This window comes from Demequina aurantiaca (assembly GCF_050598105.1).
GTDB classification, from domain to species: Bacteria; Actinomycetota; Actinomycetes; order Actinomycetales; family Demequinaceae; genus Demequina; species Demequina aurantiaca_A.
The window spans coordinates 571,798-629,468 of record NZ_CP192436.1 but is presented as its reverse complement, the minus strand read 5'-3'; the positions used below and the strand labels follow the sequence as shown (position 1 = coordinate 629,468).

Annotated in this window: 47 protein-coding genes and 1 tRNA gene (2 of these 48 only partly in view); 25 read left to right on the top strand and 23 right to left on the bottom strand. The window is 67.6% G+C overall.

The genetic code is table 11. From position 1 onward, the window contains the following. On the bottom strand, nt 1–884 hold the 5' portion of the coding sequence (locus ACQU6B_RS02775; protein WP_430868521.1) for a 5-(carboxyamino)imidazole ribonucleotide synthase. Its footprint begins 262 nt before the window's first position; only the first 884 of its 1,146 coding nucleotides appear in the window; it begins with the start codon at nt 882–884; its stop codon lies off the left edge, out of view. Between ACQU6B_RS02775 and ACQU6B_RS02770 the strand changes: the two genes are divergently transcribed. Beyond that, complete coding sequence (locus ACQU6B_RS02770) at nt 883–1,422, top strand: GtrA family protein (protein WP_430868520.1); 540 nt, start codon at nt 883–885, stop codon at nt 1,420–1,422. The genes ACQU6B_RS02775 and ACQU6B_RS02770 overlap by 2 nt on opposite strands. Here ACQU6B_RS02770 and ACQU6B_RS02765 read toward each other — a convergent pair. After that, complete coding sequence (locus ACQU6B_RS02765; protein ID WP_430868519.1) at nt 1,400–2,713, bottom strand: ATP-binding protein; 1,314 nt, start codon at nt 2,711–2,713, stop codon at nt 1,400–1,402. The genes ACQU6B_RS02770 and ACQU6B_RS02765 overlap by 23 nt on opposite strands. A gap of 8 nt (nt 2,714–2,721) precedes the next feature. Continuing rightward, entirely contained in the window at nt 2,722–3,399 is a 678-nt protein-coding gene (locus ACQU6B_RS02760; protein WP_430868518.1) for a response regulator transcription factor, read from the bottom strand. Nucleotides 3,400–3,503: 104 nt separating this feature from the next. Here ACQU6B_RS02760 and ACQU6B_RS02755 point away from each other — a divergent pair, with 104 nt between their 5' ends. Together ACQU6B_RS02755 and ACQU6B_RS02750 are read left to right on the top strand one after the other, a co-directional pair. Beyond that, entirely contained in the window at nt 3,504–5,609 is a 2,106-nt protein-coding gene (locus ACQU6B_RS02755; RefSeq protein ID WP_430868517.1) for a hypothetical protein, read from the top strand. A gap of 63 nt (nt 5,610–5,672) precedes the next feature. Further along, a complete protein-coding gene (locus ACQU6B_RS02750; RefSeq protein ID WP_430868516.1) occupies nt 5,673–8,780 on the top strand; it encodes an FtsK/SpoIIIE domain-containing protein in 3,108 nt (1,035 codons plus the stop codon). Between the two features lie 13 nt (nt 8,781–8,793). Here ACQU6B_RS02750 and ACQU6B_RS02745 read toward each other — a convergent pair whose 3' ends face one another. Further along, complete coding sequence (locus ACQU6B_RS02745) at nt 8,794–9,222, bottom strand: hypothetical protein (protein ID WP_430868515.1); 429 nt, start codon at nt 9,220–9,222, stop codon at nt 8,794–8,796. Between the two features lie 166 nt (nt 9,223–9,388). Between ACQU6B_RS02745 and ACQU6B_RS02740 the strand changes: the two genes are divergently transcribed. After that, nucleotides 9,389–9,643: a WhiB family transcriptional regulator gene (locus ACQU6B_RS02740; protein WP_430868514.1), complete on the top strand. Its 255-nt coding sequence runs from the start codon at nt 9,389–9,391 to the stop codon at nt 9,641–9,643. A gap of 126 nt (nt 9,644–9,769) precedes the next feature. Here the strand turns inward: ACQU6B_RS02740 and ACQU6B_RS02735 are convergent, their stop codons facing one another. Next, the gene (locus tag ACQU6B_RS02735; RefSeq protein ID WP_430868513.1) at nt 9,770–11,215 is read right to left on the bottom strand and encodes a sensor histidine kinase; all 1,446 of its coding nucleotides are present in this window, start codon (nt 11,213–11,215) and stop codon (nt 9,770–9,772) included. Nucleotides 11,216–11,275: 60 nt separating this feature from the next. Between ACQU6B_RS02735 and ACQU6B_RS02730 the strand changes: the two genes are divergently transcribed. The 3 genes from ACQU6B_RS02730 to ACQU6B_RS02720 are packed head-to-tail and all read left to right on the top strand — an operon-like array spanning nt 11,276 to nt 12,608. Beyond that, nucleotides 11,276–11,779, top strand: a complete 504-nt coding sequence (locus ACQU6B_RS02730; RefSeq protein WP_430868512.1) for a DUF2505 domain-containing protein — start codon at nt 11,276–11,278, stop codon at nt 11,777–11,779. Beyond that, nucleotides 11,776–12,243 carry a fluoride efflux transporter FluC gene (locus tag ACQU6B_RS02725; protein WP_430868511.1) on the top strand — a complete coding sequence of 156 codons (468 nt, stop codon included), beginning with the start codon at nt 11,776–11,778 and terminating at the stop codon, nt 12,241–12,243. Before ACQU6B_RS02730 ends, ACQU6B_RS02725 begins: the two co-directional genes overlap by 4 nt. Continuing rightward, on the top strand, nt 12,240–12,608 hold the full coding sequence (locus ACQU6B_RS02720; protein ID WP_430868510.1) for a fluoride efflux transporter FluC: 369 nt from the start codon (nt 12,240–12,242) through the stop codon (nt 12,606–12,608). The genes ACQU6B_RS02725 and ACQU6B_RS02720 overlap by 4 nt, the downstream gene beginning before the upstream one ends. A 58-nt stretch (nt 12,609–12,666) precedes the next feature. Here the strand turns inward: ACQU6B_RS02720 and ACQU6B_RS02715 are convergent, their stop codons facing one another. The 4 genes from ACQU6B_RS02715 to ACQU6B_RS02700 all read right to left on the bottom strand — a co-directional run bounded on the left by ACQU6B_RS02715 (nt 12,667) and on the right by ACQU6B_RS02700 (nt 17,478). Then, complete coding sequence (locus ACQU6B_RS02715; protein WP_430868509.1) at nt 12,667–12,948, bottom strand: DUF427 domain-containing protein; 282 nt, start codon at nt 12,946–12,948, stop codon at nt 12,667–12,669. A gap of 123 nt (nt 12,949–13,071) precedes the next feature. After that, nucleotides 13,072–14,379: an APC family permease gene (locus ACQU6B_RS02710; RefSeq protein ID WP_430868508.1), complete on the bottom strand. Its 1,308-nt coding sequence runs from the start codon at nt 14,377–14,379 to the stop codon at nt 13,072–13,074. 89 nt (nt 14,380–14,468) lie between these two features. Beyond that, nucleotides 14,469–16,688, bottom strand: a complete 2,220-nt coding sequence (locus tag ACQU6B_RS02705) for a sodium-translocating pyrophosphatase (RefSeq protein ID WP_430868507.1) — start codon at nt 16,686–16,688, stop codon at nt 14,469–14,471. A 10-nt stretch (nt 16,689–16,698) separates the two neighbouring features. Next, the gene (locus ACQU6B_RS02700) at nt 16,699–17,478 is read right to left on the bottom strand and encodes a hypothetical protein (RefSeq protein ID WP_430868506.1); all 780 of its coding nucleotides are present in this window, start codon (nt 17,476–17,478) and stop codon (nt 16,699–16,701) included. Nucleotides 17,479–17,852: 374 nt separating this feature from the next. Here ACQU6B_RS02700 and ACQU6B_RS02695 point away from each other — a divergent pair, with 374 nt between their 5' ends. From ACQU6B_RS02695 to ACQU6B_RS02670, 6 genes are all read left to right on the top strand, one after another. Next, complete coding sequence (locus tag ACQU6B_RS02695) at nt 17,853–18,257, top strand: DUF302 domain-containing protein (RefSeq protein ID WP_430868505.1); 405 nt, start codon at nt 17,853–17,855, stop codon at nt 18,255–18,257. A gap of 74 nt (nt 18,258–18,331) precedes the next feature. Beyond that, nucleotides 18,332–18,571, top strand: coding sequence for a hypothetical protein (locus ACQU6B_RS02690; protein ID WP_430868504.1), 240 nt, complete (start codon nt 18,332–18,334; stop codon nt 18,569–18,571). 93 nt (nt 18,572–18,664) lie between these two features. Then, a complete protein-coding gene (locus ACQU6B_RS02685) occupies nt 18,665–18,934 on the top strand; it encodes a hypothetical protein (RefSeq protein ID WP_430868503.1) in 270 nt (89 codons plus the stop codon). Then, complete coding sequence (locus ACQU6B_RS02680) at nt 18,934–19,608, top strand: hypothetical protein (RefSeq protein WP_430868502.1); 675 nt, start codon at nt 18,934–18,936, stop codon at nt 19,606–19,608. Before ACQU6B_RS02685 ends, ACQU6B_RS02680 begins: the two co-directional genes overlap by 1 nt. After that, on the top strand, nt 19,605–20,348 hold the full coding sequence (locus ACQU6B_RS02675) for a response regulator transcription factor (protein WP_430868501.1): 744 nt from the start codon (nt 19,605–19,607) through the stop codon (nt 20,346–20,348). The genes ACQU6B_RS02680 and ACQU6B_RS02675 overlap by 4 nt, the downstream gene beginning before the upstream one ends. Beyond that, nucleotides 20,345–21,472 (top strand): sensor histidine kinase, encoded by a 1,128-nt coding sequence (locus ACQU6B_RS02670; protein ID WP_430868500.1) that lies wholly within the window; start codon nt 20,345–20,347, stop codon nt 21,470–21,472. Before ACQU6B_RS02675 ends, ACQU6B_RS02670 begins: the two co-directional genes overlap by 4 nt. A 257-nt stretch (nt 21,473–21,729) precedes the next feature. Here the strand turns inward: ACQU6B_RS02670 and ACQU6B_RS02665 are convergent. Continuing rightward, nucleotides 21,730–21,803, bottom strand: a tRNA-Met gene (locus ACQU6B_RS02665). 94 nt (nt 21,804–21,897) lie between these two features. On the opposite strand from ACQU6B_RS02665, the gene ACQU6B_RS02660 reads away from it, so the two are divergent. Then, complete coding sequence (locus tag ACQU6B_RS02660) at nt 21,898–22,647, top strand: DUF4328 domain-containing protein (RefSeq protein WP_430868499.1); 750 nt, start codon at nt 21,898–21,900, stop codon at nt 22,645–22,647. Nucleotides 22,648–22,754: 107 nt separating this feature from the next. Here ACQU6B_RS02660 and ACQU6B_RS02655 read toward each other — a convergent pair whose 3' ends face one another. Then, on the bottom strand, nt 22,755–25,784 hold the full coding sequence (locus tag ACQU6B_RS02655; RefSeq protein ID WP_430868498.1) for a UPF0182 family protein: 3,030 nt from the start codon (nt 25,782–25,784) through the stop codon (nt 22,755–22,757). 67 nt (nt 25,785–25,851) lie between these two features. Then, on the bottom strand, nt 25,852–26,988 hold the full coding sequence (locus ACQU6B_RS02650; protein WP_430868497.1) for a YlbL family protein: 1,137 nt from the start codon (nt 26,986–26,988) through the stop codon (nt 25,852–25,854). A 108-nt stretch (nt 26,989–27,096) separates the two neighbouring features. Between ACQU6B_RS02650 and ACQU6B_RS02645 the strand changes: the two genes are divergently transcribed. The 3 genes from ACQU6B_RS02645 (at nt 27,097) to ACQU6B_RS02635 (ending at nt 30,093) form a co-directional block, all read left to right on the top strand. Beyond that, nucleotides 27,097–28,581, top strand: coding sequence for a zinc-dependent metalloprotease (locus ACQU6B_RS02645; RefSeq protein ID WP_430868496.1), 1,485 nt, complete (start codon nt 27,097–27,099; stop codon nt 28,579–28,581). A gap of 131 nt (nt 28,582–28,712) precedes the next feature. After that, the gene (locus ACQU6B_RS02640; RefSeq protein WP_430868495.1) at nt 28,713–28,871 is read left to right on the top strand and encodes a DUF5679 domain-containing protein; all 159 of its coding nucleotides are present in this window, start codon (nt 28,713–28,715) and stop codon (nt 28,869–28,871) included. A gap of 196 nt (nt 28,872–29,067) precedes the next feature. Next, nucleotides 29,068–30,093, top strand: coding sequence for a hypothetical protein (locus ACQU6B_RS02635; RefSeq protein ID WP_430868494.1), 1,026 nt, complete (start codon nt 29,068–29,070; stop codon nt 30,091–30,093). Here the strand turns inward: ACQU6B_RS02635 and ACQU6B_RS02630 are convergent. After that, complete coding sequence (locus tag ACQU6B_RS02630; RefSeq protein ID WP_430868493.1) at nt 30,046–32,040, bottom strand: ATP-dependent DNA helicase UvrD2; 1,995 nt, start codon at nt 32,038–32,040, stop codon at nt 30,046–30,048. The genes ACQU6B_RS02635 and ACQU6B_RS02630 overlap by 48 nt on opposite strands. 113 nt (nt 32,041–32,153) lie before the next feature. Beyond that, on the bottom strand, nt 32,154–33,083 hold the full coding sequence (gene nudC / locus ACQU6B_RS02625; RefSeq protein WP_430868492.1) for an NAD(+) diphosphatase: 930 nt from the start codon (nt 33,081–33,083) through the stop codon (nt 32,154–32,156). Between the two features lie 117 nt (nt 33,084–33,200). On the opposite strand from nudC, the gene ACQU6B_RS02620 reads away from it, so the two are divergent. Further along, nucleotides 33,201–34,124 (top strand): phosphotransferase, encoded by a 924-nt coding sequence (locus ACQU6B_RS02620; RefSeq protein WP_430868491.1) that lies wholly within the window; start codon nt 33,201–33,203, stop codon nt 34,122–34,124. A gap of 49 nt (nt 34,125–34,173) precedes the next feature. Here ACQU6B_RS02620 and ACQU6B_RS02615 read toward each other — a convergent pair whose 3' ends face one another. Genes ACQU6B_RS02615 through ACQU6B_RS02605 form a run of 3 tightly spaced genes read right to left on the bottom strand, consistent with a single transcriptional unit; the run spans nt 34,174 to nt 41,677 of the window. Continuing rightward, nucleotides 34,174–37,485, bottom strand: coding sequence for a UvrD-helicase domain-containing protein (locus tag ACQU6B_RS02615; protein ID WP_430868490.1), 3,312 nt, complete (start codon nt 37,483–37,485; stop codon nt 34,174–34,176). Continuing rightward, the gene (locus ACQU6B_RS02610) at nt 37,482–40,700 is read right to left on the bottom strand and encodes a PD-(D/E)XK nuclease family protein (RefSeq protein WP_430868489.1); all 3,219 of its coding nucleotides are present in this window, start codon (nt 40,698–40,700) and stop codon (nt 37,482–37,484) included. Before ACQU6B_RS02610 ends, ACQU6B_RS02615 begins: the two co-directional genes overlap by 4 nt. 50 nt (nt 40,701–40,750) lie before the next feature. Next, nucleotides 40,751–41,677, bottom strand: coding sequence for a DUF3152 domain-containing protein (locus ACQU6B_RS02605; RefSeq protein ID WP_430868488.1), 927 nt, complete (start codon nt 41,675–41,677; stop codon nt 40,751–40,753). Nucleotides 41,678–41,728: 51 nt separating this feature from the next. Between ACQU6B_RS02605 and ACQU6B_RS02600 the strand changes: the two genes are divergently transcribed. Further along, complete coding sequence (locus ACQU6B_RS02600) at nt 41,729–41,947, top strand: DUF3107 domain-containing protein (RefSeq protein ID WP_430868487.1); 219 nt, start codon at nt 41,729–41,731, stop codon at nt 41,945–41,947. A gap of 54 nt (nt 41,948–42,001) precedes the next feature. On the opposite strand, the gene ACQU6B_RS02595 is transcribed toward ACQU6B_RS02600, so the two are convergent. After that, the gene (locus tag ACQU6B_RS02595) at nt 42,002–42,505 is read right to left on the bottom strand and encodes a gluconokinase (protein WP_430868486.1); all 504 of its coding nucleotides are present in this window, start codon (nt 42,503–42,505) and stop codon (nt 42,002–42,004) included. 199 nt (nt 42,506–42,704) lie between these two features. Here ACQU6B_RS02595 and ACQU6B_RS02590 point away from each other — a divergent pair, with 199 nt between their 5' ends. Both ACQU6B_RS02590 and ACQU6B_RS02585 read left to right on the top strand, forming a co-directional pair. Next, a complete protein-coding gene (locus ACQU6B_RS02590) occupies nt 42,705–44,351 on the top strand; it encodes a DEAD/DEAH box helicase (protein WP_430868485.1) in 1,647 nt (548 codons plus the stop codon). A gap of 7 nt (nt 44,352–44,358) precedes the next feature. Beyond that, nucleotides 44,359–45,255: a rhodanese-related sulfurtransferase gene (locus ACQU6B_RS02585; protein WP_430868484.1), complete on the top strand. Its 897-nt coding sequence runs from the start codon at nt 44,359–44,361 to the stop codon at nt 45,253–45,255. Here the strand turns inward: ACQU6B_RS02585 and ACQU6B_RS02580 are convergent. Both ACQU6B_RS02580 and ACQU6B_RS02575 read right to left on the bottom strand, forming a co-directional pair. Next, nucleotides 45,236–46,060: a PHP domain-containing protein gene (locus ACQU6B_RS02580; RefSeq protein WP_430868483.1), complete on the bottom strand. Its 825-nt coding sequence runs from the start codon at nt 46,058–46,060 to the stop codon at nt 45,236–45,238. The two genes, ACQU6B_RS02585 and ACQU6B_RS02580, sit on opposite strands and share 20 nt — an antisense overlap. A 100-nt stretch (nt 46,061–46,160) precedes the next feature. Next, nucleotides 46,161–48,044: a hypothetical protein gene (locus tag ACQU6B_RS02575; RefSeq protein WP_430868482.1), complete on the bottom strand. Its 1,884-nt coding sequence runs from the start codon at nt 48,042–48,044 to the stop codon at nt 46,161–46,163. Nucleotides 48,045–48,310: 266 nt separating this feature from the next. Between ACQU6B_RS02575 and ACQU6B_RS02570 the strand changes: the two genes are divergently transcribed. Further along, a complete protein-coding gene (locus tag ACQU6B_RS02570) occupies nt 48,311–49,696 on the top strand; it encodes an aminopeptidase P family protein (RefSeq protein WP_430868481.1) in 1,386 nt (461 codons plus the stop codon). Nucleotides 49,697–49,780: 84 nt separating this feature from the next. On the opposite strand, the gene ACQU6B_RS02565 is transcribed toward ACQU6B_RS02570, so the two are convergent. Next, the gene (locus tag ACQU6B_RS02565; protein ID WP_430868480.1) at nt 49,781–50,641 is read right to left on the bottom strand and encodes a DUF3800 domain-containing protein; all 861 of its coding nucleotides are present in this window, start codon (nt 50,639–50,641) and stop codon (nt 49,781–49,783) included. A 151-nt stretch (nt 50,642–50,792) separates the two neighbouring features. On the opposite strand from ACQU6B_RS02565, the gene ACQU6B_RS02560 reads away from it, so the two are divergent. Further along, a complete protein-coding gene (locus ACQU6B_RS02560) occupies nt 50,793–51,794 on the top strand; it encodes an LLM class flavin-dependent oxidoreductase (RefSeq protein WP_430868479.1) in 1,002 nt (333 codons plus the stop codon). Nucleotides 51,795–51,838: 44 nt separating this feature from the next. On the opposite strand, the gene ACQU6B_RS02555 is transcribed toward ACQU6B_RS02560, so the two are convergent. Further along, complete coding sequence (locus ACQU6B_RS02555; protein ID WP_430868478.1) at nt 51,839–53,239, bottom strand: PLP-dependent aminotransferase family protein; 1,401 nt, start codon at nt 53,237–53,239, stop codon at nt 51,839–51,841. Between the two features lie 108 nt (nt 53,240–53,347). Beyond that, nucleotides 53,348–55,348: a hypothetical protein gene (locus ACQU6B_RS02550; RefSeq protein WP_430868477.1), complete on the bottom strand. Its 2,001-nt coding sequence runs from the start codon at nt 55,346–55,348 to the stop codon at nt 53,348–53,350. Between the two features lie 360 nt (nt 55,349–55,708). Between ACQU6B_RS02550 and ACQU6B_RS02545 the strand changes: the two genes are divergently transcribed. After that, a complete protein-coding gene (locus ACQU6B_RS02545) occupies nt 55,709–57,184 on the top strand; it encodes a pyridoxal phosphate-dependent decarboxylase family protein (protein WP_430868476.1) in 1,476 nt (491 codons plus the stop codon). A gap of 4 nt (nt 57,185–57,188) precedes the next feature. After that, nucleotides 57,189–57,671, top strand: the 5' portion of a protein-coding gene (locus tag ACQU6B_RS02540; RefSeq protein ID WP_430868475.1) for a phosphotransferase. Its footprint extends 432 nt past the window's final position; only the first 483 of its 915 coding nucleotides appear in the window; it begins with the start codon at nt 57,189–57,191; the stop codon falls past the right edge of the window.

The following is a 57,671-nucleotide window of genomic DNA, read 5'->3' as shown; positions in this document are numbered from 1 at the left end:
GCCCTCAGGTGTTGCTCAAATTGGTTGGTCGCCGAACCGTCCATGGTCCAGTGCCCGGAGTTGTGAGGCCGCATCGCTAGCTCGTTGATCACCAAGGCACCGCGCGACTCGAACATCTCGACGGCGAGAACGCCGACGACCCCGAGTTCGGTTGCCACCCTCACGCCGATCTCCCGAGCCTGGCGCTCCAACGCGGCATCCAGATCTGGGGCGGGGGCGATCACCTCGGAGCACACGCCCTCGCGCTGGATGGATTCCACCACGGACCATACCGCGACGTCGCCGGAGGGCCTGCGTGCCACCAGAATGGCGAGCTCCCTGGTGAAGGGGACCTTCTGCTCGACCAGCAGGTCTGGACCCCCCGCGGAGCGCCCGGTGAGCCAATCCGCCGCCTGCGAGGCATCGGAGATCACCCTCACGCCCTTGCCGTCATAGCCGCCGCGGGCCGTCTTGAGGACAGCCTCGCCCCCGTGGCTCTCGAGGAACGCGGCGACCGTGGCAGCGTCGTCCGCGCGGGCCCAGTCCGGATTGGGCAGGCCCAGCTCCTCCATGCGTTCCCGCATCGCGATCTTGTCCTGCGCGTAGACCAGCGCATCGGCGCCGGGGCGGGCGGGAACCCCCGCAGCGGCCGCGGCATCGAAGACGGAATCCGGGATGTGTTCGTGCTCCCATGTCAGCGCAATCGGACGCGGCTCGGCAAGCAGCCGCTCGATGGCCGCCGCATCCGAGGGCAGGCCGACCACGGTCTGGTGCGCGGGAAGCGCGGCCGCCGCCTCCGGGGACTCGACAAGGACGCGCAGAGTAAGGCCCAGTTCGGTTGCCGCCGGCGCCATCATCCGCGCGAGCTGCCCACCGCCTACAACGGCCACAATCGGTGAAGTCATGGGTACAACCTACCGGCGGCTAGGCTCGTACACCGTGAGCATAGGTACGTGGGTGCGCGGACGCGCAGGAGAACTGGCGAAGTTCGGCACGGTCGGCATCGCCGGCATCGTGGTCGACGCCGGCGTCTTCAACCTGCTCCTGCTCGGCCCGCTGTCCGCCGCGGACAAGGTCATCACCGCCAAGATCATCGCCTCAGTGGCCTCGACGCTCTTCGCGTGGGCCGCGCACCGCTGGTGGACGTTCAGGGGCCGGCGGGGAAACACCCCGGCGAAGGAGCTGGCGATCTTCGTCCTGGTCAACGGCGCCGCACTCGCCGCGCAGGCCGGGGTGCTCGCGATCTCGCACTACGTGCTGGGCTTGACCGGCCCGCTCGCGGACAACTTCTTCGCGTACGCCATCGGGCTCCCACTCGGCACGGTGGTCCGCTACGTGGGGTACCGCACGTTCGTTTTCACCGCGAACGATGCTCCTGCGGACGAGTCCCCCACGGACGCCACTGCGGACGATGCGGTGGCTAGGTCCGGCGACGACGGCTAGGCTTTCCAGCCCTTCCGTGTGGGACGACGTCCTCGGGATCGACCATGTTCGGCACTCCCTGGAGGAAGACCGAGAAGGCCGCGGGCTTGCGCTGCGACAACTCGAGCCTGCCACCGTCTGCGGTCACCAGGTCACGAGCAAGGGCCAGGCCCAGCCCGGTGCCGCGGCCGCTCGTCACTTCGCGTTCAAAGATTCGTGAAGCGAGGTCTTCAGGGACCCCCTCGCCCTGGTCCCGCACCTCGATCACTATCGCGTGATTGGGACCTGACTCGCGCGCCAACACCCGCGTGGTTCCGCCGCCGTGGTGCAACGAGTTCTCGATGAGGGTGGCGAGCACCTGCGCCAGCCCACCCGGTGTGGAGAACACGGTCGCGTCGGTGGGCGCGATGCGCAGCTTGCGGCCCGCCTGGGCGAAGGTATTTTCCCACTCGGCGCGCTGCTGGTCGAACACGTCGGCCAGGACGACCAGCTGGGTGCCGGACCCGAGTGTGCGCCGCGTGCGGCCCAGCAACTCGTCGACGACGCCCACCAGTCGCTCGATCTGTTCGAGCGACTTCTCGGCCTCCTCGAGGACCTCCGGCTGATTCGAAGTCATGGTGATTTCCTCGAGCCGCATCGACAGCGCGGTGAGCGGCGTGCGCAGTTGGTGCGAGGCGTCGGCAGCGAATTGTCTCTCGCTCGCCAGCCGCGCGCCCATCCGGGTCGCGCTGCGGTTGAGCTCGTCCGCGACCAGGTCGATCTCCTCGACCCCGGTCTTGGTGAGGTTGAGTTTGACCTGCCCCGACCCCAGATGCTCCGCGCTGGCGGCGAGCAGGACCAACGGTTTCGACAACCGGTTGGCCTGGAACACGGCGACCGCGATCCCGGCCAGGATCGCGATCACAGCGACAAGGAGCACCAGCGCCACGGCGCGTGCAGAGGACCAGAACACGTCCCACCAGGACGTGTACATGATGACCACGAGGCCGCTCTCCGTCACATCGGAGGCGGAGAAGGAGCGCGGCGGTTCGGTGCCGGACGTCAACTCGGTTCCGTCCGGCAGACGCAAGACGATGTACGACGCGGACCCCGGAGAATCACTCACGTAGGAACTGAGATTCTCCGCGGTGATGGTCTCGCCCGTCGCATACCGCACCTCGAGCGTGCGGGCGGCGGTAGTGGCCCGCTGATCCAGGTTCGCAAGTGATCCGTCGCGGACCAATTGCGCAGTCATCACGGCGAGCGGAATCCCCAGCAACACCACCGCAACGGCGAGCGCCGAGATTGTCGCCTGGAGTAAGCGCTTTCGCACCCGAAGGCCTAGACGTCGCTCTCGAAGCGGAAGCCCATCCCGCGCACGGTCGTGATGAAGCGCGGCTGGGTAGCGTCGTCGCCGAGCTTTCTACGCAGCCAAGACACGTGCATGTCCAAGGTCTTCGAGGGTGCGCCAGACTCCGCGGCCCATACCTCGCGCATGAGCGTCTCGCGGGAGACCACCGAGCCGGCGTTTGCCACCAGCAGGTGCAGCAGATCGAATTCCTTGCCGCTGAGCTGCAACTCGTCGTCGCCAAGGAAGGCGCGGTGTCCCGCGACGTCGATGCGGACGCCCGCGACGTCCAGGTCGGTGGCCGAGTCGGCACCAGTGCGCCTGCGCAGGAGTGCTCGCACGCGGGCCAGCAACTCCGCGAGGCGGAAGGGCTTGGTCACGTAGTCGTCCGCGCCGGCATCGAGCCCAACGACGAGGTCGACCTCGTCCGCCCGCGCGGTCAGCATCAGGATCGGGACGGCTAGTCCCTTGTCCCTAATGCGGCGCGCGACATCGACTCCGTCGATATCGGGCAGGCCAAGGTCGAGGATGACGAGGTCGGCATCATCTGCCGCGCCCACACCCCCGAGTCCGGTCCCGTGCCATTCAACGTCATAACCTTCTCTTCCCAAAGCGCGGGTCAAAGGTTCTGAAATGGTCGGGTCATCTTCGACCAAGACAATTCGAGTCATGGTGCCACGATACCCGTGCCTGACGACTTTGCAACGCCTCGCGCGCGGGTAGCGACAGGTGAGGGCAATACGGGGCTCCGTTCGTTCCCGGTAGGCTCACCAAAGTGACCACCACTCTCCCCGCTCGCACGTCCGTTTCCCGCGCGCGCCTTCAATCCACGCTGGTAGCGACGCCGGAGCGGGCCATGCACATCATGGTGGCGCTCGCGCTCGCCGCCGGCACCACCGTGAGCCTGGGAATCCACTACTCGTGGACCGTGCTGCCGCTTACCGCCGTCCTGGTCGCGGCGACCTGGACCTCGCTGAGACCGGGTGGCATCGCGACAGTCGCCGCGGTCCGAGCAGCGGCGATCGCGGTCGGGGGCACCGTCGCGTGGTGCATCGCCAACATCGCCATGGCGGCCGAGTACCTGATCGTCGTGCGCGACCCAGGCTTCCTCACCCTGTCCGGGATGTGGCTGGTGCGCCACCCCAGCACGGACATACCCGCGCGCGGCGCCGTGGAGGCCGCCGCCACCCAGCTCAACCTGCTACCCGACGCCGCGCAGGCGTGGAACCTGTACGGCGACGTCATCCAGCCCCAGGGCGCAAAGATGCTGCCCGCGACCTTGTCGGTGGGCGGCTGGCTGGCCGGCGAGACCGGGGTCCTGGCTGCCAACGTAGTCATCGGCGGCATCGGCATCCTGGCCGTGTACGCGCTCGCGCGCCAGTTCCTCACCCCTTACGCGGCCCTCGCTCCGGCGGGCGCCATCGCCCTGACCGTCTCGCACATCGGGCTGTCGCGCGCCGGCTATACCGAGCCGCTCACGCTGGTACTCGTGATCGCCGGCGTGCTGTGGGCCTGGCGCGGCGTCAAGGAGAGACGCCTAGGACTGCTGATTGCCGCGGCCGTCACCTCCGGGGCCACGACGTTTATCCGGATCGATGGCGCATCCTTCGCGGTGGGGGCCCTCGCGGGCATCGTCATCGCGCTCGCGCTGTCCGACGCACCGCGCGCCTGGCGCAGGCGTGCCGCGCTCATCGTCACCGTGACCCAGGCTGTCGTCCTGGTGCTGGGCTATGTATCGCTGTGGCGCTGGGCTAATGAGTACCTCGCCCGCCTCGAGCACCAGGCGATCTCGCTCATCGCGGTGTACTCGGCGGCGGCCGTCATCCTCGCGCTCTGGGCGGCCACCTGGGGGCCGCGCTGGCGCGGGGATCGCGTCCTCACCGGCCTGCGCTCGGCGCTGGGGCGTCGCGGCGCCATCGGGATCGGAATCGCCGTAAGCGGGCTGCTGGCGCTCCTGGCCTCGCGCCCGCTGTGGATGATCGCGCGGCGCGGCACCGTCAAGGCCAACGAGATCTTCGCCAACGGCGTGGTCGAGTCATTCCAGAAGAACGCAGGATTGCCCGTCGACGGCACGCGCACGTACGCGGAGTCGACGATGACCTGGATGAGTTACTACCTGACGTGGGTGCTCGTCGCCCTCGCGATAGTCGGGTTCGGCGTGGCCGCGTACCGCATGGTCCGCCGCGACGGCACCTGGGCGGTCTTCCTCGGCGCGATCCTGGCTCCGACGCTCCTGTACCTATGGAACCCGTCGATCATCCCGGACCAGCTCTGGGCGATTCGTCGGTTTGAACCGGCCGCCATGCCGGGCTTCGTGCTCGCCGCTGCGATAGGCGCGTGGTGGCTGGTGGGACGCCTGCACTCGGCGTCGGCCAGGCGCATCGGCCGCAGGATCGCCGCGATCATCATCGTGGTCGCGCCCCTCACCTCGTGGGTCTCGATCATGCCGGGAGACTCGCTGCCCATCAGTGCGGCCACCAACGTGACCACCCGGGAGATGGACGGCGCACGCGACCAGATTGCCGACCTGTGCGAGGTGGCGGGCGACCGACCCATCGTGCTGGCAGGGACGTCCTCCCACTTTGGCTCGCTGCGGGTGATGTGCGACCAGCCGGTGGTGCTCGCGCTCGTCGAGCCCAAGCCCGAGGCCCTGGCGGAGATGGCCGAGATCTGGGGCGAGGCTCCCGTGGTGCTGACACGCAACGCCGAATGGTTCGACTGGGAGGACGGACTGCCCGATCCGGCCGTCGTGTCCACCGTCCGGACGTCGTCGTACGCGCTCCAACACATCCCGCGCACCTACTCGGACCGCGAGTACACCTGGTACGCGGGGCTCGTGAATGACGACGGCAGCCTTTCTCCACTGCCCGCCTCCGAGTAGGAGCCCTCCACAGAAGTAGCTCGGCGCGGGCGAGCACGCGCCCGCGCCGTGCACCCTGGTCGCATGCGAGTGACCTGGGACGACCGGCTGGACCTCGACCTGACGGCCGCCGCGACGTGCGCGGACCTGGTGTCGTATCTCGCGCAGAACGACCGGCGCGCCGACGAGGTGTGGTGCGGCGCCGTGCGCCTCGACCCCGACCACCGAGCCGGGGTCGAGCCACTGGTACACGGCGCGCTGTTGCGACCCAGCCGCGGGGCTCCCGCCGTCCGGCTGTCCCATCCTCACCTCGCCGTCACGTGCGGGCCGGACGCGGGCGGGCTGGCGCCGCTGACGCGGTCCGGGATCACCGTGGGCCGCGGCGAAATATGCGACCTGCGGCTCGCGGACGATGCGGTGAGCCAGTTCCACGCGCGGGCTGGCTACGACACGGCCCCCTGGGTGCGCGACGGCGGCTCACGCAACGGGACGATTCTGATCCGTGAGGGCGGCACCCGCCGCCGCTCTCGGCGCGCTCGCCCCCTCCCCGGCGAGCACCTCGTCATGGGCGACTCGGTGCTCCAAGTGCGTCCAATGCCGGCTGACAAGGGCACGGACAGCGGCCGACGCTCGCCAGTGTCCGGCCCGCAGCTGAGCGCGATGGGGGCCGGCGCAATTTCCGGAATTGGACTCGCAGTCGTGACGGGACGGTGGTACTTCGCGCTGCTGGCCCTCGTCTTTCCGCTCATCAGTCTGGCCCCGCTGGTAGCGCGCCGCCTGCGAGGGACCGGGGCCTCGGCGGACGACTTGGCGCCGCCAGCCGACCCGTGCCCTCTCGCCACGGCGGGCACCGCTGAGGATCGACGCCTCAGCGTCCACGAACTCGCGGGGCCGGTGGCCGTGGTCGGCGAGCCTGCCCGCGCGACCGCCACGGCGCGCGGCATCGTGCTCGCGCAGCGGCTACGGCCTCAGGACGACTCGTGGAGCGAGCCGTGGATGCGCTGGCTCCCCCGCGCCAACGCGGACCGCACCGTTCTGCTGGTGCCCCAGGGCCTGGGCGCACCGTCCTGGGCAGCGACGGTCGTCGAGGCCAACGCGACCAACACCTACGTCCACCAGGGGACCTCGACGAGGATTGCGCCCCGATGCTGGGTCGGGGAGGACACCGCCGACGCGTTGGCCCGGCTCATCGCGGGGACGCGGTCCGCCGAGGAACTCATCGGGGACGTGGCGTGGGCGGACCTTGAGCCCGACGCCGTCGAGACCCCTGGACGAACCGTGGCGACGCCAATCGGGTTGAGTGCGGGCGGTCGCTTTGTCCTCGACCTCGCCCGGCACGGGCCCCACGTACTGGTGGCGGGCACCACCGGCTCGGGCAAGTCCGCGCTACTCGAGACGCTCGTGCTGGGCCTTGCCCATCGCCTCTCCCCCGCGGACCTGACCATCGCGCTCATCGACTTCAAGGGCGGCGCTGGGCTACGCCACTGCATGGACCTTCCTCACGTGGTGGGGTGTCTCACCGACCTCGACGGCCACCTCGCCGAGCGTGCCCTGGTGGCCCTCAGTGCGGAACTCGAGCAACGAAAGCGCGCGGTGGCGCAGGCGGGTCACGGCTCGCTCGCCGAATGGGAAGCCGCTGGCGGCGCACCGCCGAGGCTGTTGGTGGTCGCCGACGAGTACCAGGAAATCGCCCAGCATCACCGCGCGTTCCTTCCTCACCTGGCCAGGCTCGCCGCGCAGGGCCGCTCCCTGGGGCTTCATCTGGTGCTCGCGACGCAGCGCCCCGCCGGCGCCGTCACGCCCGAGATCAGGGCAAACGTGACCACCACCGTCGCGCTCAGGGTGGCGTCCGCCGCTGAGTCCCAGGACCTGCTCGGATCCGCCGATGCGGCGCTGCTCCCGGTGGACCGGCCCGGCCGCGCGATCGTCGCCCACGGCGCGCAGCATCTCACCGTCCAGATCGCTCAACCCACGGTCACCGCCACGGCACCGGTGCGCCCCGCGGGGCAGCGGATAGAGCCCGAGCCGCGGGCACTCGCGGCCGCGGCTGCGGCCCGGTGGGAAGGCGTCGCGAGCCCGCCGCGGCTGTGGCGCGACCCACTGCCGGCGTCGGTCCCGCTGCCCAGGGCCGCCGTCGCGACCGCCGAGGTCGCGGACCTCACGGCTCCTTTGGCGGCCGCCGCAGGAGTTCCGCGAGGCGACCCACCCGCGTTCCTGCTAGGGCTCGCAGACTGGCCCGCGGAGCGCCGCCAGGGCTACACGGCATGGCGCCCGACCGATGGGCCGCTAGCGATTGTCGGGGTGCACGGGTCCGGTCGCACCACGGCGTTGGAGACGCTGGGCGAGCAGTCTGGCGCCCAGGGGCTCAACGTGGTGTGGCTGCCTCCGGACCCGCGCGAGGCCGCGCGAACCATCGACCTGTGCCAGGACCGAGCCGACACGCTGCTGCTGATCGACGATGCGGGAGGCGCCGCCGCAGCCCTCGCGGAACGCGACCGCGGTGCACCCGCGGACGCCCTGCTCCGGCGCCTGTCTCGCGGCCTCCCCACCGTCATTGCGTTGGCCCCGCACGACCCGGCCCGGCTCGCCGCGGCGGCCACCACCCGCGTGATCCTGGCGGGCATGGATCCCGGGGACCAGTCGGTGTGGAACGTGCCCCGTGCCCTCACCAGCGGCTCACCCACCGCGGGTCGCGGGTGGCTGGGCTCGCGGGGGCAGTGGTGCGAGCTTCAGCTTTTTCGCGGCACGGTGGGCGCTCTCCGTCCCGAGTCGCTCGTCGCGCCACTACCCCCGGGGGAAGTCGTCCGACGGCTTTGCGAGGCCGAGCCCGGCCTCCTCGCGATCGGCGGCGACAACGCGCGCCGCCTCTACTGCGAAGGTGGCGTCACCTTGGTGGGCGCGCCCTCCAGGTTGCGGGACGACGCGCTCGCCCAACTCAAGCGACTGGTTGGCGTCGGGGCCGTCGGGCCGCACGCTGCGGAGGTGGCCGTCCGCGACGAACTCGTCAGCTTCCCCGGCTCTCCCCGCCCTCAGGGCACGGTCGTCCTGCTACAGCCGACCGAGCGCAACGTGCGCGACGCGTGCGGGGCCGGGCACATCGGTCTCACGGATGACGCGCCGCCGCCGGGCCGCGTCGTCGTCGTGCAGGACTCCGGGGTGTGGGCTGCGCAGTTGCCATTCGGCACCGACTGATCGTCCTCTAGCGTCACTCCTGAGCGGCGTCGTCTGCCTCGGTATCGGTATCGGGCTCGGCCGGGGTGTTGTCCCGGCCAACTCGGGCCATCACACACGCCGCAACGATCAGCGCCACCGCGATCAGCACTATGCCGACCACTGGCCGCTCGGAAATCACGGCGAGACCGATGCCCGCCTGAAAGACCTGCCACGTCAGCGCGATGGATCTGGCCCACCTGCGCGACTGCCACATGCCGCGGGCGCCGAACCCGACGCCGATCGCCAGAAGGAGGCAAAATACCCCCACGGCCACGATGAACCCGACATCCTGGGGGCCGCCGAGGGCCGCATAGATGCCGTAAGCGATCGCGGCGAAGGTCAGCACGAGCGCCTCGACGCCCAGCCCAAAGGCGGCAACTACCTCGAGCGTTCGGGCGCTCTTTCCGTTCGGATTGTTCATGGTCTCTAAAGTACCGCCCTCGATTGTGACCGACGACACTTCATCTATCTCTTGTCACCTGTTCGTAACCATGAGAACCTAGATGAAGTCAAACCGCAACGGCAGCGGCGATAACCCACACACAAGTGTTTGGTTTCGTTGCGCCTTATTGCCTCAAGGAGATCCTATGGACTGGCGCGACCGCGCTGCTTGCCTGGAAGTTGACGACCCGGAACTGTTTTTCCCCGTCGGCAACACTGGCCCCGCATTGGTACAGATTGAAAAGGCTAAGACCGTTTGCAACACCTGCACGGTCCGCGAAACTTGCCTGCAGTGGGCAATGGAGCACAACCAGGACTCTGGCGTGTGGGGCGGGCTGTCGGAAGACGAGCGCCGCTCACTCAAGCGTCGCGCTGCTCGCGCACGCCGCGCAGCCAAGTAGTTCCTTCGCGACCGTAGCGCCTCGGCGCTTGCGCATCGTCGCGAACACCTAAGTAGCAATGAGACGACGGGAAAGCCACGCGGCTGGCCCGTCGTCTTTTGCGTATCCGGCAATCGCCGCGGGTGACTAGCGCTCGCCAACCATGACGTGAATCGCGACTTCGCTACCGCCGGCGATGCGCCTCCAGGCCAAGGATCCGCCCAGTTCGTTCTCGACCAGGGTCGTCACGATCTGCGAACCCAGGCCAGTGGGCTTCGCGGACAGCCCCACGCCGTCGTCCACAATCGACACGTTGAGATCGTCGTCGTCGCGCTGCGCTGTGACAGTGATGGTCCCGTGCTCGCGCCCCACGAACCCGTGCTCGACGGCGTTCGTGACCAGCTCGGTAATGACCAGCGCCAACGACGACGCGTACTGCGCAGGGATGAGCCCGAAGTCGCCCTCGCGCACTATCTTGACCTGGACGCCAGGCGAGGCGACCTCAGCGGCCATCCGCATCGAGCGGCCCGCGAGGTCATCAAAGTTGACGAGCTCGTCGAGCGTGCCAGACAGCGTCTCGTGCACGAGTGCGATGGTGGACACTCGGCGCATCGCCTCCGCGAGCGCCTCCTTGGCCTCGGGCGCCTCGACCCGCCTGCTCTGCAGGCGCAACAGCGCCGCCACGGTCTGCAGGTTGTTCTTCACCCGGTGGTGAATCTCTCGGATGGTCGCGTCCTTGGTGATGAGCTCCCGCTCGCGCCGACGCAGCTCGCTGACGTCGCGGCAGAGCAACAGCGCCCCGGTGCGTTCGCCGCGATCCGTCACGGGAATCGCTCGCAGCGACAGGCACGCGCCGTTGGCCTCGAGGTCCGTGCGCCAGGCGGCGCGACCCATCACGACCATCGCGAGCGTCTCGTCGATCAGCCCCCGATCAGTCACGAGTTCGCTGGTGACCCGCGGCAGCGACTTGTTCATCAGGGGCCCGTGCACGCCTAGCCGATGAAAGCACGACAGCGCGTTGGGCGACGCGTACGTCACGTGCCCCACCGAGTCGAGCCGCAAGACGCCGTCCCCGACGCGCGGTGCTCCGCGCCTTGGGCCCGTCACGGAGGTGTGAACGGGAAACTCTCCGCGCGTGATCATCTGCAGGAACTCGTCTGAAGCGCCCTTGTAGTTGAGCTCGAGCCTCGACGAGGACCTCGAGACCACCTGAGACACCTCGCGTGTCAGCACGGCGATCGCGCGTCCGTTCATCACCACCGGCAGCGCATCCTCGCGCACCGCGTAGGTCTCGTCCCAACGCGGCTCCCGCGACGCCACCATCACGCCCTCGTCAAGCGCCCTGCGCAGGTGCGCGACGCGAGTCGGCCGGGCCATGGTGCCCACGACATCGTCCTGGTGGACCGTGGGCCCCGTAGACGGCCGGCACTGCGCGACCGCCACGAATCCGTCGGGGACCTCCCGCCACATCACCAGGTCGGCGAACGCGAGGTCAGCAATGATCTGCCAATCAGCGGTCAGCAGAGCGAGCCAATCCGCCTCAGCATCGGTAAGGGGTCCGAACCGCTCGGCGGTCTCTCGCAAAGTTGCCACGCCCCTAGCCTAAGGGTCACGCGACAGCGCGGTAGCCTTGAGGGACCTTGGAGGTCGGCAATGAAAATCATTCATCAACACACGTTCAACGCGAGCCTCGATCGCGTTGTCTCGATGCTCGCCGACGAGGAGTTCGCGGCAACCCGCGCGAACGCGTCCGGGGCGGCCGGACAGGACGTACTCATAGACGGCGAGCCCGATGGCGCGTTCACCGTCCTGATCCGACGCACCGTGCCGTCTGATTCAATTCCGTCGGAGTTCCGTGGCTTTGTTGGCAAGGAACTCACCGTGAAGTACACCGAGGCCTGGGAGCCGCCGAACCCGCAGGAGCCGGATCGCGTCGGCACGTTCGCCATGGAGATCCAGGGCGCGCCCGGTCACGTCGCCGGAGCTATCGGCCTCACGCCGGGCAACGGCAAGGTGGAGTTTCTGGCCACTGGGCAGATCTCCGTGTCGGTACCGATCATCGGGGCGATTATTGAGCGCACCATCGCAAAGACCATGGAACAGGGGTTCGTGGCCGAACTCGCCGCAGCAGACGTCTGGCTCGCCGCGCGGGCATGAGACTTCCCCCCGCTCTCCAGGTCTTCATAGGCGGCACGGTCGGCGGTGCGCTACGCATCGGGCTCGATTACGCATTTCCCGCCGGTTACCAGGGAATACCGTGGGATATTGTCGTCATCAATGTGGTCGGATCCTTCATCCTGGGGGTAGTGGCCGCGCGCAGTGAGGCGCGCGGGAAGCACGCGTACTTCCCGCTGATCGGGCCGGGACTCCTGGGCGGCTTCACGACCTTTTCCGCCGTCGCGGCGCTGCACTGGACGTCAGCCACCGGCACCGCACTGGCCGCTGGCGTCCTCGCCGTCAACCTCGTGCTCGCTTTCGCGGCGGCCGCGTGGGGGTGGGTCATCGGCGCTCAGGGGGCACGCACCACCGAGCTCCTGGACAACCTAGCCAACGAGCCCGACGACGCCACAGAAGAGCCCTCGGTCGGTCCGCGCGTCGACGCTGAGAGAGACGGCTCGTGAGCCCGGCCGTCTTCGCCGCTGCGGCGCTGGCGTGCGGCGCGGGCGCCGTCGTGCGCTTCCTGCTGACGAGGATCAACGGCACGTGGAAACTGCCCTGGCCCACCCTGATCGCGAATGCCGCGGGAAGCCTGGTGCTGGGAGCAATCGCGCAGGTCGCACTGAACGAGCCCGACGCGAACACTCTCATGCTGATAGTCGGCGGCGGCTTCGCGGGGGGTCTCACGACGTTCTCATCGCTCGCGGTCGATGCCGTGGTGCTCTGGCGCAGCGGGAGGCCCGCCTACGCCGGCGGCTATCTAGGGGTGACGTTCGTCGTGGGGCTCGCTGGCGCCGCCCTGGGATGGGCGATCGCCAGCGGCCTCTAACGAGTGGCGCGCACGTTGGCTGCCGGCGAGAGGCCGAGCCAAGCGCACGCCTGCACTACTAGTCCTCGATGGTGACGCCGCGCCAGAACGCGACGTGCTCGCGGATGTTTTCCGCGCGAGGCTTGGGCTCGTCGTAGTGCCATGCCGCGTCAGGGTTGGTCTCGCCGTCCACGACTACGTCGTAGTACGTCGCGGATCCCTTCCACGGGCAAGCACTCTCCATGGACGAGTCCTTGAAGTACTCAGCCTTGATGGAGTCCTTGGGGAAGTAGTGGTTACCCTCCACGACCTCGGTGTGGTCAGACTCTGCAATGACGGTGTTGTTCCAGATCGCCTTCATAATTCCTCCATCGGTGTTTGGTCGCCACGCCATCGGTCGGCGTGCGATCCCTCGCAGGTGGCAACATCGCGCAGCTCCCCTTAATTCCTGCGCGCCCTTATCGTGCTCGGCATCGCGCCGGAGCTACGCCCGCGCGGCGCGCCTGGCTCGCACCGTCGAGCTCACCAGTGGCCACCCAAGGATCAGCGCGACGACAACCACCGCCGGGACGGCCGCGCCTGCCCCTGCGGGCAACGCGACCGCGGCCAGAGTGAGCGAGGCGACGAGGCCGAAGACCGACACCGCGACGGGCACGCGCAGCCCGGCCGTGCGCCCGGCGCGGCGCTGGCGGATCGCGGCCAGGTTGGCCACCGCGTAGTACGTGAGCACGGTCGCCACGGAGACCAGCAGCAGATTCGCGCCGCGCGTCCACACCAGGCCGACGGCGAGGACGGCAACTACAAGTTCGGCGCGCCACGGCGCTCCGGCTTTGCCCTGGACGGCGAGCGCCGCTGGCAGGTCGCGCTCGCGCGCCATCGCCATCGCGGTGCGGCCGGCACCCGCCATCACCGCCAGCATCGCGCCGAAGGTGGCGAGAACGGCCGCCACCGTCACCACGATCACCGGCACGTGTCCCACCGCCGCCAGCTGCTCGATGGGGCCCGCGAGCGCGCCTGACTGCTCGGAACTCGTTCTACCTTGGTCTGCCAACCCGCCCAGGGCATCGGCTCCCACGAAGGTGGCGAGGGCCCACGCAATCGCCAAATACAGCGCGACGACCACTCCCAGCGCGACCAGAATGGCGCGCGGGATGGTGCGTTCGGGGGCGCGAACCTCCTCCCCCAGCGTCGCGATCCGTGCGTAGCCCGCGAAGGCGAAGAACGCCGAGGACACCGCGAGCAGGAACGTCACCCCGGGGCCCGCGTCGAGGAGTACCCGGCTGCCCGCGGGAACGTCGCCGCCGCCCGCGACCGCGGCGAGGACTATGCCGGCCAGGGCCAGGGTCACGACGACCGCGATGACGGTCGCGCCCGTCGCGGTCTTGGTGATGCCGCGGGCGTTGAGGGCCCACGCCAGCGCCACTGCCGCGGTCGCGATGCCCTGCTCGTGGCCGGGCAGGACATACACGCCCAACACGAGCGCCCCGACTGCCACTGACACCGTCTTGCCCACCAGGAAAGAGGCCCCGGCGACGTGACCTGCGAACGGGCCGAGTTCAGCGCGACCGTACGCGTAGGCGCCCCCCGCTAGGGGATACCTGCTCGCCAGCTGCGCGGTCGACAGCGCATTTGCCAGCGCGACTATGGCCGCGAGGCCGATGGCCGCCAGGTACCAGTCACCGGCGTCGAGCACCGTGCCCCACATGTCGGAGAAGACACCCGCGCCGAGCATCGAACCGACGCCGATCCCGGTGGCCGCCACCACGCCGATGCGGCGCGTTGCGGTGGTCATTGCCCTGGCTTTGGCTTAGTCACAGCATGAGCGTACTGGCAGGTGGCCCCGCTACCTGCGTGCGCCGTGAATGCCTGCCGCGGCTGCGCCTAGACCAGGCTGACCGCCACCGTCACACCCGCGATCACGATGGCCTCCATGCTCATGAGCTTCACGAGGATGTTGAGGCTCGGACCCGAGGTGTCCTTGAAGGGGTCCCCGACGGTGTCGCCGATGACCGCCGCCATGTGAGCCTCCGAACCCTTGCCTCCGTGGTGACCCTCCTCGATGTACTTCTTGGCGTTGTCCCAGGCCCCGCCCGCGTTCGCCATGAACATCGAAAGCGAGAAGCCCGCCACCGCGCCACCCGCAAGTAGCCCGAGCACACCGGGGACTCCGAACACGAGGCCCATCACCACTGGCGCGGAGATCGCGAGGATCGACGGCAGCATCATCTCGCGCTGAGCCGCGCGCGTGGAGATCTCAACACAACGCGCGTAGTCGGGGTCCGCGGTCCCCTCCATGATCCCGGGGATCTCACGGAACTGACGCCTCACCTCGTCCACCATGAGTCCCGCCGCGCGGCCCACGGCCTTCATGGTGAGTCCGGAGAACACGAACGCGAGCATCGCGCCCACGAACATCCCGACGATCACCTTGGGGTTGACCAGCACGACCTCGAAGCGAATCATCATGTCCATCAGGCTGAGCGACTGCACCAGATCGCCGCTGCCTGCGGCAACCAGCGTGCCGTCCGGGAAGAGGTACTCCGAGCCGCCGTCGAGCACGTGCGCGATAGCGACCTTGACTTCCTCCATGTAGGAGGCGAGCAGCGCGATGCCGGTCAGCGCCGCCGAGCCGATAGCGAAGCCCTTGCCCGTTGCGGCCGTGGTGTTGCCGAGCGAGTCGAGCGCGTCGGTGCGCTGACGTACCTCCGGGGGCAGTCCCGCCATCTCCGCGTTGCCGCCCGCGTTGTCCGCGATGGGACCGTACGCGTCAGTCGCGAGCGTGATCCCTAAGGTGCTGAGCATCCCGACCGCGGCCATGCCGATGCCGTAGAGCCCAAGTCCCATGGTGTCCGTGGTGAAGGAGTTACCCGAGGCGAAGTAGTAGGCCAGCGAGGCGCCGGTCACGACGGCCAGCACCGGGACCGCGACGGACAGCATGCCCGCGCCGATGCCCTCGATGATCACGGTGGCGGGACCAGTCTTGGTGCTGGCGGCGATCTGCTTGGTGGGAGCGTAGGCCTGCGAGGTGAAGTACTCGGCCGCGCGGCCGATGGCGATGCCCGTCAGGAGGCCCACGATCAGGGCCAGCCAGATGCCCCATACGTTGGAGACTCCCATGAGGTGCAGCACTCCGAGCGAGGCCACCGCGATCATGACAGCGGACCCATTCACGCCGCGGCCGAGAGCCGCGAGGAGCTGCTTGGGGGTGGCGTTCTCCTTGGTGCGGACCAGGAACACCCCGATGATCGACAGCAGGGTGCCGAGCGCGCCAATCACCATGGGGGCGATGACCGCCCGCATCTGCATGTCAGCGCCGCTGTCGTAGTAGGCGGCCGCACCCAGGGCAGCGCTCGCGAGAATCACTCCCACGTACGACTCGTAGAGGTCGGCGCCCATCCCCGCGACGTCGCCCACGTTGTCGCCCACGTTGTCGGCGATGGTGGCCGGGTTGCGCGCGTCGTCCTCGGGGATTCCCGCCTCGATCTTGCCCACGAGGTCGGCGCCGACGTCGGCGGCCTTCGTGAAGATGCCGCCACCCACGCGGGCGAACAGCGACTGGACCGCGGCGCCCATGCCGAATGTCAGCATCGTGGTCGTGATGATCACGACCGAGTGGGCGTCCTCCGTCGAGTAGAAACGGGTCAGGATGAAGAACCACACCGCGATGTCGAACAGGCCCAGCCCGACGACGACGAGTCCCATCACCGCGCCGGAGCGGAAGGCCACACGCAGTCCGTGATTCAGCGAGTCGCGGGCGGCGTTCGCCGTGCGCGCCGAGGCGTAGGTCGCGGTGCGCATCCCGATGAATCCCGCGAGGCCGGAGAAGAGCCCCCCGGTGAGGAACGCGAAAGGCACCCAGGGATTCTGCATCCCGAGGCCGTACGCGAGCACGCAGAACACCGCGGTCAGGGCCAGTAAGACGATCCCGACGACCTTGTACTGCTGCTTGAGATAGGCGAGGGCGCCCGCGCGAACGTGCGCCGCGATGCGCGCCATCTCCGGCGTGCCCTCGGACTCCTTCATCATCTGCTTGAAGAAGTAATAGGCCGCCCCGAGCGCCATGATGGACGAGATGGGAACGAGCCAGAACCACTGTGGCATGTGTTTTTCCTTAGTAACCGAAAGCTGATTGGGCGGACCGCCACCACGCGAAGTGTTCGCGCTCGAGCTCGTCCTGGGAGGGCATGGTGAACGCGACGATGCCGTCGGCGTCGCCCACGAAGAATCCGTTGCGGATTGTTCGGAACAGCACCTCTTGGGTCATCTGTCGCAGCACGGTCTTGGTGGGCTTCGAGGGGTCAGCCGCGAGCTCTCGCAGGCAGTCCCGTAGGTGCCCGATGTTCGGGTACGGCAGGTTGTCGATCTCGAGCGCGTCGACGTTGTTCTTAAGGTTTCCGAGCGTCAGCTCGGCGAACACGATGCGAGGCACGTGCACCGGCTGCGAGCTGTCGGTGATGAAACTTGTGAACCCGCTGGGGTCCAGGCTGCTCACCACTCGCGGCTGCACGGGGCAGAACTCCTGGTACAGGTGCGCCCGCTCTTCTCCGTCCGGGGCGAACTCGCTGGGCGACAGGGTCAGCACGCGGCCGTCGTCGGTGACGAGGTGCAGTGCCGTCAACGCCGCGAGCGGCACCTTCTCGAGCACCCGGTAGATGCTGAGATACAGCGAGCGCTTGGGGCTACCGTCGGTGTGCGCCACACAGCGCTCGTCGAGGTAGTCGAGCGGAAAGTCGCCGGCATCCAACTGCGCGCGGTCGACGGAGAAGAACAGCGCCTGACCGCGTGAGCGCTTGGCGCTACCGACGGAGAAGTACGCGCCAAAATCCTCTGGCGGCAGCATCGAAGCGATAAGCGCTTGGGGGATCAACGAGAGATACAGATAAGTGGTCACGGCAGACTTCCGTAGTCTTAGGCGTGGAGTGAACGGTCACCACTGACGCTATGGGCGCTGTTGGCCATCTACCGGGGACTTACGTCCCCTAGTCGCCGGCGACTCGAGCAATGGCCGCGGCGGACGCGCCAACTCTGCGCCGCCTCACTCCGCTCAGTCTCCGGTGCCTGGCAAAGGTGCGCGGCGACCTCTTGACGTAGTCGGAGGAACCGACCGGGACGGCATGCAGCGAACTCTCCGCACAAATGCTGCACATATTGCGACTACGAAGCACACGAAGATACGGTTGTTGCGAAAGCGCCCGACTGGAATCGGATGGTCCCGCGGTGCTGGGGGTTCACTCCAACCTCTCCCTGGATTGAAAGGAACACATCATGAGTTATGGCCTCACCGTCACCATCAACCAACCCTTCGAGCCGGCTCTCGCGGCAGCGCGCGCCGCGTTGGCCGAGGAGGGATTCGGGATCCTGACCGAGATTGACATGGCAGCCACGATGAAGACCAAGCTTGACGTTGATATAGCCCCGCAGGTGATCCTTGGTGCGTGCAACCCGCCGCTTGCTCATCGTGCCCTGCAATTGGAGGAGTCGGTCGGAATGCTGTTGCCCTGCAACGTGGTGGTGCGCGCCGTCGACGAGGGTCGCACCCTGGTCGAGGCCCTCGACCCGCACGTGATGGTCACCTTGACCGGCAACGACGGGCTTGAAGCCGTCGCCGACGACGCCGCCTCGCGGCTCAGCGCTGCTCTTCGACGTCTGGAATCGTCACCGACGGAGTGAGCTCCTAGCCACATATCTTGAGGACCGTTCGGCGCTTGTCGTGCGCCCCTGCGTGACTGAGCACCGTCCCTCGTATGCTCGAGGAAACTCTTGACTGTGCGGACACCACGGATGTTCTGCGAACCAAGAAGCGCTTCCTCTCACCCCCGCTGAGTTCAGCGCGCAACTACGGGGAGCTTCCCTCGATATCCGAGGTCCACCACGGGTACGTGGTCGCCTCGTCGCCACGCCACGGCACGGCGCGTCTGTGGCGCGCGCGGCCGCCTGCTGCCAGGGCCGATGCGCGACTGATAGTGGTCGCACGCGAGACTTGAGGAAATCTTGAGGAAACGCCGTGGGCCATCTTGACATGGCCAAACCACAATGGGAGATGTTCACAAAACAAAACTCATAAGGAGGTTGTCAACATGATGGGATATGGATACGGCATGGGTGCTGGCGGGTGGATCGCAATGGCGCTGTTCTGGATCGGAGTGATCGTCCTGGTTGTCTGGCTGATTGTCCGGGCCTTCCCTGCCAGTCGCCATGATGATGCTGTCGGTAGCGGCCAGACGAGCCTGGCGCAGGGCGAGACCCCGGAGCAACTCCTGGATCGTCGATTCGCTGCCGGAGAAGTCGACGTCGCGGCGTACGACTCGATGCGGGCGACGTTGCGCTCGAACCGAAGCGGGACCTGATGTCCACGATCAGGCGGCGGCTGCGGACGCTGGTCGTTCCAATAGCCGCGGTCGCAGCGATCCTGGGTTCGGGCGCGTGGATGCTGGCCCAGGGGCAGGGTGTTGCCGGTTGGGGCACCGGAATGACTAACGGCGCATCGTACGGAATGATGGGCGGTGGCGACTTCGGGGGCGTCGATTCGAGCGGGGCTCGCGAGCCGGTCATCGACCTTGGTGGTGCGCGCGAACAGGCTCAGTTGTTCGCGACGGAACTGCGGCCGGGTCTGACCGTCGGTGAGGTGATGCAGTTCGACAGGCAGTACTACGCCGAGCTCGTCGAGGCAGATGGCTCGCTTGCCACGGAGGTCCTTATCGATCCCCTCTCAGGCAACGTGCAGCTCGAACTGGGACCAGCGCGGATGTGGAACACGCGCTACGGAATGATGGCACGCGGCGGCTCGGACCTGCGGATCAGCGGAACCGAGGCTCAGCAAATCGCCAACGAATGGCTCGCCGACCAGGCCGACGGAGTCGGGCTCACGGCGTCCACCGGTGATGCCTTTCCCGGCTACTACACGCTCCACACGCTGAGCGGCGGCGAACTCGACGGCATGCTTTCTGTGAATGCGACGTCCGGTGAAGTCTGGTACCACTCGTGGCACGGAGCATTCGTTGAGATGTCCGACGCATCGTGACTCTTCCTGGATCGGGTCCGGTGGCCCCGGTCGATGCTCGCGCACCGGCCGGGCGTCGCTGGCGCGTGCTCGTCGTCGAGGACGACGAGCCGATCGCTCTCCTGATCTCTGATTACCTCGGAGCCGAAGGGTTTGATGTGGACGTGGCCCCAAACGGTGAGTTGGGCGTCGCCAGGGCGCAGGCGTGGGAGCCGGACGTTATCGTTCTAGACCTGATGCTCCCGGGTATCGACGGGATTGAAGTGTGTCGCCAGGTGCGGGGCTTCTCTGATACCTACATCATCATGTTGACCGCGCGGGCCAGCGAGTTAGACCGGGTGATCGGGCTGTCCGTGGGCGCGGACGACTATCTTGCCAAACCCTTCTCCCCGCGCGAGCTCACGGCCCGAGTGCGCGCCATGCTGCGGCGTCCGCGCAGCCCCGACACGGGCGCCCCCAGCCGGGTCTTCGGGGACCTGGTGATCGACGTGGCTGGCCGCGAGGTCTCCGTGGCGGGGGAACGGATTGAGTTGACCAGGACGGAGTTTGACATCCTGGACACCCTGTCGAGCCGACCGCGGGCTGTGCTAGCGCGCCGCGCGCTACTGGAAGCTGTGTGGGGTGAAGACTGGTTCGGTGATGACCACGTGATCGACGTGCACGTCGGCAATCTGCGTCGCAAGCTCGGGGACCACCCGGCCGAGTACCGATACGTGCGGACGGTCCGCGGTGTGGGCTACAGGATGGGTGGGGCCAGATGAGGGCCGTTAAGTGGCGAATAGGATTCGGCGCACGCCTACTTTTTGCCCAAGCCCTGGTCATTCTCGCGGGCGGGATCACGTTGCTCGTCGTGGCACTGGGATTGGCCCCTGGGATATTCCGCGAGCACGTCGAGAACGCGGTCGGACCGATGACTTCCGAGATGGCCGCCCACCTGGATATGGCGTTCTCTCAGGCGATTTTGCTCTCGCTCGCCGTGGCGATCGCCGTGGCCACGCTCACCGCCCTCGCAGTCGGATGGTTCGTGTCCCGCCGAGCCGTCCGTCCATTGCGAGGGTTGGCCGAGGCTGCGGGCGCGGTCGCTTCCGGCGACTACTCGGTGCGTGTGCCTCGCTCGGGCGATGGCACCGAGCTCGACTCTCTCGCGGACGCCTTCGGGCAGATGGCAAGCAGCCTCGCTCGAACCGAGAAGTCGCGGGCCGAGGTACTGCGCGACTTGTCCCATGAACTCCGTACCCCGCTAAGTACCGTGCGCGGATACCACGAGGCGATCGCGGACGGGATCCTGCCGGCCGACCGGGCCACCTTTGAGCGCATCGACGCCGAGATCTCCAGGATCGAGCGGCTGGTCGACGATGTCGGTCGCGTGTCCAGTGCTGAGGAGCGTGGGCTCGATCTTCACTTCAAAGATGTCGCGGTAGGCGACCTACTGAGGGTCGCCGCACGCGCCGAGGCACTGGCCTTCGAAGCCAAGGGTGTGCGCCTTACCCTCGGACCTGACGCCAGCACCCGATCGATCACCGTAGACACGGACCGCATTCAGGAGGTTCTCGCCAACCTGTTGGAGAACGCCTTACGCCACACACCTGCAGGAGGGCTGGTCGAGATGTCTGCACGGTCGGTTGCTCAGGGAGTCGCGATCACGGTTAAGGACTCTGGAGACGGAATCGCTGCCGAGTACCTCCCGCGTGTTTTCGAACGCTTCTACCGCGTCGACGACGGTCGCTCTCGTGGCGCCGGTGGCACCGGTATCGGTCTCGCAATCGCTCGCGCGCTCACCGAAGCCCACGGCGGCCACATCCGAGCAGAGAGCGCCGGGGCCGGGAAGGGCACCAGCTTCTTCGTGACCCTCCCGGCGCGAGGCCCGGACCGCGATTGCCCGTGACCCCGCCACCGCGCTCGTGGTCCCGCCGCCCACTTCGACATTCGCGGCTGCCATAGCCGGCTGATTCGCACCCTGCCAAATGGCGGCTCGTGTGTCGCCAAGTCAACGTTCTTCATTTCACCGTGACTGCGCTTGTAGCGGGGCAGATTCCGTTCCGTAGCTTCGCCCGAGTCGCGCAGAAGCCAAACTCGACCCATTAGGCAAAGAAAAAAGACCCCCTACCAAGGCATATCCCCTGGTAAGAGGTCTTTCTGTAGTAGCGGGGACAGGATTTGAACCTGCGACCTCCGGGTTATGAGCCCGGCGAGCTACCGAGCTGCTCCACCCCGCGTCGGTAAGCCCAACTCTACAGTGATTACGGGCGCTTACCTAATCGCCCGCTCTTCGCCCTGCGGTTGATGTCTCACGGGGCTAGAGTCGTGCGCATGAGCACACCAAATGATCCGTACCTGCAAACCCCATCTCAGTCTGTCGACTCCCCCGGTCACGGCGCGAGCGGCTACCCGGCCGCGCCGCCCGCACCACCGTTACCAGGCCAGGCGCCGCCTCCCGGCGGCTTCGCGCAGCCCGGCTGGGCGGCCTCGCCACCCACCGGGCTCGCCATGGCGACCATCGTCACCACTGGGCTTTACCTGCTGGTGCAGCTGATTACTGCAGCCACGGCCCAGAGCTCGGTCGAGGCCGCCAAAGACTCGTTGGTTTCCGGAGACACCACGATTGACGTGGCCTCGACCGTGCTGCAGGCGCTGGGGGGTGTCATTGGCCTGGCCTCGTTCATCATGCTGGCCCTATGGATGTCGCGCATTCGCTCGAACCTAGCCAAGCGTGGAGTCAAGGCCGGCGGCCCGCCGCACGTCGAGTGGTGGGGATGGTTCGTCCCGCTCGCCAACTTTGTCCTTCCGTTCCTAGGCATGAAGGCCATCGCTCACCGCAAGGTCGGCATGGGAGTCCTCCTCGGATGGTGGCTCCCCTGGTGCCTCGTGTGGATCATGAGCATCGCAGCCAGCATGACCTCGTTCTTCGCCGTCGACTTCGCCACCGGCGAGATCGACAACGCTGACGCGCTCGACGCATCGGTGCCGTTGACGTACGTCGCCGCCGCGGCGATCATCGTCTCCTGGATCTTCCTTACCGTGATCGTGCGCCGCGTGACGGCCCGCCACCTCGAGGACTAGGCCGGGCAGCCGGCGCGACAGCGCCCAACGCAACTGGGCCCGGCGAGCAGATGCTCGCCGGGCCCAGTTGCGTTTGAGCGACTATTCGCTCCAGTGCGGTGCGTCGCCTAGGACGCGTCCGCCGAGGGGCTCACGGTGGGCGACGGAGTCTCCTCTGCCGCACCGCCGGCCGTGTCCTGGATCCGGCGTTCCGCAGCGATCGCGTCCTCAAGAGCGCTCGAGAGCTCCTGCTGGGCGTCGCCGTAGGCGCCGAAGTCGCCGATCGAGAGGGCCGCCTGGCCGTCCGCGATGGCCTGCTGCGCCTTGGCCAGTGCGCTGCGAAGCGCCTGCTGGTCCTCCTCGCTAGCGGTGCCCACCCCTGGTGTCGCGTCGGGGTCGGTAGCCTCCGGCTCCGGAGTCAGCGGGTCAGTCGTGTCAGGATCGGTGGCATCCGGGTCCGACGTGCTGGGCTCTCCGGTTTCGAGATCCGTCGTCACCGCCGCACCCTCGCCGAATACCTGATCGAGCGCGCCCTGGAGGGTGTCGGCAAAGCCAACCGAGTCTCCGAAGGAGACGAACACCTTGCGAAGCAGCGGCACCTGTGTTCCGGTGCTCGACTGGACGTAAACCGGCTGCACGTACAGCAGCCCGCCGCCAACCGGCAACGTCAGCAGGTTTCCGTTGATGATCTCCGTCTCACCCTGACGCAGCAGGTTTAGCGTGGTCTGCGCGTCGGAGTTGGAGTTGAAGTTGTTCTGGACCTGACCTGGACCGGGAATCGTCGTGTCGCGCGGCAACTCGAGCAGTCGCAACTGCCCGTAGTCGCTAGCGACCTTGCCCGCCTCGTTACCGGTCTCGGAGTCAACCGAAAGGTAACCGGTCAACACGTTGCGGTCGGAGTTACCTCCAGGGATGAAGGAGCTCGTCAGCGAGAACGTCGGGTCTTCCTGGCCCGGCATCTGCAGCGTCAGGTAATAAGGCGGCTGCGGTCCGGTTCCACCGGGGGTGGGATCGGACGGATTGCGCCAGAAGTCCTGCCCGGAGTAGAAGTCCGCGGCGTCCTCCACGTGGTAACTCGACAGCTGGAAGCGCTGCACCGTGAACTGGTCCTGCGGGTAGCGCAGGTGGCTCATGAGGTCCGACGAGATCTCTGACATCGGCTTGAGGTCATTGGGGAAGACGTTGGACCAGGTCTTAATGATCGGGTCCTCCGTGTCCCACGCGTAGAGAGTCACCTCGCCGTTGTAAGCGTCAACGGTCGCCTTGACGGAGTTGCGCATGTAGTTCAGTTTGACCGGCGTGAGTCGATCCTCGGAGCCCGCGAACAGGCTGGCGGACTCGAGCGAACCGGAGTACGGGTACTGGGAGGAGGTCGTGTAGCCGTCGACGATCCACACCACGCGGCCGTCCACCACCGCGGGGTACGCGGAGGAGTCCAGCTCGAGGTACGGGGCCACGCGGGCGACGCGCTCGAGCGGCTCGCGATAGTACAGAATCTGAGATTCTGAGGTGACGCGATCGGAGAAGAAGATCTGCTCTTCACCGAACTTGATCGCGTACATGAACTTGGCGAAGGTGTTGCCGATGCTGGGCCCACCGTCGCCGGTGTAGGTCGTGTTGACCTGGTTGCCCTGGACCGTGTCCGAGCTATCCGTGGGGTAGTCGAGCTCCCACGGAGCCGTGCCTTCCGGCGCGCCAACAATCGAGTAGGCCGGCGTGGACTCGCCAAAGTAGATGCGCGGCTCGTAGTCCCCGAGCTCACCCACGGACGGGATGCCGCCCTCGTAGAAGTCCGGCTGCCCGTCGAGCTGCGTCCGGTTGCCGTACGCGGCAACGACGCCGAATCCGTGCGTGTAGACCGTGGTGTCATTCACCCAGGTGCGGTTCTCGTCACCGAGGCCGTCGAGGTTGAGCTCACGCACCGCGATCACGGTGTCGCGCAGCTCGCCGTTGATGTCGTAACGGTCCACGTTGAGGTCCGCTGCGAAGTTGTAATACTGCTTGTTCTGCTCGAGCTGCTGGAAGGCAGGCGAGACAACGTTCGGGTCCAGCAGGCGAATCTGCGTCGTGGTTTCCGCGTCGGCGCGTAGCGCCTCGCCCTCGGCCTCCGTCTTCGCGTTGTACTGCGTGACCTCGATGTCGTCCAGGCCGTACGCGTACCGGGTCGCATCAATATTGCGCTGGATGTAAGGGCTTTCGAGCTCCTGCGCGTTCGGCTCCACCTGGAAACGCTGCACCACGGCGGGGTAACCCCAACCGACGACGATCGCGCTCAGCACCATGAGCGCGACGCCCATGGCCGGAATCCGCCAGTCTCCCTGCCAAATCACGATGAGGAACGACACTCCGACCAGCACGGCGATGCCGACCAGAATTCCGAGCGCCGGAAGAATCGCGTTGATGTCGGTGTACGAGGCGCCGTAGAGGGCCTCGCCCTGCTTGTTCAACAGCGCATAACGGTCGAGCCAATAGTTCGCCGCGATTCCGATCATGACCAGCAGGCCCATGATCGCCAGGTGGATGCGAGCCCCACCGGATGCGACGAACTTGCGTCCGCCTCCGCCGATGCCCCCGTACAACAGGTGCACAAACGCGGCGAGCAAGGTGCAGATGATGGTGATGGCCAGGTAGTACCCCACAAAGGACTGCAGTACCGGCAACGTGAAGACGTAGAACGAGGCGTCGAGCCCAAACTCAGGGTCGACTATGCCGAAGGACTCCTGGTTCATCCAGGCCAAGATGCCCTTCCAATTCGCGGACATCGCGGCACCCGCGATGAGACCGACGAACAACGGCAGCGCGACCATGATGATGCGCTCGAGCGGCTGAATCTGCTCACGGTACTGGTCGAGCGTCGACCGCTGCGCGGTCGGCGCTGGGCGCACGCGGCGCGCGATCCACAGCGAGATCCACACCGAGAAGGCCGCGACGATCCCGAAGACCGTGAACAGAGCGACGCGCGTGATCCACTGGGTGCGCCAGACGTCAGTGAATCCGAGCTGCTGGTACCAGACCACCTCGGTCCACACATTGGCGGTGATGACCACCACGAGGGCGAGCACCGCCACCGCGATGACCGCGATGAGTAGCGGTGAGCGGCGTTGGGGCGGCGTCGCGATGGGCTGCGGCCGGGAGTTTCGTTCTGGCTCGGAAGACACTGATATTTCCTTTGCTCATGCACTGATAGCTGAAGATTGTTACCTGGCACTAAATGTGCCACGAGAGTTAGCAGGTGGGAAGTTGAGAGGTGTTACCCGAGCCGATGGCCACTACGGCGGTGTAGGCGTCGTCCAGGTTGTCCACACTGAAAACGCTCAACCCTTGTGGAACGTGCCCGCGCACGTCCTCACAGTTCTCGACCGGGGCTAGGAAGTACTCGGCGCCCGCCTTGCTGGCGCCGTCCATCTTGAACTGAATGCCGCCGATGGGGCCCACGTCGCCGTCGGCGTCGATCGTTCCGGTGCCCGCGACGTTCTGGCCGGACAGCTCGTCCTCTTCGGTGAGCTTGTCCATGATCGCCAACGAGAACATGGTGCCCGCGCTCGGGCCGCCCACACGGTCGATCTGCACGGTGACGTCGATCGGGATGTCGAAGGTGGGGTCGATCCAGATTCCCATCACCGCAGTGCCGTCGCCCGCGTCGAGCATCTCGAAGGACTCGGTGACCTCTTCCTCGCCACGCATCACGGTCACCTGAATCATGTCTCCGGGCTCGTGAACACTCACGGCCTCGGACATCTCCGTGTACGTCTCGACGGGTTGCCCGTCGATCGCCGTCAGGACGTCGTCTGTTTGCAACAGACCCACCGCATTCGAGTCTTCCTGAACCCCTGCGACGCGAATAGTCGCTGGTACGGGGACGCCAAGAGCCTCGAGAGCCGACACCGTCGCGCTCTCCTGAGACGTGATCCAATCCTGTTGGGCCTGCTCGTCGTAGTCGGCCTCCTGGTCGGGGTCGCCGAAGACGAACTCCTCGGGAACCACGTAGCGCTGCGACGAGAAGTATCCGGCGAGCACGCTTCCCATGGTGAACAGGCTCGACCCACCGCGGCTGACCGACACGGTGGTGAGTCGCAATTCTCCCGAGGCGGGATACGTCGGCGCGCCCTCGATGGCGACCAGAGGCTCGCCGCTGTCGTCGACGCCGAGCGTGTCATACGTCGGGCCGGGCCCCCCGATCGCGAACTGCGAAGGGATCACCGTCAGCACCGCTATCAGGATCGACGTGACCAATCCGGCTGCGGACATGACCGTCGCGCGCCGCGTCGACACGCGCGGGGTGGGCCCCTCGAGCGGACGCTCTTCGGCGGCGTCGCCGGGGGCGAAAGCGGACTCGACTGGCGAGGTGGGCGGTAGGGTCACGCCCTCCATCATTGCTTATAGCGAACGATGCGCCGAATCGCGCTCCTCGGACGTTACCGTGAGACAAGCAGGCGTCGACTCCGACGACCATTGCGCACTGGAGGCTCCGTGAACGACGACACCACCCCTTGGATGAAGCTACTCCGCGAGTTGTTCGGCGACGACGCGGAGGACGCGCTCGAGGAATTGCAGCGCATGGGCATGGACCCGGCGGCACTCGCCAGCGCCTCAGGGATCTCCGCTTCGCCCGGGATGATGGACCACGTCCTCTCCCAAATCCGTGACCTCATGTCTCAGAGCGCCGGCGAGGACGTCAACTGGACCCTGGCTCACGACGTTGCGCGCGGCGTGGCCGCGCAGGGCGGCGACCCCACCATCACCGCATCGGTCGCTGATAGTCACCGCGCCGCGGTCTCGCGTGCCGAGCTGTGGCTCGACGCCGTCACCGACTTTGATCCCTCCTCTCTTCAGCCAGCCGTCTGGAGCCGCGCCGAATGGGTCGAGGCCACCATGCCGACCTGGCGTGTACTCGCCGGTCCCGTCGCGGTGAGCGTGTCTCACGCGCTCGGCGCAGTGCTGCGAGGGGAGAGCGAAGACTCAGCAGGCGCGGGCGACGACGAGCTGGCCGCGTTCGGCCTGGGCGGCGAGAATGCTTCTGGAATCCTCAGCTCCGTCAGCCCCACCGTGTGCGGAATGCACATGGGTCAGGCCGCGGGGGAAATGGCACGTGAGGCCTTTGGCGGCACTGACCTGGGCATCCCGCTGCTGCCGGACTCACGCGTGGCGCTCGTCCCGCATGCGATCGCCGACTTCGCTGAGGGCCTCGAGATCGACGCCGACGAGGTGCGCACCTTTGTGGCGCTACGCGAGGCGGCACACGTGCGTCTCTTCGCGGCCGCGCCCTGGCTGCCCGGTCAGCTCCACAGCGCCATCGAGCGCTACGCGAGCACCATCAACATCGACCCTGAGGCTCTCGACTCCGCCGTCCGTGACGCGGGAGCGGGTGACCCCGCCAAGCTTCAGAAGGCGCTCAGCCGCGGCATCTTCGCGCCCGACCACTCCGAGTCGCAGCTGGCCACCCTCGAGTCCGTCGAGACCATGCTCGCGCTGATCGAGGGCTGGGTGGACGAGGTGACGACGCGTGCCGCTGCCCCGCACCTGCCGCACATCGGACGCCTGCGAGAGATGATGCGCAGGCGCCGTGCGTCCGGGGGCCCCGCGGAGGACGTCTTTGCCTCGCTGCTCGGTCTGGAGCTACGCCCCCGCCGCCTGCGCGACGCATCGTCGCTGTGGGCCGCCCTGTCGGTACGCCTCGGGCCCGAGGCGCGCGACAACTTCTGGTCGCATCCCGATCTCCTGCCGGACGCAACCGCTTTGGGCGACTGGGAGGCGTGGGTCAACACCGCGGTAAGCGGCGGCGGCGACGCTGACGACCTCGACCGCGATCTGGAGAAACTGCTGAGCGGCGGCTACCCCGACTCCGACGGTGGCGACACCGATGCCGGGGCTGGCGACAGCCAAAAGGACGCCGAAGAGGGCCCTGGCGACGGCGAGAACGGGTCCGCCGACGATGACCCGCGACGGGATTCTTAGCGACACGTACGACACCCCGCGCACGAATTGAACGTTTTTGTGCGTAAATCCGTCTACGCTTGTCGGGAACGGGCCCACGCGGCTTAAGGATGTGCGGCCTCACGGCCGCGCCATTACAAAAGGAGACCCTCATGGGCGAAAAGTATTCAGGCGAGTTCTACTGCGTGAAGTGCAAGGAAAAGCGCACCACCGAGGGTGACGTCGTCATCTCCGAGAACGGTCGCCGTATGGCCAAGGGCATCTGCCCCGAGTGCGGCACCAAGCTGAACCGCATCCTCGGCAAGGCGTAATACTTCGCGTCCTAGGACGCACCACGAGGCGGGCTGACCCATGAGGGTCGGCCCGTTTTGTGTTTTCCGGGGGCATCTCCCTCGAGAGCGCCGCCTGACGCCGCAGCCGGGCGGGACCCGGAGCGCGCCGCGCGGCAGCCGGCCGCCGGCCTGTGGATACCGCCCACGGCTCGCTCGAGAGTGCCAGGCTCGACCGATGAGCATCCCTAGGACCCGCGCCGCTGCCGCCAACCTCGGATCGGTGCCGCCGCGTCTGCGTGATGGGCTTGCCGTCTTCGCGCTGGACGGCAACCGGGTGCGAATAGGACTTGCGGACCCGGTGGTGCTCGAGGGGCTATCGAGCGAGGAGGCTGCGTTCGTCGCCCGGCTCGAGGAAGCATCCGCCTGCACGAGTGCGGACGTGGCGCGCTACGAGCACGTGATTCGCAGGCTCGACCTGCACGGATTGCTCGCCCATCGCGGCACCTCGTCGCCCCCAGGCACCGCCTCCTCCGGCGAGGGCACAGGGACAGGAACAGGAACGTGGCACGCGACAGTCTGCGTCGTGGGCGCCGACGACCTCGCCATGGCCATCGGGCTGTGCCTGGCGCAGGCGGGCGTACGACGCATCGAGTTCGAGGACGCCAAACCTGCCGCCGCGGCCACACCCGTCACCATGGTCGCGGGTGTCACGCGCGCACATCGCGCGGCACGCGCCATCAACGGGTGGGTGCCGCACGCCGCACACGTCGCGGGCGCCGGGAGCTCCTGCCGCTCCCCCGACGTCACGGTGATCGTCGCGAGCGGCAGCCCCGACCTGGCGCTGGTGAGTGACCTGATGGCGGCGGACCAGCCACACCTGCCGGTGATCACCGACGAGCGCGGGGTCACGGTCGGCCCATTCGTGATCCCGGGTGCTGGGCCCTGCCTCACCTGCCTGGGAATCAGCCGTACCGAGGCCGATGCGGACTGGCCGCTGGTAGCCCTGCAGTGCAACGGGTCCCGACCCACCCACGCCTCCGCCGCGGTGCGAGCATTGACGGCGGGGGTGGCCTGCGATTCGGTGGTTCGATTCCTGGACGGAGGAGGGTCAGATGCGCGTCAGTGGCGCGCCGAGAGCCGCACCAATGGCGACGGCCCGCGCCTCACCGAGCGGGTGGTGCGGACGCACCCCTCCTGCCGATGCTCCAACCCGCTAGTGCGCGGCGACGACCTCGAGGATCAGCAGGCCATACTTTTCTAACTTTGAGGCGCCGATGCCGTTGATCCGGGCGAGGTCGCTCAAGGTACCCGGACGGCTGGTCGCGATCTGAACCAGGCTCGAGTCAACGAGCACCGTGAAGGCGGGCTTGCTGTCCGCCTTGGAGACCTCGAGGCGCCACGCCTTGAGCGACTCGAACAGCCGCAACTGCTCCACGTCCAGCTCCGCCAGCTTCGACGACGACGACGCGCGGCGGGGGGATGCCTGCCTAGCATCGGGCCACCATTTCTCCAGGAATCGAGTGCGCTTGCGATGCGACCGGCCGCCCTCTTTTCTGGACAGCGCGTAACTCATGGTGAGGTGCTCGCGAGCGCGGGTGATTGCGACGTAAAGCAGTCGCCGCTCTTCGCTCACCGCCTCGTCGGTCTCCGCCATCTTGATGGGAAGCAGGCCCTCGGATAGGCCGACGATGAAGACCGCGTCCCACTCAAGGCCCTTCGCGGCGTGCATCGTGGTGAGAGTGACCCCCTCGACCGCGGGCGCGTGCTGCGCGGTGGCGCGCTCGGCCAGGTGTTCCACGAACTGACGCAGCGTGGCCGCGTTGTCGCCCTCGCCTGCCGCATCGGCATCGAAGTCGTCGGACAGTTGCACGAGAGCCTGAAGCGAATCCCAGCGCTCGCGCACCGCGCCGCGCTCCGCGGGCGCCTGCTCGGTCCATCCCACGTCCATCAGCGTCTCGCGCACCCGTTCGCCCAAGGTCGACTCCGACGCGGCCACAGCGGCGCCACGCAGCAGCACCATCGCCTTGCGAACCTCGTCGCGGGCGAAGAACCGTTGACCGCCGCGCACCAGGTAGCCGATGCCGCGCTTGCTCAGCGCGTCCTCCAGCTCCTCCGATTGGCTGTTGATGCGATAAAGCACCGCGATCTCGCGGGCGGGCACGCCCGCGTCGATCAGCCTGCCGATCGCTTCCGCGGTGCGCGCAGCCTCCTCGGCATCGTCCTGGTGGGCGATGTACGCGACCTCCGGCCCCGACGGGCGCTGAGCCACGAGCTCGACCCCGGTCTGCGCCGAACCACGCTGCTTCATCAGGCCGTTGGCGAGGTTCACCACCTGCGGAGTGGAGCGGTAGTCGCGCACCAGGCGCACCAGGGTTGCGCCGGGAAAACGCTGTGGAAACTCCAGCAGGTGCTGAGGCGAGGCGCCGGCGAATGAGTAGATGGTCTGCGCGGGGTCTCCCACCACGCAGAGCTCCTCCCGCCCCCCGAGCCACTGGTCGAGGAGGAACTGCTGCAGCGTCGAGACGTCCTGGTACTCGTCCACTACAAAGTGGCGGTACTGCCGACGAATCTGGTCGCCGACCTCAGGGTGCCTGCCGATGATGTCGGACAACAGCAGCAGGATGTCCTCGAAGTCGAGGACCACCGCTTCCGTCTTCACGTCCTCGTAAGCACGCATCACGTCGGTCATCTGCGCGGGCGTCACCCCGGCGGGGGTCGGCCGCCCGATCTCGCCGATGACCTGCGGGTAGTCGGCCGGGTCAATCATCGACACCTTCGCCCACTCGATCTCGCTGGACAGGTCTCGCACCGCCAGCCGGTCAACGCTGAGGCGGACCTGGCGCGCCGCGCGCCCCACGAGCTGCGCCTTCTGGCTCACGATCTGCGGGATCTGCCCGCCCACCACCTGCGGCCAGAAGTAGCTCAGCTGACGCAGCGCGGCGGCGTGAAAGGTGCGCGCCTGAACCCCCGTGGCACCGAGCGCACGCAGACGTTGACGCATCTCGCCGGCGGCGCGCGCGGTGAAGGTCACCGCAAGGACTGTCTGGGGGTTGTACGCGCTCACGCGCACCCCGTACGCAATACGGTGCGTGATGGCACGGGTCTTGCCCGTCCCGGCACCCGCGAGCACTCGAACGGGACCGTGCAGCGCGGTAGCAACCTCGCGCTGTTCGGGGTCTAGGGCATCAAGAATCTCGTCGGCAGACATCACAGGCATTGTGTCAGGCATGGGTGACACTGCGCGCCCTCTCCACAGGTCCGGGGCGCCGTTCCGAGTCGGACTCGCCGCCCGGCCCAGTCCAGCAAACTCAGTGGATCGAACTACCCGATCGGTCCGCCGTACCAATCCTCCATCATGCGTCGCGCGATCGACCCTGCGGGCGCGACGATCATCGTCCCGTCAGCTACCAGGGAGGCGAGTTCCGCTCGACTCACGAACCGCGCCTCGGTGATCTCGTCTTGGTCGAGCGTGAAATGAGGGTCATCGACGCGCGCGGTGAACCCCACCATGATCGACGCGGGGAAGGGCCACGGCTGGGAACCGACGTAGACAAGATCGTGGACGGTCAGCGCCGCCTCCTCGAATACCTCGCGATGCACTGCCTGCTCGAAGGACTCCCCCGGCTCCACGTACCCCGCCAAGTGCGAGAACCGTCCCGCGGACCAATAGGACGCGTGCGCCATCAACAGGCGGTCGTCCTGGTCAGTGATCGCGACGATCACCGCGGGATCGGTCCGTGGATAGTGGTCACGCTCGTCGGTGTCGCAACGCCGTACCCATCCGCCGGAGGTTGGACGAGTGGGCTCACCGCACAGCGCGCAGTGGGGATGATTCGCGTGCCAGGTGGTGATGGCGACGGCCGTCGCCGCGAGCTCGCGGTCGCGCTCTCCCGCCGTCCCGGCGGCCGAGAACATCAGAAAAGCGTCTCGCAGGCCGATCATGTACTCGCCCCGCGCCCCTGACTCCGTCACGTCGAACTCCGCGGCGGTGGACGCGCCCGGCACGGTCGCGGCGGGGTCTGCGGCAGGCACCAGCGCTACGAAATCGCGATCAGCGTGCCGACCCAGGTACACAGCGAGCGAGGACTCCGGGTGGTCACCCGGTGCCCGCTCCACCAGGCGGCCGTCCTTCACCATCACCGCGCCGTCGCGCACCACGATCGCGAAGCTCGCCGCCGGGTCGACGGACTCACGACGGTGGGCGCTGCGATCGACCAGCAGGGGGTCCATCAGGGGGTAGTCAGTAGGCACGGTTTCACCGTACGCCACCGGGCGGGCAGCCTTGCTCAGCGACGGATAACTTCTTGGGTCCCAATACGGGCGGCGTGGACTGTGGCAATTGACGCAGTTTGGCCTTACCGTGAGCACGTGCCACGTTCACCGCTCGCGCTCGCCGCCTTGGCCTCTGTTGCTGTGCCCGGGCTCGATGTCTACGACGTCCTGCGAAGCCCCCACTCGGATAGCGACTTCGACGTCGTGATCGTCCGCGACTCCACCGGTAAGCGGTGGGTGGTGAGGGCGCCCAAGCGGGCAACCGCCGGTGCAGCCCTCGAGGCGGAGAAGGGTCTGCTGATTGCGCTCGCCCGCGCGAAGGACGCCGGCCTCATCGATTTCGATGTGCCGCACCCCGCAGGTGCCGCGCCGCTGACCGAGGGCGGCCGTGCCGTGGTCTACTCCGAGGTTCCCGGCGCCCCTCTAGTCCTGGCCAGCCTCCAGCCTGGCCCTGGCCTGACGGCCGCACTGGGGCGAACCATCGCGCAGATTCACGAACTACCGCCCTCGCTGGTCGAGGATCAGGGACTCGCGGCCTACAGCGCTGAAAGCTACCGCGAACGGCGCCTGGCCGAGCTCGACGCCGGTGTGCAAACCGGCAAGGTCCCGCCGCGCCTCGCCGACCGCTGGGAACGACAGCTCGAGAACGTCGCCTGGTGGAGGTTTGAGACCACGGTGGTACACGGGGACATGGGCGAGCACCAGTTCATGGTGTCGGACGGCCACATCAGCGGGGTTGTCGACTGGATGGACGCACGCGTCGCCGACCCGGCGGATGACCTGGCGTGGCTCGTCGCATCGGCCCCCACGGACGTCCTCGACACCATCACCGAGGCGTACACCGGCGCGCGACGCGAGGTCCGCGACCCGCACCTGCTCGACCGCGCACGCCTCGCGTCCGAGATGGCGCTGCTGCGCTGGCTCATGTACGGCGTACGCACTGAGAACGTCGACGTCGTCAGCGACGGCGTTGGCATGTTGTACGACCTCGAGGCGCTGCTCTTCGAGGACGAAGACTAAGTCGCCTTAGCTCGACCCTCGCCGCCGGGACACCCAGGGCGCCCAGGGCCTATCCGCCCTGGTTCCCTCGCAGCAGCCCCTCGATCTCCTCCGCCGTCAAGAGGTGCACGGGAGTCACCGTGACGTCCGCTCCGACGTAGTAGAACGCCGCGTCGACATCCTCGAGGGGAATTCCCTTCCAGCGCGACCAGGCCAGCCGGTAGACCGAAAGTTGCACCTCGCGCGCCTCCTGCTCGGCCACGTCACGCGCGGGGGAACCCGACTTCCAGTCCACCACTGTCACCTTGGTCAAACCCCTGCCCACAGGAAAGACCGCGTCGATCCGTGAACGGACGGTGACCCCTCCGAGCGGAATCTCAACGTCGACCTCGACATCGGTCGGCACCCGAGCGCTCCACGGGGACGCCAGGAAGGTCGCCTTGAGCCGGTCCAGGCTCTCGCCGTGGGGAGACTCGTCCGCGTCGTCGACCTCGAACAAGGGAACGTGGCCGTACTGCCCCTCGATCCACGCGTGCATCGCGCTGCCCCGTTGCGCGGCGTCGGTCGGCGGCGACGGCACCGGGCGGCGCAGCTGGATAGCGAACGCGTCCCTATCCCGCCGCAGCGACACCAGCGCAGATGTGGACAGGTGGGCGGGTGTCTCTACCGACGCGACACGCGTGCGCCGCGCGTCCCGTTCCGCGAGCATCGCCGCTATCTCCGTCGCGAGCGGCAGCGACTCGTCCCAAGGCGCGGCGGCGGCCTGCGCCATTGCGTCCTGCACCTCCGACGCGAGCTGCCGCCGTCGCAGCTGCGCCTCGGACGCGGGCGCGGGCCAGGGAGCCCGCACCACCACGGCATCCTCTGCAGGGAGATCGGGGTCGGGAGCCTCCGCCCAGTCGCCGTCTGAGATCAGCCCCGCTTCGACGAGCTCGAGCACGAACGGAGCCGGGCTGCGTACCGTCGTTCCTCCAGTGCGCCACGACCCGCTGAGGAACACGTGCGCGCGAGCCCGGGTGAGCCCCACGTAGAACAGTCGGCGCTCCTCGTCGAGCCGGTGTTGACCCGCGTCGCGCTTGAACTCCGAGATGGACGTGGCCAGCGTCGCGTGGTCAACGGCGTCGCGCCAGAACCACTCGGGCAGGTTGTCCCGATCCATCCGTAGCTCCCACGGCAGTTCGCCCGTGCCGGACAGCCAGGCAGAGTCCTTGTAGTACGGAGTTGACTTTGACGGCGTCCCCACGGAGGGGAACTGTCCGTCGTTGAGGCCCGGAACCGCCACCACGTCCCACTCGAGCCCCTTGGAGGCGTGCACCGTGAGAATCTGCACGGTGCCGGGCTCCGGGTTCTTCACGGGAGCGGCCAGCCCGCCCTCCTCGCTGCGCGCGGCGTCCAGCCACGCCAGGAACGCACCCAGGGTGGCGCGCTCGGACCCGACCACAAAGGAGTGCGCCGCGTCTATAAAGGCGTCCATGTTGCGCTGGGCCCTGCCATCCGGGCGTGCGACCGCGGACTCAATGTCGAGGGCCCAAGCGCGTTCGGCGAATACGATCAACTCGGTGAGACCTAGGTACGTGTGGGTGCGCACCAGGTCGACGACGCGCTGCAGGGCGGACAACCTAGCCCGGGCCTCCGGGCTCAAAGCCCGGTCCTCGTACGACACCCAGCGCTCGTCCGGCAGGTCGGCAAGCGCGTCCACGATGGAGGGCTCCCCCTCCCGGACGGCGCGCGAGCCCGCGAGCTGGCGCGCCCAGTCGCTCAGCGCCATCACGTCGCGGGGGCCAAGGTTGACCCGCTCGGAGGTGAGCAACCGCATGAGCGAATCTCCGCGGGAGGGATCATGAGCGACCTCCAGCAATGCCACCACATCCGTGACCTCCGGAGTGTCCAGCAGCCCGCCCAGGCCCACCACCTCGTACTCGATGCCCGCCGCCTCGAAGGCGTTCACGATGGGGCCAATCTGCGCCTTCCGCCTGCACAACACCGCTGCGGTCACCTGATCGGGCGCGACCCCAGCGATGTCCGCGCACTGCTGGCGCCGTTCCATCATGAAGCGGGCGACGCCCGCGGCCTCGGAGAGCGCGTCGTCGTAGACCACGGACTCGACGCCGGGCGCGGGACGCTCCTGGGGCGCGACGCCCAGGTACTGGGACTTGGACACCAGCGGCTCGACGTGGACGGCTGACTCCTCCCGGAGGGGACCCGCCGCCGCGTTAGCCGCCGCCAGGATGCTGGCCTCGTTGCGCCACGAGACCGACAGCGTCTGCTGCCGGACGTGGTTCTGCCCGCCAAATTTGCGCACAAAGTCCTTGAGCGCGGCGGCCGAAGCGCCGCGGAAGCCGTAGATCGCCTGGTTCGGATCGCCCACCGCCATCACGGGGTGATTTGCCCCGAACATCGTGGCAAAAAGCTCGAGTTGCGCGGGCGACGTGTCCTGGAATTCGTCGAGCAGCACCACCCGGTACCGGCTGCGTTCGATCGCCTGCACCGCCGGCATCTCGGCGAGTTGGACGGCCGTCGCGACCTGGTCGGAGTAGTCGAGGTAGCCCCCAAAGCGCTTGCGCTGCTGGAACTCCTCGACCAGGTCGGCGAGCGCGATCAGGGAGCGCAGCTTTCCTACCTGCCCTCCCAGCGCCTTGGTGAACACGCCCGGCATGTCATCGTCCATCTTCTTGGGCAGCATCTCCATGTCCGCGAGCGCGCCCTGCGCCCACGTGCGCAGGCGGGCGGGCGTGACCTGGTGGTCGCGCATCTGACTGCTGAGGCGCGGGATGGCCGACACGACGGAGCTCACGGCAGAGTCGATCTCGAGGGTGGCGGTCCAGTTGTCCACGATCGACACCGCCAGCTGCCACAGTGCGGCGTCCGTCAGCACCGTCGACTCGGGGTCCACGCCGATGCGCAGTCCGTGTTCGGCCGCCAGCCGCGCCGCGTACCCGTTGTACGTCGCGACGGACGGCTCGGGGCGCCCCGCGTCCGTGCCGAAGATGCGCTCGAGGTGCGCCGCCGACCGCTCCGCGATTTCCGCGGCAGCCTTGCGAGTGAAGGTCAGGCAGAGGATCTCGTCGGGCGCAATGTCACGCCCCAGCAACTCGCGGCCGTGATCGACCAGGTACGCGATCCGCAGGGACAGCGTCTCCGTCTTGCCGGATCCCGCGCCCGCGACCACCAGCATGGGGCCCAGGTCCGCGCCGATGATGGCCTGCTGCTCCGGCGTGGGAGGCTTCCCGACGCTAATCATGTCCGCGAGTTCGAGGACTCCGCGACCCAGGCCCTCTACTGTTCCCGTGTCGGCGAGGTCTGTACTTGCACCTCCGGGAGAGTCCGCGTCGTCATTGTTCACGTCGTCGTTGCTCACGTCGTCGTTGCTCAGATCGCTCATAGTTCGGTTACCTGTCTTCCCGTGGGGCGCGCAGGACAAGACCGGCGCACCGGGCAGTGGTCGCATTGAGAGTTGGTGGTGGCTTCGAAGCTGCTTCCCGTCATGACGGTCACGACGGCGTCCAGTCGCGCTCGCGCGACCGAGTCGTCGATGGGAAGCTGCACCATCTCGTTGACCGAGACTCGCCCCACATCGCCCAGGAAAACCAGCGACGCATCCCGCGCCGTCGACACTCCCTCGAAACCGCCGTGGTTGGCAGCCAGCTGATACATCGCGAGTTGGCCGTTTTCGCCGATCTCGCCCTTGGCGATCGGCGCACCCGTCTTAAAGTCGACGATGCGCGCCGTGCCGTCGCTGATCTCCACGCGGTCCGCTTGGCCAGCGAGCCGAGCCCGCCCAAGCGTCACGGCGAAGTCCTCCTCGACCGCGACAGATTCCGGTTGCGACCCGCCGATGTACGTGGCGAGCTTGCCCACCATCGCCCGCGCCTTTTGGTAATCGACGCGCTGAGCCCACGTCTCCATGCCGCCGACCGTGGGCCATCGAACCTCGAGCTCGGCCATCAACTCGGCCTCGGTGCCCGCCGGCAGCATCGCCGCGATCTCGTGGATCATGGTGCCGAGGTCCTGCGCGTGCGAGCTTTCCTTGCGTCCGCCCGCGCTCTCGAGTGCCCACTTAAGAGCGCACCGCTCCACCGCGTCGACCCGCGACGGCGAGACCCTCACCTCCGCGTCGTCGTCCCAGAACGGGAGATCCGTGGAGGGCACCGGCACGCCGTTCCATCGGGCAGGGTGCGCGCCGGGCAGGTCAAGCAGGGCGAGGTTGGCGAGCATGCGGACGTAGCCCTCGCGCTCGTCCGGCGATGTCGCGTCGGCCTCGGACCGTAGGGTCGCGACGGCGGCGCGGAGGTCCGCCACCCGAGCGAGGGTGACCGCGTCGACGCGCTTCACCCCCGCAGCCTCCTCGATCACGGCGACAAAGCGCGACGGCCGCATGTCGTCGCCTTCGAGGCACGCGACGACTAGCCGCTGCCTGGCTCGTGAAACCGCGACGAGCAGCGCGCGCGTCTCGTCGTCGAGCACTCCCTTGCGGGCCGAGTGGGCGGCGACCACGCGGCTCTCGCTCGTCAAGGGGACGGGGTCCGCGCGCCCCGCCAGGATGTCGGCCAGGTGCGCCGCTCCCAGCACGGAGTCCCGCAGCTTGAGGTTGGGCCATACGCCCTCCTCGAGGCCCGCCACCACGACCAGGTCCCACTCGCGCCCGGCGGCCGATGCCGGAGTCGCGAAGGACACCACGTCCACACCAGCCGCCCGCGCGCCGAGCGAGTCTGCGGAAAAGTCCTGAGCCTCCAGGTAGTCCAGGAATTGGCCGACCCGAGCCTCCGGCATGCGTTCCGTGAAGGTTTGAGCGGCGCGCATCAGCGCGATCACGGCGTCGAGGTCCGCGTCGTCGCGTGAAGAGCCAGCGAGCGCCGCATCCCGCCACGCGTCGGAGACTCCCGCCGCGTCCCAGACCGCCCAGAGCACGCCACCCGGAGTAGCGTGCGGCGCGACTGCCGCCGCCCGGCCGGCCTGCACCGCCAGCGCGGCCACGCGGGCGCGGCGTGACTCTGGCTCCGCGAGCACGGCAAGCGCCTCAGGAGCGTCGAGCGCCTCGATCAGCAAGTCGGCGCTCGTGGCCGTGCCGCCGGCCTCGCGGTCGGCCCTCACCAGCGAACGCCGCAGGCGGCGAATACCGACAGAATCGAGGCCGATGAGGCGTGAGCCGAGTAGCTCGAGCGCGGCGTCCTCGGTCCACTCCTCGCCTAGGGCCAGTCTCACGACGCTCAACAAAGCCGCGACCGCGGGCTCGCGGTGCAGTGCGATCGCGTCGCCGAGCGTCTCGCACGGGATGTCCGCCGAGATCAAGCCGGAACGCAGTTCGCGCAGTTGTGAGCCAGAGCGTGCGATGACCACCATGCTCCCCCACGGCGTCTGCTGACCGTCCAGACCGTGACGAGCGCGCCGCAGTTGGGCCGCGATCGCCCTCGACTGCGAGTAGCGGTTGGGCGCCGCCACCACGCTGATCCGCGATTCAGGCTCGGGCGCCGCGCCGGCGGCGCTCTGGTCGCCGGCCTCCCCCTCCTCGGCGGGTTCTGCCCCTCGCGTCGTCGCCTGCCCGCGCCGCGGACGGGCGGCCGACCCCGCCGGCATGCCGATGCGTTCCGCGACACGTTCGGTGACCTCCGCGAGCGCGGGGTGCTGTCGATACTGGCGGACGAGCACCGTGACGTCCGCGTTGAAACCGTCCCGTCCCAGCGGACGCGACGCGGCGCCTAGCGCGGCCGGCATGGCCCCGCGGTAACCCTGAACCGACTCGTCGGCGTTGCCGAGCACTCCGATCCGGGAGCCCAACGCCGCGACAACCTGCAGAAGACGACCGGTCGCCGCCGTCGCGTCGTGGAAGTCGTCGACGATCACCAGATCCCAGCCCGGGCGCGGCCCGTCAACGGACTCGTCCCACTGCTCAAGCGCATCGGCCGCGTACGCGATGACGGCGGCGGGGTCGTAGCGCGCACCCTGGTCCCCCGGCGACGCCCTGAGCGCCATGGTGTCCTCGTATTCGGCGTAGACGCGCGACGCCGCGAGCCACTCGGGTCGATTGGTGCGGCGGGCCAACTCGGCCACGTCCTCGGGCCCCAAGCCGGCCTCCGCCGCGCGCATCAACAGGTTGCGCAGCTCCTCGCGAAACCCGCCCAGCGCGGTGGCGTCATCAGGCACCACTGCGCCCCAGTCGACGACAGCGCCTACGCCCGCCGCATGTCCTTCGAGCAGTTCCCGCAGGATCACGTCCTGCTCCGCGCCCGTGACCAAAGCGGGCGGCGGCATGTCGTCGACCCGGGCGCGCGCTGCCAGCACCGCATAGGCGGCCGATGCCGCGGTGCGCACCACGGGGGAGCCTGTGGGCCTGCCCATGGCCGCCGAGACCCTGTCACGGAGCATCGCCGCGGCCACCCGCGTGGGGGCGATCACCAGCACTCGTTCGGGCGCGACGCCGGCGGCGACTGCTCGCGCCGCCGCAGCTACCGCGACCGCTGTCTTGCCCGAGCCGGGGACGCCAAGAATGGAGACGTTGCGCCCGCCTGTCGCCAGGGCATCGGCCGCACGCGATTGATCGGCGTCGAGCGTTGGCTCGGCGACGAGGGCGGAACGAGGGACGAGCGCTAGGGGCGACATAGACCTATTCCACCAGAGACCACTGACTCCCGCGTCAGGACGACTACCTGCTAGGACTCGGGATTCGGGGACGGCGACTGCGTCGCGTCTGGAATCGGGGCATCTGGGTACGCCCAGGGGTTGACCGTGCAATCCGGCATCGGCTCGCGCTGGTCCGCCATTACAGGCGCTACACCGCGCACGCACTCGGCCTCGGCCTCGGCCTCGGCCAGGACGTGGCCGGTCGCGTGCGTGACGAGGTAGTCACGCGCTCCCACGAAGTCTTCGCCGTAGCCCAGCAGCCCCGCAACCCAGTCATACTCGCTGATCACTCCGGTACCGCGGTCCGCGCAGGTCTCCACCGCCTGGGGCGCCTCCGACGCGGAGTCACCGGTGTCCGCGGGGGCTTCCACTGTCGCGGAGGACCCCTGGCCCGTCGCGTGTGGGTCGGGGCACAGTTCCGCGGCCGTGTAGGGGCTTGCGATCACTATGCGCACGTCCGGCACGTCCTGGGTCTGGACAAACTGCATGCGCCCCTCGCTGCCCCACCCGCGCGGGTCGTTGAGGATGTTCATCACGTAGGAGCCGAAGAGCTCGGCGTCGATGCCAAGGCCATCCTCGACGTCGATGCGTACCAGGCGTACCGGGGCCCCATCCTCCTCCGCCGTGCCCACACCAGGGGCGGACGTGAATGAGCCGTCGCCCTTCACGGTGTAGCCGATGGAGGTGATCCCGGCGGCGATGTCGTCGTCGGTAAGTTCGCGGGAAATGGGGGCGAGAGGAGGTATCGAGACTTCCACCGTAGGCGTGGGAGTGGGGGTGGGAGTGGGCGACGCGGACGGCGCGGTAGCGGCGCGGTAAAGGTCCGGTACCTGGCCCGTTCCCCATCCGGCGGCGATGCCTGCGGCGAACGCCAAGACCACCACAAGTGCCGTCACCGCAATCGTGCGCCACGGGATTCCCCTGCTCGCGAACAGGCTCTCGGAACGCCGACTCATGCCCCTACGATAGTTCGTAACACCCGTCGCAGTAACCAGTGGAGGCCAATCGTGGAAGTAAGAATCGGCGTACAGAACGTGTCGCGAGAGATTTCACTCGAGACGGACATGACCGCAGACGCAGTCGCGAAGGCCGTTTCGGACGCCATGGGCGGCGCGACTCTTGACCTCACCGACGCCAAGGGCCGTCGTGTCGTAGTCCCGTCTCAGGCGGTTGGCTACGTCGACATCGGCGAAGAGACCAAGAACCGCGTCGGATTCGGCTCGTAGCAACACCTCGCAAGCAACGCCCTCTCGACGCCACTGGCGGCCGAGGGGGCTTTGCTATGTGTCCCGCAGCTCGAGCGCCTCGCGCACGCTGCGCACCACCCCGCTGAGACCCAGCACGCTGACGTCCACCGTCACCCCGACCTCGTCGTCCGCCAGCGGCTCTAGCGTCGAATACTGAGAGTCAAGCAGGCTCGCGCCGGCAAAGTGATCCGTTGCGGCGCTGCGTGCCCGCACCCTCTCCTCCAGGACATGCTGGGGCGCTGCGAGGTGGACAAAAATGGCGCCGGGCGCTTGCGCCAGCAACACCTCGCGGTAGGCGCGACGCAGCGCCGAGCACGACACCACCGCATCCTCCCGGTCGCCGAGCCACTGCCCTACCGCCTGAAGCCACGGCCATCGGTCCTCGTCGGTGAGCGGGGTGCCCGCCGCCATCTTGGCGACGTTCGCCGCGGGGTGGAAAGCATCGGCGTCCGCAAAGTCGTTGCCGCGCGCGTCGGAAATCGCGACGCCAACGGACGTCTTGCCGCAGCCGGTCACCCCCATCACCACAACTCTCATGGCGGCAAGCCTAGGCGTAAACACCAACGATGCGGCCATTTATGCGTGCGAAAGGTAGACTAGGCGGGACCCGAGGTTGACCGGTCGTCATGGACACGCGGTACCGCTACAGATCAGCGATGAGCCGTTCGAAGATGATTCGCGATCGGCTACCCGCCGAACAGCGCGATTTACGCGCCCCGAATCATTAGGAAGACCCATGACTGATACTCACGCGAGTATGCAAACGGCAGACCAAAGCTTTGCCGACTTCAACGTTAATCCCGCAATTGTCCAGGCACTCGCCGACAAGGGAATCCTCAACCCCTTCCCCATCCAGGCGATGACCCTGCCCGTGGCGCTCTCCGGCCACGACATCATCGGTCAGGCGAAGACCGGCACCGGCAAGACGCTCGGTTTTGGCGTCCCGCTGCTGCACCGCGCCGTCTCTCCGGGCGAGCCCGGCTGGGACGAGTACGAGTCGCAGGGTAAGCCGCAGGCACTCGTCGTCGCTCCTACGCGCGAGCTCGCCGTGCAGGTGGCCAACGACCTTCAGGCCGCGTCGACTCACCGCTCCACCCGCATCGTCCAGATCTACGGCGGCCGCGCGTACGAGCCCCAGGTCGAGGCGCTGCAGCGCGGCGCCGAGGTAGTGGTCGGCACCCCCGGCCGCATGATCGACCTCATGAACCAGGGCCACCTGGACCTGCGCTTCATCAAGACCGTGGTGCTCGACGAGGCCGACGAGATGCTGGACCTGGGCTTCCTGCCCGACGTCGAGCGACTCCTCGCGGCGACGCCCGAGGCGCGCCACACGATGCTCTTCTCAGCGACGATGCCGGGCGCGGTTGTCGCCCTCGCCCGCCGCTACATGATCCAGCCCACGCACATTCGCGCCTCCGAGCCCGACGACGCCGGGGCGACGGTCAAGGCAACCAAGCAGTTCCTCTACCGCGCCCACGCGATGGACAAGGTCGAAGTACTGGCCCGCATCCTGCAGGCCGATGGCCGTGGCCGCTCGATCGTATTCGCTCGTACCAAGCGCACCGCCGCCAAGGTCTCCGACGAACTGCGGGACCGCGGCTTTGCCGCCGGACCGCTTCACGGCGACCTGGGCCAGGGTGCCCGCGAGCAGGCGCTGCGCGCCTTCCGCGCCGGCAAGATCGACATCCTGGTCGCCACCGACGTGGCGGCCCGCGGCATCGACGTTGACGACGTGACCCACGTCATCAACTACCAGTGCCCCGAGGACGAGAAGACGTACCTGCACCGCATCGGCCGTACGGGCCGCGCGGGCAAGACGGGTACCGCCGTCACGTTCGTGGACTGGGACGACCTGCCCCGCTGGGGCATGATCGACCGCTCGCTGGACCTCGGTTACCCCGACCCCCAGGAGACGTACTCCAGCTCGCCTCACCTGTTCACCGACCTCGGCATTCCCGAGGGAACCAAGGGACGCCTGCCCAAGTCGCAGCAGAAGCTCGAGGGTCTGGACGCCGAGCGCGTCGAGGACCTGGGCGAGACCGGCAAGAAGCCTTCCGGCGGCGGCCGCGACGGAGACCGTCGTGACGGCGGTCGTGGCGGCTCCGGACAGGGCGGCTCCGGTCGCAGCGGCGGCCAGGGCGGCCAAGGCGGCTCGCGCGGCGGACGCGGCAACTCGGGTGGCAACTCGGGTGGCGGCCAGGGCGGCCAGAAGCGCGACTCCAGCAGCCAGGGCGGAAGCCAAGGCGGCGGCCAGCAGCGGTCAGGCGAGGGCTCCGGCGGCTCGAGCGCGGAGGGCGCCCCCAAGCGCAACCGTCGTCGTCGTCGCAGCGGTGGTGCCGGTGGAGACAGCGGGCAGACCTCAGCGCCCGTCGCCTCGGAGTAGATCTTTCGTGGCCGTGCCCAAGGTCCTGCTGTTTTACGTTTTCACTCCCCTGAGTGATCCAGACGCCGTGCGTCTGTGGCAGCGCGACCTGTGCGAGTCCCTCGGCCTCGGTGGCCGCATCATCCTGTCCAAGGACGGGATGAACGGCACCGTGGGCGGGGACATCGCCGCGGTCAAGAAGTACCTACGCAAGACCCGCGAGTACCCGGCGTTCAAGAACATGGACGTCAAATGGTCCGAGGGCAAGGGCGGGGACTTTCCCCGCCTGAGCGTCAGAGTCCGCGAGGAGCTGGTGAGCTTTGGCGCACCCGGCGAACTCAAGGTTGACGCGAATGGCGTGATCGGCGGTGGAGCGCACCTGAGTCCGGGTGCGCTCCACGAGCTAGTCGCCGAGCGCGACGTGACCTTCTTCGACGGCCGCAACGCCGTCGAGGCTGAGATAGGTCGCTTCAAGGGAGCGGTAGTGCCCGACGTCGACACCACGCGCGACTTTGTCGCGGAGCTCGACTCGGGCAAGTACGACCACCTCAAGGACTCCCCCGTCGTCACGTATTGCACGGGCGGCATCCGGTGCGAGGTGCTCAGCTCGCTGATGATCAACCGAGGCTTCACCGAGGTCTATCAGCTGGACGGCGGAATCGCTCGCTACGGCGAGGAGTTCAAGGACTCGGGCCTGTGGGAGGGCTCGCTCTACGTATTCGACGGCCGCGAGGCCATCACCTTCAGTGACGATGCCGCCGTGATCTCCGAGTGTCGCGAGTGCGGACAGGCGTCAGATCGCCTGCAGAACTGCGACGATCCGTCGTGCCGCGAGCAGTTCGTCATCTGCCCGACCTGCGCCTCGCAAGACCACTTCTGCGCGGCCCACTCGTCCCAAGCGACAGTCAGCCGCGCGCGGCCTTAAGCGCCGCGTAGGCGTCGGGGGTAGTCAGGTTCTCGCCGAGCCGGTTCTGCTTGCCGGTGCCGTGATAGTCGCTCGCGCCGGTACGCACCATCCCTAGCCGTGCGCCGATGCGCGTGAGGCGCTCGCGCTGCTCAGAAGAGTGGTCTCGGTGGTCGATCTCGAGGCCGACCAGCCCCGCCCGAGCCATCGACTCGATGACGCTGGTAGGGACCACTCGACCGCGGGCGTCCGCCCCCGGATGCGCGAAGACCGTGACTCCCCCGGCGCGGCGCAGGGTCTTTACCGCCGCCGTGACTTCCGGCGCGTAATGCGGCACGTAGTAGCGAGAGTTGCCCGCCAAAATCTGCTGGAAGGCCGCGTCGCGGGTGGGGACCACGCCGTGGTCGACCAGCGCATCGGCAATGTGGGGGCGGCCGATGGTGACCGCGCCACCCGAGCGGGCCACCACCTGCTCCCACGTCACCGGGTAGTCCTGAGCGACCTTCTGAACTATCTCCCGCGCGCGATCCAGCCTGGCATCGCGCGTCTTAGCGAGCATCGCGGCGACCTCGGGGTCGCCCAGGTCGTGCCAGTAACTCAGCAGGTGAATGCTGACGCCTCGGTGGCGACAGCTCACCTCGATGCCCGGCACAAACTCGAGGTCCAGCGCCGCGGCCCGGTCCGCGGCCTCGGACAGGCCCGCAACGGTGTCGTGGTCCGTGAGCGCGACTACGTCCAGTCCGGCACGCGCCGCGGCGGTTATGACCTGGGTGGGAGTCTCCGTTCCGTCGGAGACCACCGAGTGGGTGTGCAGGTCTATACGCATAAGGCCAGCCTAGGCCCGGCGTGTACGTTGGCACACTCCGAGCCACGGCTGGCCTTAGGAAGCTGGTCACAGGGCCCCGAGGGGCGCCCGCGACCGGGCACTACTTCTGGTGCAGGAGCTTGCGGCGCGTGACGACTACCAGCGCGAGGCCCACGAGGACCAGGACCGCTGCGTCGGTGAGCGAACCGAACGCGTCTGCCGCGCCTGTCTCGGACAGCTCGGCAGAAACGGCCACGGGGGCGGCCGCGTCATCCGCAGTGCCGTTGACCGCACCGGAGCCAGCCGCGTCGGCTGCGCCATCCGTCGTGACTGCGACAGGCTCTGGCGCCGGCTCCACGACGGCGGCCACCAGGATCGTGGTGGTCGACGTCACGGAAACAAAGGTGCGGTTAACCACGGTTGCGCGGGGGTTACCAGGGCCGAGCGGAATGTAGCCGGATAGGACCACAGTGACGGTGATCTCACCGTTCAGGAGGTCCGTCGCCGTGACCTGGTAGTCCGCGGCGCAGTCCACCGTCGCGCCGGCCGGAACCGTGCCGTCCACCGGGATGTCGCAGAGGGGGGCAATGCCCAGCGGGGACGTGACTGAGATCGTCGCGTCGGAGAGGTCGAAGAGCTGCGAGTTGGTCGCAGTGAACGCGACTTCGATGACGTCGCCCGCATGGACCGCACCCTCTCGCGACGGGACGGTCACCAGGATCGAGTCGCGAACGGTGCCGAGGTCGACGAGGTCGGCAATGCGGTCGTCGACGTCCTGCTTGGCAACTGCGAGGCCGTTGAACAGCGCGCTAAAACTAACTACCTTCTGCCGTTGCAATCGGATCGTCCCCGCGAGTTCGTCGGACTCGCCTTGGAGTCGCGCAGCAGCCCTGTCCGCGATCTCCCATTCGTCGATGGCGGCAGAAAGGAGGTCAGTGTTGTCTTCAACGGCGTCCTCGGCATCCCGGACTACCTGCCGCAGCAGCACGAGCGCGCGGCCCGCCGCGTCGACCTCGTCCGTCGCGTTGTCGAACTCCGTCTCAGTTGAGTCGTACGCGGTCTTCTTCGCGGTGAAGTTCACCCAGACGATGTCGTCCAAAGCAGATCTAGCGGCGTCGCGCTTGCCCTCGGCTGCGGTCGCCGCGTCTTCAGCGTCGTCATAGTTAGCTTCAGCGGTTTCCGCTTCGCGCTCGTATACCGAAAGATGGTAGACCGCTTCCTCGGTGAGGCACTCGGGGTATTCGTCGACGTCGCGGTGCTTCCAGCAGTCGCCAAGATGCTTCCAGAAACTAGCGTCACGCGGAAGGTGGTTCCTAAACATACTGTGGCTGTCTCTTGCCCGGGAGGCCACCCATTCGAGTCGATTGGCGGTTTCGCGCAAAGGGAGAGCGTCGGCGGCCGACGCATCGTAGAAGGCCGGCAGGCCCTGGACTGTCACCGCCGCGTTGGAACGAAAAACGCCCGCCCAGGCCGGTTCCGTCGGACCCACGAAGAGCGAGGCTACGGTCGCGTTGTAGGCGTCGTTCGCGTCTGCGTTCGCGCGTATTACCCCCGCCAATTCGTCCTCGGCGTCTAACTCGCGCTGCACTCCGACGCCAAGGTCGATCCGAGCCTGCACAAGGTCGCCCGTCGACTTTGCCAAATCCTGGTCAATCCCGACCTTGGAGAGGCGCTTGGCCTCAGCATCGGCAATAGCGTCGTCGAGCGTGCCTCGCAAAGCGTCTGCGTCGTCCTCAAGCCCGTCGAGCACGCGCTGTTCAGCGTCGCGCAGTCCCACGAGCGAGTCGTACGCATCGTCGAAAGCGTCAGCGTTTGATGACACTCCATCCCAGTCCGCGTCAATGAACGACTGGTTGGTCGCATCGGCCGCGTCCTGAGCTGCCACCGCAGTCTCCTCCGCAATGGACAGAGCACCCGTGGCGGTGGCTGCTGGCGCGACCGTGAGTCCCGCCAAGGTCATGGTGAGCACGGCCGCAATGGGCGCTCGCAGGCCAGGATTTCTCATGCGTCAGTCTTCTCTCATAGGAGGCAATTCGATGGCGACATCAACAGGTCTATGCGCGCCGCCAGGCGCCTAGGTACAACACGCCCCTCGAACGGTAGCGCCAGGGCTAGAGAATGTCACGCCCTACAGGGGTAAAAGGCAGTATCAACGAGGGGTTATGCCACATATTGGCACTTAAGGGACGGCCTGCCTAGGTACCGATCGGGCAAAGCAGGCGACGTTGCCGCCGCGTCGCCCAAGTCTCGCCTCATGAGAAACTGAACAGCATGAGCGAATCCGCGAAGACCCCCGCAGCCAAGCCGAGCGCCAACAAGGCACGACGCGACCTGCCCTCCACCCAAGAATTCAGCGACTTCATGGGCTCCCAATGGGAGCCGAGCGAGGCCGCCGCAGGCAGCCACAGTGCCGCCGCTCCCTACGCCGCCGAGCGCCGAGCGCGACTCAGCGAACTCTTCCCCGGCCAGCGCATCGTCGCTCCGGCGGGCAATCTCAAGCCTCGGGCGAACGACACGGACTACCGCTTCCGACCGTTGAGCGACTTCGCGTATCTGACGGGACTGGGCATCGATCACGAGCCCGGCGCCGTGCTCGTCATGGAGCCCACCGACGCCGGACACGACGCGACGCTGTATTTGATTCCGCCCGCGACGGCCGAGGACGAGGGCTTTTATACCGACGCCCAGTCCGGAGAGTTCTGGATCGGCAAGCGCCCGAGCCTGGCCGACTTCCAGTCGATGACCGGCATCGCCACCAAGGCGCTCGAAGAGCTTCCCGGCGGAATCCGCCTGGCCAACCACCCTCACAAGAACGTCCAGCGAGCACTCGCGAACCTGCGCATGGTGAAGGACGAGTACGAGGTTCAGCAGATGCGCGACGCCGTAGACGCGACCATCGCCGGTTTCGAGCGGGTCGTCGCCGAACTCCCCCGCGCCGTCGCCCACAAGCGCGGCGAGCGCGTCATCGAGGCCACCTTCGACGGCCACGCTCGCGAGGAGGGCAACGCCGTCGGCTACGAGACCATCGCGGCATCGGGCCCTCACGCCACCACCTTGCACTGGATCCGCAACGACGGCCAGGTGCGCGAGGGAGACATTCTGCTCCTAGACGCAGGGGTCGAGGTCGAGAGCCTCTACACCGCGGATGTCACGCGTTCGCTGCCCATCTCGGGCGAATTCACCGACGTACAGCGACGCGTGTACGACGTGGTCCTCGAGGCCGCCGATGCCGCGTTCGCGGCCTCCCGCCCCGGCGCCACGTTCCGCCAGATTCACAACGCGGCCATGGAGGTCATCGAGACGCGCCTGACCGAATGGGGAATCGTGCCGGAATCCGCGGATCCCGACGCGCGGCTCTACCGCCGCTGGATGGTGCACTCCACGTCGCACCATCTGGGGCTGGACGTGCATGACTGCGCGCAGGCCAAGCGTGACCTTTACATGGACGGCGAGTTAGTGCCCGGCATGGTGTTCACCATCGAGCCGGGGCTCTACTTCCAGCCAGGGGACCTCGCGGTGCCCGCGGAGCTGCGTGGCATAGGAATCCGCATCGAGGACGACCTGTTGGTGACGGAGGACGGGATCGAGAACCTGTCTGCGGCCCTGCCCCGCGACCCGGACGGCGTGGTGAAGTGGATGGCGGGCCTGCGCAGGTAGCCGCGAAGCCCGCGCGCGCCCTATGGGTCCGTTTTGGCACGCATCTAGCACCCGTCGCCTGCTATGGGTCTGATTCGGCCCGGGCTAGCCAATCGGCGGGTATTCCCTGGGGTCGGGGTACACGATGATCCCGCCGCCTTGTGCTTTGGTCGTGTTCCAATGCGCCGCGAACCACGGGGTGATTTTGTCCCACAGCAGGTATCGCTCCTTGGGTGGCTCCTGCCGCTTGAACCATTCGTAGGTGGAGTAGGCGACGATGTCAGCGAGCTGAATGATCTCGCGGTCCCAGGTGCTGTAGTCCGTGTCCACCCACAGCGGCTTGTCGAGTAGCAGGTTGAAGTTGGCGCGATTCTTGCCCTTCGACTTCAGTTCCCGCCGCACGTCGTGCATCGCACCACTCTTGAAGTACGCCTCGTGGGCGGGCTGCTGGTCAGCAACAAAGAGAGCCCCCTCTCCCGTATTGACGTGCTCCAAGGTGAGGGCGACGCGCTCGTAGAGCCGCGAGTACGCCGCGCCCAGAGGGTCGACATCAGTGCCGGCCGCGGCGAGCGCCTTCTTGTCCACCACCACGGAAAAGATGGTGGGACGGAACTTGGCAAAAAGCTGACCCAGTTCGTTGAGCAGGTGGCCCATCACCGCTGGGTCGGCCACGGCCTGGTATCCGGCGGGCACAAAGCCCGGGCGCGCACCCCCTTTCGCCCGCGCGGTCTGAGCGATGAACGAACCCTTGAGTTCCGTCAACGACCAGTCGGGGTTGCGTGCGGCCGAGCCAAAGTACTTCTCCTTGACCGCCGCGATCTCGAGGGCGAGCGGCTCGCGCGAGGAGTCGTGAATCCCTACGGCGGAGAGCACGAAGAACTCGCTCGGGTCTCCCGGGACCCACACGGGGTGATCCTTGGGGAACGGCTTGGGGTCACGACTCTCGTCCACGTAGAACAGCAGCATCGGCGCTCTCTCCCTAGGGTTTCGTTCTTTTGAGCCTAGCCACCGGGATAGGTCTGCGCGGAGTCACCCGCTTCGAAGGCGCGCCGGGCATGACTTTGACCGCGCGGACGTTGCACTGAGTAATCCGCAATTACCCGAGAGAAACGGCACCATGTCCGCGAGCGCTTCACCCACCGTCCCCCTATCCATTCTCGACCTCGCCCCCATCGGTCCGGGCGAGACCCCGGCGCAGAGTTACTCCAACTCGGTGGCGCTGGCGCAGACGGCCGAACGGCACGGGTACGGACGCGTCTGGTACGCCGAGCACCACAACATGCCGACCATCGCCTCTTCCGCGACGAGCGTGCTGATCGCGCACGTCGCGGCTCACACGTCGACCATCCGGCTGGGCGCCGGCGGGATCATGCTTCCCAACCACTCTCCCCTCACCATCGCGGAGCAGTTCGGAACCCTCGAGACACTGCACCCAGGACGCATCGACTTGGGGTTAGGCCGCGCACCCGGCGGCGACCGCGCGATCTTCAACGCGCTGCGACGCGACCCCGGCGCCTCGGAGCAGTTCCCGCGTGACGTGATGGAGCTCCAGGGCTACCTCACTGGCGAGTCCATCGTCACGGGAGTGAGCGCCACGCCCACGCCCGAGTCCGCGCCCCCGCTATTCATTCTTGGCTCGTCGCTCTTTGGCGCTCAGCTCGCGGCGGCACTCGGCCTGCCCTACGCGTTCGCGTCGCACTTCGCGCCCGATGCCCTGCACGAGGCGGTCTCGCTATACCGCCGCGACTTCAAGCCATCCGCGCAACTCGAGCACCCCTACGTGCTCGCCGCAGCGAACGTCTTTGCGGCAGATACAGCGGCCGATGCCACGGTCCAGTTCGAGGCCGCACGGCGCCGTCGCGTGCGCGGGATGATTGCCCGCAACCAGGCGGGCGTGGAGTACACCGACGCGCAGATTGACGAATTCCTCACGACCGCGGCGGGCGCGAACCTCGCCAACATGATGCGCTACACCGCGGTGGGAACGGCCTCCGAGGTTTCGCAGTTCCTGGGTGATTTCGCGCAGACCGCGCAGGCCGACGAGCTCATCGTGGCGCACGGCGCGCTGAGCATCGCCGACCGTCTTAGGTCAGTCGAGCTAGCCGCGCCCACGGAGTGACGCTCACTGGCAGTTGCGGGGCGTGGGCGGGGTAAGGGCCCCGCTCACGCGACCTTGTCGGCCAGCACCTTTATCCCCAGTCGCATGTCCTCCGCCGGCAGATAGAACGGCAGCCGGAAGTGGTCGGCCCCTGCGCCCGGCACCACCTCGAAAGCGGAGCCCGGCGCTACGGGAACTCCCGCGGCGGCTGAGCGCTCGGCGAACCGCTCAGCACCGCCGTCGGGGAGCCTGATCCATAGGCTCGGCCCGCCCAGGGGCGCCTTGAACTCCCAGTCGAGGCCCGCCTCCCCAATGACCTCGAGGGTCACCGCCAGCGACTCGCGCAGCTCGCCCATCCGCCAGGCGAGCGTCTGGTCGTAGTGCTCGCTCAGTAGCTTCGCGCCGATGCGCTGGAAAATCGCCGGCCCGCCCAGATCCATGGCGGCACGCCGGTGACGCAGGTGCGCCGCGAGGGTCGCATTCGTGTGCAGCCAGCCGATGCGCATCCCGCCCCAGAAGACCTTAGACAGTCCGCCGATGGTGATGACGGACCGCCCCCCGGGGAACGTCGCCATCGGGCTGCGCTTCACGCCGTCCAGGGAGATGTCGCCGATGATCCTGTCGTCGATGATCGTGGTTCCCGTGCTCACGGCGGCGGCGACTAGCCGTGCCGCGTCCTCGTCGGACATCGCAGTGCCGGTTGGATTATGGAACGTCGTGACGTAGGCCGCGTCGGGTCGGGCGGCCTTGAACAGCCTGGCGGCCTGGGTGACGTCCAGTCCGTCCGGCGTCATCGGCAGCGCGAGTGGTCGGGCACCCGAGGCCGCTACCGCGTCGAATACTCCAGGGTAGGTCACCGACTCGAGCGCGACTGCGCCGCCGTCGCTCGCGACTCCGGTCACCGCTAGCCACACGGCCTGCTGCCCGCCGGCGGTGATCACGACCTCGTCCGGCTGCGCGGGGATCCCGCTGGCGCGCAGGTGGTCGACTATCGCGCGCGTCAGGTCGATGTCGCCAAGGGCGGCGTACCCGTTGCCGATGACGGCCGGGCCTCCGAGAAACTCCGAGGGGTTATTGAGGGCATAGTCCACGATCGGCGCGGCCGGCGGTGAGGCGGTATTGAAGGCCACCAGCGGCGGCTGCTGACCCACCAGAATCCGCGCGAAGCGATCCTGTGGGGAGAGCGCCATTACGCCCCTCGACAACGATCCCAGCCGGGGTGCCGCCCCCGGCGTCACCTCGAGCCACTCCTGATCACGGAGCTGCTGGTAGGCGGCAGTGACGGTGTTGCGAGACAGGTGCAAGCGTTGCGCCAGCGCGCGCTCAGAGGGCAGCCTCGCCCCGTGCTCCAGCGAGCCGGATTCAGCGAGCGCAACAATCGCGTCGGCGAGCTGTTGGTAGAGCGGCCCGGTTCCCGACTGCCAATGGTCGAGGACGTCGGCGAGCTGGTCGGCTGTGGTGCGCATGACGCAAGTATCGCGATAACTGGCCCTCGGATACAAGTGCCACTTGCGCGCTAGTGGCACAACAACGCCCCGCCGGAACCATCCGACGGGGCGTTGCTTGTGGGATCGCTAGTTGGTGCGACGCAAGCGCATGGCCTGCCGCGTCACCACGAGACCCAGGAGCGCCAGCGTTGCGGCGACCAGGAGAAGGGGTCCACTCTCGGAACCGGTCTCGGAGAGCGTCTCGTTTGCTGCCGCAGCGGAGTCGACGGAGATCGGAGCCACCACTACGTCAGCAGCGTCCGAGTCACCCTCGGCCGCCGGCGTCTGAATTGCCTCCACGGCCGGCGCCTGAACAACCGCAGAAACAGACACCACCTGCCAGCCAACAATGACGTTGTCCGCACCGTAGAGAGCGATGCGGTGAGTACCGACAGCAAGGCTCTGAGGAATCACCACGCTCAGCGTGCCGGCACCCAGAACCGTAGGCTCCGAGAACGCGACCACGTGAGTGAGCTCGATGTCCCCCTCGACGCCGGAGCAGTTCGCTCCGCCGATGAAGACCTCGTCGCCGTGCGTGACGGTGGTGAGCACGTTGTGCTCGGCGTCACAGACGGCGGCAAGACCCTCAATGTCGGACACGAGGTCCGCTTCTGTCGGGTTGAACGCCGCGGGCTGCGAGACTGCCGGGTTTGAGTACGCCGCAGCCGCCGGAACTGCGATGTCACCCGTGGTGGTTGCTGAGTCAGCGACGTAACGCCAGTGCACGTCCGCAAGTGCAGGCATCTCGACGGAACCACGTACCGCATCGGCCGCGCTGGCTTCCACGCCGAAGCCCGCGATGCCGTCAGACGAGTCAAACTCGTTTAACGTCACGTACCACGCGCCGTGCGGGTCCAGAGTTGGACCGTCAACATAGAGATCGAATGTCGAATCGTCGAGAGCGTAGGACACGCGCAGCGAGAAGCGAACCTTGTCGCCCTCGTCGATCAGTCCGTTGTCGTTGAGGTCAACGTAAAGGACCGGCTCGTCCCAAGACAGGGCTATGGGAACCTCAACCGCGGGGGCCGCGACCATTGCGCCACGGAACTCGGGAGCATCAGTCAGCGCGTAGCTTCCGTGAAGGTCGCTTCCTGCACCGCGCGCGTAGTAGTCATAGGTCAGCGCCTGGTCCCCGGGCCGTATGGCGTTAGCCGCCGCTGCGTCCTCGTCAACCGCGAAACGCAGTGTGATGGTCTCATCGCGAATGTGCTCGGAGAGAAAGATCGAATCCGGAGCGGCAACCGACGCCAGCTCGAGCGCGAAGAACCACGCCTCACCGGTGTAGGCGATCGCCACCGGGTAGGAGACAACGTCCCCAGCGTCCAGCACGCCGTCACCGTCGATGTCATCTGCGGGAGCCAGGTACGGCGTTCCCCAGGTAAAGGTGAAAGGCAAGGGGCACGCCTCATCGGTGACCGCCGCGGCGAACTCTCTCGTTCCCGTGACGAGATAGCCGTCGAGGGGATTCGCCCTGACACCAGTCAAGCCCGGGCCGGCGTCGAAGCTCTCCCAGGTGATGCCGGTGTTGGCGGGGGTGACCCAGCGGTCGTCGGCTGTGCCGCAAGCATCGGTGAAGGTGGGTTCGTCGACCACCGACACTGACGTGATCGGACTCACGCCGGTGAAAGTCGTGGAGGGGACGTTGAAGATTCCGGAGTCGTTCCGACTCGGCCCGAACTCGTCGTCCACGTAGGACGACCAACTCCCGGGGGTGCCGGGAACGGCAACCTGATTGTTTGCGGCGTCGTAGGCCGTAGCGGTCACCAAAACGGACGTGCTTTTGCTGTCAGCTCCAGAGGCGAGACGCAGGCTCACTCTGCCGCTGGCGAAGGTGATTTGCGTGTCCAGGGTCCAATTAATAGCGCCATTGTTCGTCGAGATGGTCAGCGGGAAGGAGACAACGTCGCCCTCGTCAACCACGCCAGTGTCGCCGTTGTCCACGGTCATCACCGGCGCACCCCACGACGCCTTTAGGTTATCTGCCGGACTCCAGAATCCATCGCCTAGCGCCTGCGCGGGTGCTACCGCCAGGGTTCCCAGCAGCACGGCGGACAACGCCGTACCTGCCGCGATCCGGGTCTTGCTCATCAATGCACGCTTCACTGAAACGCCTCTCTTGAAAGGATGCGACGACGTCTCCCTTCAGCAGAGACGTGACGCAGGAAGTCATCTATGACTTTGCGTGACTTTAGCACCGCTTGGACGCAAACCGCCGGGGTAGCCACACATCCACTGCCAGTTTCCTCAAGACCATGAAACTCCTGGTAGTGAAGGCTTTTGTTGCCGCGGACGGTTTGTCCTATTTGCGACTTCCTTGGCGACCCGACCGCGCCGTCCCGAGGCGCTTGATGGGGGCCACCCCGCCACAAACTGGCACTCGTTTCCAAGTGCCAGGACACCGGCCACTGGCACCTGTAATCGAGGGCCAGTACGACGTATGGTCGACACATGAGCACCGAAACCTCCCCCACGACCGCTGGCGCCACGCCCGACCCTTCCCCCGCCCTTGTCGCGGCCATGGATCGAGTTCACACCAATCCGATCTCGCGAGGACGCACCCGCCAGCGCCTCGCGCTCATCACCGAGGCTGCGCGCCGCTCCGGCAGCTACGTCGCCAACGCGTCCTTCCGCCCTGTCTCGCCCACGGCCGATGCTTTGGCCGGCCTGGATGCCTTCCGTCGCCCGCTTCAGGACACGCCCATCGCACCCCGCGAGGTGCTCGCCGAGCTCGACACCTTCGGGTCCCCCGCGACCGTCGTCAGCACGCACGGCCGGTACTTTGGGTTCGTCAACGGCGGCATCGACCCGGCCGCGCAGGCGGCAGCAATTCTCGCCGGCACGTGGGATCAGAACGCCGCGATGCCCAACCAATCCCCCGTGGCCGCCACCCTCGAGGGCGTCGCGGGCTCATGGGTGGTCGATGCACTGGGCCTGCCGTCCGATGCCGTGGCGTCCTTCTGCGGCGGGGCCACCGTCGCTAACCTCACCGCGATCATCACGGCGCGCGACGCTCTGTACGCGAAGCGGGGATGGGACGTCGCCATAGACGGGCTCGCCGGCGCCCCGGCCCTGCGCGTCGTGCTTGGCGCGGAGGCGCACGCGAGCGTCTATAAGTCGCTGCGTCTCGCGGGATTCGGTGCGGCTCAGATTGAGCACGTCCCCACCGATGACACCGGGGCGATCCGCGCGGACGCCTTCCCTACCGACACCGACGACGGGACCCTGGTGATCCTGCAGTCCGGCAACGTCAACACCGGCGCGTCCGACCCCTTCGCGGACATCATCCCCGGCGTCCGCGAGCGCGGCGGCTGGGTGCACATCGACGGCGCGTTCGGGCTCTGGGCCGCGGCGTCGCCCACGCGCCGGCACCTTGTTGAAGGTAGCGAGTTGGCTGACTCATGGACGACGGACGCCCACAAGTGGCTCAACGTGGGCTACGACTCGGGCATCGTGATCGTGCGCGACATCGACGCACTCGTGCGCGCCATGTCCATCGAGGCGGCTTACCTCGCGACCGACGGCTCCCCTCCGGCCATGAACCGCGGCATTCAGATCTCGCAGCGTGCCCGCGGCATCGAAACCTGGGCGATGCTCGCGAGCCACGGCAAGTCCGGCCTAGGGGAGCTCATCGACCGCACCTGCGACCTCGCGACCCAGTTCGCCGACAGGCTCGCCGCGGGCGGCGTCGAGGTGCTGTGCGACCCCATCCTCAACCAGGTGCTGGTGGCCTTTGGCGACGCCGCGACCACGGACGCCGTCATCGCCGCGGTGCAGAGCGAGGGCACCATGTGGGCCGGCGCGAGCGAGTGGCACGGCCGCCGCGTGATGCGCATCTCGGTCTCCGACGCCGCCACCACTGCGGACGACATCGAGGCCTCGGCGATCGCGCTCTTGCAGATGCGGGATGCCGTGCGGCTACGTTAGGAGGGTGAGCGAGTTCGTCCCAACACCGACGGCGGAGGTCTGCATTGACTCCGCGCTGGTCGCCTCGCTGCTTCGCGAGCAACACCCCGACCTCGCCCAGTTGCCCCTGGGCGAGCGTCATGAGGGTTGGGACAACGTGACGTGGCGCCTGGGCGGTGACCTCGCGGTTCGACTGCCGAGGCGCGCGATCGCCTCGACCATGGTCGCGACCGAGCTCGCGTGGTTGCCGCGCATCGGCAAGGACTGGCCGTTCCGCGCGCCGCTTCCCGTGCGCATCGGCTCCCCCAACGAGGCCTATCCCTGGCGCTGGTCTGTGGTGCCGTGGATCTCCGGGCACACCGCCTACGACGAGCCCCTGAGCGCGCTCGGTGCCCATGATCTTGGCCTCGCGCTCGCCGCCCTGCATCAGAGCGCCCCCGCGGATGCCCCCGTGAACCCCTTTAGATCGACTCCGCTATCGCAACGGGTCGACCGCGCCAAGGCCAGG

Excerpts from the sequence above, each read along its gene's own strand:
- ACQU6B_RS02730 (WP_430868512.1), top strand. The coding sequence starts at position 11,276 with ATGAAAATCATTCATCAACACACGTTCAACGCGAGCCTCGATCGCGTT.
- ACQU6B_RS02705 (WP_430868507.1), bottom strand. The coding sequence starts at position 16,688 with ATGCCACAGTGGTTCTGGCTCGTTCCCATCTCGTCCATCATGGCGCTC.
- ACQU6B_RS02570 (WP_430868481.1), top strand. The coding sequence starts at position 48,311 with ATGAGCGAATCCGCGAAGACCCCCGCAGCCAAGCCGAGCGCCAACAAG.
- ACQU6B_RS02595 (WP_430868486.1), bottom strand. The coding sequence starts at position 42,505 with ATGAGAGTTGTGGTGATGGGGGTGACCGGCTGCGGCAAGACGTCCGTT.
- ACQU6B_RS02760 (WP_430868518.1), bottom strand. The coding sequence starts at position 3,399 with ATGACTCGAATTGTCTTGGTCGAAGATGACCCGACCATTTCAGAACCT.
- ACQU6B_RS02635 (WP_430868494.1), top strand. The coding sequence starts at position 29,068 with ATGAGCATCCCTAGGACCCGCGCCGCTGCCGCCAACCTCGGATCGGTG.
- ACQU6B_RS02745 (WP_430868515.1), bottom strand. The coding sequence starts at position 9,222 with ATGAACAATCCGAACGGAAAGAGCGCCCGAACGCTCGAGGTAGTTGCC.
- ACQU6B_RS02750 (WP_430868516.1), top strand. The coding sequence starts at position 5,673 with ATGCGAGTGACCTGGGACGACCGGCTGGACCTCGACCTGACGGCCGCC.
- ACQU6B_RS02545 (WP_430868476.1), top strand. The coding sequence starts at position 55,709 with ATGAGCACCGAAACCTCCCCCACGACCGCTGGCGCCACGCCCGACCCT.
- ACQU6B_RS02680 (WP_430868502.1), top strand. The coding sequence starts at position 18,934 with ATGTCCACGATCAGGCGGCGGCTGCGGACGCTGGTCGTTCCAATAGCC.
- ACQU6B_RS02715 (WP_430868509.1), bottom strand. The coding sequence starts at position 12,948 with ATGAAGGCGATCTGGAACAACACCGTCATTGCAGAGTCTGACCACACC.
- ACQU6B_RS02575 (WP_430868482.1), bottom strand. The coding sequence starts at position 48,044 with ATGAGAAATCCTGGCCTGCGAGCGCCCATTGCGGCCGTGCTCACCATG.
- ACQU6B_RS02640 (WP_430868495.1), top strand. The coding sequence starts at position 28,713 with ATGGGCGAAAAGTATTCAGGCGAGTTCTACTGCGTGAAGTGCAAGGAA.
- ACQU6B_RS02565 (WP_430868480.1), bottom strand. The coding sequence starts at position 50,641 with ATGCTGCTGTTCTACGTGGACGAGAGTCGTGACCCCAAGCCGTTCCCC.
- ACQU6B_RS02550 (WP_430868477.1), bottom strand. The coding sequence starts at position 55,348 with ATGAGCAAGACCCGGATCGCGGCAGGTACGGCGTTGTCCGCCGTGCTG.
- ACQU6B_RS02555 (WP_430868478.1), bottom strand. The coding sequence starts at position 53,239 with ATGCGCACCACAGCCGACCAGCTCGCCGACGTCCTCGACCATTGGCAG.
- ACQU6B_RS02615 (WP_430868490.1), bottom strand. The coding sequence starts at position 37,485 with ATGAGCGATCTGAGCAACGACGACGTGAGCAACGACGACGTGAACAAT.
- ACQU6B_RS02660 (WP_430868499.1), top strand. The coding sequence starts at position 21,898 with ATGAGCACACCAAATGATCCGTACCTGCAAACCCCATCTCAGTCTGTC.
- ACQU6B_RS02590 (WP_430868485.1), top strand. The coding sequence starts at position 42,705 with ATGACTGATACTCACGCGAGTATGCAAACGGCAGACCAAAGCTTTGCC.
- ACQU6B_RS02605 (WP_430868488.1), bottom strand. The coding sequence starts at position 41,677 with ATGAGTCGGCGTTCCGAGAGCCTGTTCGCGAGCAGGGGAATCCCGTGG.
- ACQU6B_RS02610 (WP_430868489.1), bottom strand. The coding sequence starts at position 40,700 with ATGTCGCCCCTAGCGCTCGTCCCTCGTTCCGCCCTCGTCGCCGAGCCA.
- ACQU6B_RS02630 (WP_430868493.1), bottom strand. The coding sequence starts at position 32,040 with ATGTCTGCCGACGAGATTCTTGATGCCCTAGACCCCGAACAGCGCGAG.
- ACQU6B_RS02695 (WP_430868505.1), top strand. The coding sequence starts at position 17,853 with ATGAGTTATGGCCTCACCGTCACCATCAACCAACCCTTCGAGCCGGCT.
- ACQU6B_RS02725 (WP_430868511.1), top strand. The coding sequence starts at position 11,776 with ATGAGACTTCCCCCCGCTCTCCAGGTCTTCATAGGCGGCACGGTCGGC.
- ACQU6B_RS02770 (WP_430868520.1), top strand. The coding sequence starts at position 883 with ATGGGTACAACCTACCGGCGGCTAGGCTCGTACACCGTGAGCATAGGT.
- ACQU6B_RS02740 (WP_430868514.1), top strand. The coding sequence starts at position 9,389 with ATGGACTGGCGCGACCGCGCTGCTTGCCTGGAAGTTGACGACCCGGAA.
- ACQU6B_RS02710 (WP_430868508.1), bottom strand. The coding sequence starts at position 14,379 with ATGACCACCGCAACGCGCCGCATCGGCGTGGTGGCGGCCACCGGGATC.
- ACQU6B_RS02685 (WP_430868503.1), top strand. The coding sequence starts at position 18,665 with ATGATGGGATATGGATACGGCATGGGTGCTGGCGGGTGGATCGCAATG.
- ACQU6B_RS02560 (WP_430868479.1), top strand. The coding sequence starts at position 50,793 with ATGTCCGCGAGCGCTTCACCCACCGTCCCCCTATCCATTCTCGACCTC.
- ACQU6B_RS02580 (WP_430868483.1), bottom strand. The coding sequence starts at position 46,060 with ATGCGTATAGACCTGCACACCCACTCGGTGGTCTCCGACGGAACGGAG.
- ACQU6B_RS02670 (WP_430868500.1), top strand. The coding sequence starts at position 20,345 with ATGAGGGCCGTTAAGTGGCGAATAGGATTCGGCGCACGCCTACTTTTT.
- ACQU6B_RS02690 (WP_430868504.1), top strand. The coding sequence starts at position 18,332 with ATGCTCGAGGAAACTCTTGACTGTGCGGACACCACGGATGTTCTGCGA.